58 protein-coding genes (2 of these 58 cut by a window edge) are annotated in these 54,833 nt (G+C 63.1%); 37 read left to right on the forward strand and 21 right to left on the reverse strand.

Annotation, left to right across the window (positions count from 1 at the left end; translation table 11 throughout):
- A protein-coding gene (locus tag MOV80_RS04475) for an alpha/beta hydrolase (RefSeq protein ID WP_043589241.1) crosses the window boundary here: on the forward strand, positions 1-586 show its 3' portion. It extends 350 nt beyond the left edge of the window; 586 of the gene's 936 nt are visible here — the last part of the coding sequence; the start codon falls outside the window, past its left edge; it ends in the stop codon at positions 584-586.
- 162 nt (positions 587-748) lie between these two features.
- Here the strand turns inward: MOV80_RS04475 and MOV80_RS04480 are convergent, their stop codons facing one another.
- Both MOV80_RS04480 and MOV80_RS04485 read right to left on the reverse strand, forming a co-directional pair.
- Complete coding sequence (locus MOV80_RS04480) at positions 749-1,333, reverse strand: SIS domain-containing protein (RefSeq protein WP_249604867.1); 585 nt, start codon at positions 1,331-1,333, stop codon at positions 749-751.
- A gap of 193 nt (positions 1,334-1,526) precedes the next feature.
- Positions 1,527-2,246, reverse strand: coding sequence for a helix-turn-helix transcriptional regulator (locus tag MOV80_RS04485; RefSeq protein WP_043589245.1), 720 nt, complete (start codon positions 2,244-2,246; stop codon positions 1,527-1,529).
- A gap of 329 nt (positions 2,247-2,575) precedes the next feature.
- Between MOV80_RS04485 and MOV80_RS04490 the strand changes: the two genes are divergently transcribed.
- From MOV80_RS04490 to MOV80_RS04605, 24 genes are all read left to right on the forward strand, one after another.
- Positions 2,576-2,989, forward strand: a complete 414-nt coding sequence (locus MOV80_RS04490) for a Mor transcription activator family protein (protein WP_019102031.1) — start codon at positions 2,576-2,578, stop codon at positions 2,987-2,989.
- 139 nt (positions 2,990-3,128) lie between these two features.
- On the forward strand, positions 3,129-3,551 hold the full coding sequence (locus MOV80_RS04495) for a M15 family metallopeptidase (RefSeq protein ID WP_019102032.1): 423 nt from the start codon (positions 3,129-3,131) through the stop codon (positions 3,549-3,551).
- Positions 3,548-3,772 carry a hypothetical protein gene (locus MOV80_RS04500; RefSeq protein WP_227105798.1) on the forward strand — a complete coding sequence of 75 codons (225 nt, stop codon included), beginning with the start codon at positions 3,548-3,550 and terminating at the stop codon, positions 3,770-3,772. The genes MOV80_RS04495 and MOV80_RS04500 overlap by 4 nt, the downstream gene beginning before the upstream one ends.
- Positions 3,772-4,350 carry a hypothetical protein gene (locus tag MOV80_RS04505; RefSeq protein WP_052051851.1) on the forward strand — a complete coding sequence of 193 codons (579 nt, stop codon included), beginning with the start codon at positions 3,772-3,774 and terminating at the stop codon, positions 4,348-4,350. Before MOV80_RS04500 ends, MOV80_RS04505 begins: the two co-directional genes overlap by 1 nt.
- A complete protein-coding gene (locus tag MOV80_RS04510; protein WP_043589247.1) occupies positions 4,347-4,544 on the forward strand; it encodes a TraR/DksA family transcriptional regulator in 198 nt (65 codons plus the stop codon). Before MOV80_RS04505 ends, MOV80_RS04510 begins: the two co-directional genes overlap by 4 nt.
- Positions 4,545-4,558: 14 nt before the next feature.
- Positions 4,559-4,774: a hypothetical protein gene (locus tag MOV80_RS04515; RefSeq protein ID WP_019102036.1), complete on the forward strand. Its 216-nt coding sequence runs from the start codon at positions 4,559-4,561 to the stop codon at positions 4,772-4,774.
- Positions 4,775-4,931: 157 nt separating this feature from the next.
- Positions 4,932-6,179, forward strand: a complete 1,248-nt coding sequence (locus MOV80_RS04520) for a tail fiber protein (RefSeq protein WP_043589251.1) — start codon at positions 4,932-4,934, stop codon at positions 6,177-6,179.
- A 116-nt stretch (positions 6,180-6,295) separates the two neighbouring features.
- Positions 6,296-6,994 (forward strand): DUF1834 family protein, encoded by a 699-nt coding sequence (locus MOV80_RS04525; protein ID WP_043589256.1) that lies wholly within the window; start codon positions 6,296-6,298, stop codon positions 6,992-6,994.
- 75 nt (positions 6,995-7,069) lie between these two features.
- Complete coding sequence (locus tag MOV80_RS04530; RefSeq protein ID WP_043589258.1) at positions 7,070-8,491, forward strand: phage tail sheath C-terminal domain-containing protein; 1,422 nt, start codon at positions 7,070-7,072, stop codon at positions 8,489-8,491.
- 155 nt (positions 8,492-8,646) lie between these two features.
- Positions 8,647-9,021, forward strand: a complete 375-nt coding sequence (locus MOV80_RS04535; protein ID WP_043589272.1) for a hypothetical protein — start codon at positions 8,647-8,649, stop codon at positions 9,019-9,021.
- A 72-nt stretch (positions 9,022-9,093) separates the two neighbouring features.
- Entirely contained in the window at positions 9,094-10,956 is a 1,863-nt protein-coding gene (locus MOV80_RS04540; protein WP_249604868.1) for a glycoside hydrolase family 19 protein, read from the forward strand.
- Positions 10,956-12,263 carry a DNA circularization N-terminal domain-containing protein gene (locus MOV80_RS04545; RefSeq protein ID WP_043589277.1) on the forward strand — a complete coding sequence of 436 codons (1,308 nt, stop codon included), beginning with the start codon at positions 10,956-10,958 and terminating at the stop codon, positions 12,261-12,263. The genes MOV80_RS04540 and MOV80_RS04545 overlap by 1 nt, the downstream gene beginning before the upstream one ends.
- Positions 12,247-13,305, forward strand: a complete 1,059-nt coding sequence (locus MOV80_RS04550) for a phage baseplate assembly protein (RefSeq protein ID WP_019102040.1) — start codon at positions 12,247-12,249, stop codon at positions 13,303-13,305. The genes MOV80_RS04545 and MOV80_RS04550 overlap by 17 nt, the downstream gene beginning before the upstream one ends.
- 20 nt (positions 13,306-13,325) lie before the next feature.
- Complete coding sequence (locus tag MOV80_RS04555) at positions 13,326-13,949, forward strand: phage baseplate assembly protein V (RefSeq protein ID WP_019102041.1); 624 nt, start codon at positions 13,326-13,328, stop codon at positions 13,947-13,949.
- A gap of 109 nt (positions 13,950-14,058) precedes the next feature.
- On the forward strand, positions 14,059-14,409 hold the full coding sequence (locus MOV80_RS04560; RefSeq protein WP_019102042.1) for a phage GP46 family protein: 351 nt from the start codon (positions 14,059-14,061) through the stop codon (positions 14,407-14,409).
- Positions 14,409-15,473, forward strand: coding sequence for a baseplate J/gp47 family protein (locus tag MOV80_RS04565; RefSeq protein WP_043589281.1), 1,065 nt, complete (start codon positions 14,409-14,411; stop codon positions 15,471-15,473). Before MOV80_RS04560 ends, MOV80_RS04565 begins: the two co-directional genes overlap by 1 nt.
- Complete coding sequence (locus MOV80_RS04570) at positions 15,470-16,048, forward strand: putative phage tail protein (RefSeq protein WP_019102045.1); 579 nt, start codon at positions 15,470-15,472, stop codon at positions 16,046-16,048. Before MOV80_RS04565 ends, MOV80_RS04570 begins: the two co-directional genes overlap by 4 nt.
- Positions 16,049-16,330: 282 nt before the next feature.
- A complete protein-coding gene (locus MOV80_RS04575) occupies positions 16,331-17,737 on the forward strand; it encodes a hypothetical protein (protein WP_107732166.1) in 1,407 nt (468 codons plus the stop codon).
- A gap of 461 nt (positions 17,738-18,198) precedes the next feature.
- Complete coding sequence (locus tag MOV80_RS04580) at positions 18,199-18,525, forward strand: hypothetical protein (RefSeq protein ID WP_081549101.1); 327 nt, start codon at positions 18,199-18,201, stop codon at positions 18,523-18,525.
- Between the two features lie 176 nt (positions 18,526-18,701).
- Complete coding sequence (locus tag MOV80_RS04585) at positions 18,702-19,703, forward strand: hypothetical protein (RefSeq protein ID WP_107732165.1); 1,002 nt, start codon at positions 18,702-18,704, stop codon at positions 19,701-19,703.
- Between the two features lie 228 nt (positions 19,704-19,931).
- On the forward strand, positions 19,932-21,368 hold the full coding sequence (locus tag MOV80_RS04590) for a tail fiber protein (protein WP_107732164.1): 1,437 nt from the start codon (positions 19,932-19,934) through the stop codon (positions 21,366-21,368).
- 10 nt (positions 21,369-21,378) lie between these two features.
- Positions 21,379-21,963, forward strand: a complete 585-nt coding sequence (locus MOV80_RS04595; protein ID WP_107732163.1) for a tail fiber assembly protein — start codon at positions 21,379-21,381, stop codon at positions 21,961-21,963.
- Positions 21,964-22,202: 239 nt separating this feature from the next.
- Entirely contained in the window at positions 22,203-23,192 is a 990-nt protein-coding gene (locus MOV80_RS04600; protein ID WP_107732162.1) for a phage tail protein, read from the forward strand.
- Between the two features lie 10 nt (positions 23,193-23,202).
- A complete protein-coding gene (locus tag MOV80_RS04605; protein WP_107732161.1) occupies positions 23,203-23,787 on the forward strand; it encodes a tail fiber assembly protein in 585 nt (194 codons plus the stop codon).
- A gap of 206 nt (positions 23,788-23,993) precedes the next feature.
- On the opposite strand, the gene MOV80_RS04610 is transcribed toward MOV80_RS04605, so the two are convergent.
- The 3 genes from MOV80_RS04610 to MOV80_RS04620 all read right to left on the reverse strand — a co-directional run bounded on the left by MOV80_RS04610 (position 23,994) and on the right by MOV80_RS04620 (position 26,816).
- Positions 23,994-24,641, reverse strand: a complete 648-nt coding sequence (locus MOV80_RS04610; RefSeq protein WP_107732160.1) for an alanyl-tRNA editing protein — start codon at positions 24,639-24,641, stop codon at positions 23,994-23,996.
- Entirely contained in the window at positions 24,638-25,090 is a 453-nt protein-coding gene (locus tag MOV80_RS04615; protein ID WP_249604869.1) for a GNAT family N-acetyltransferase, read from the reverse strand. Before MOV80_RS04615 ends, MOV80_RS04610 begins: the two co-directional genes overlap by 4 nt.
- A gap of 241 nt (positions 25,091-25,331) precedes the next feature.
- Positions 25,332-26,816 carry a C69 family dipeptidase gene (locus tag MOV80_RS04620; protein WP_107732159.1) on the reverse strand — a complete coding sequence of 495 codons (1,485 nt, stop codon included), beginning with the start codon at positions 26,814-26,816 and terminating at the stop codon, positions 25,332-25,334.
- Between the two features lie 294 nt (positions 26,817-27,110).
- Here MOV80_RS04620 and MOV80_RS04625 point away from each other — a divergent pair, with 294 nt between their 5' ends.
- Both MOV80_RS04625 and MOV80_RS04630 read left to right on the forward strand, forming a co-directional pair.
- Positions 27,111-27,410: a superinfection immunity protein gene (locus MOV80_RS04625; protein WP_157222248.1), complete on the forward strand. Its 300-nt coding sequence runs from the start codon at positions 27,111-27,113 to the stop codon at positions 27,408-27,410.
- 137 nt (positions 27,411-27,547) lie between these two features.
- Complete coding sequence (locus tag MOV80_RS04630) at positions 27,548-28,741, forward strand: amino acid aminotransferase (protein ID WP_249604870.1); 1,194 nt, start codon at positions 27,548-27,550, stop codon at positions 28,739-28,741.
- A 125-nt stretch (positions 28,742-28,866) separates the two neighbouring features.
- Here MOV80_RS04630 and MOV80_RS04635 read toward each other — a convergent pair whose 3' ends face one another.
- Complete coding sequence (locus tag MOV80_RS04635; protein ID WP_081575418.1) at positions 28,867-29,694, reverse strand: LysR family transcriptional regulator; 828 nt, start codon at positions 29,692-29,694, stop codon at positions 28,867-28,869.
- Positions 29,695-29,809: 115 nt separating this feature from the next.
- Between MOV80_RS04635 and MOV80_RS04640 the strand changes: the two genes are divergently transcribed.
- The gene (locus tag MOV80_RS04640) at positions 29,810-30,532 is read left to right on the forward strand and encodes an SDR family oxidoreductase (protein WP_249604871.1); all 723 of its coding nucleotides are present in this window, start codon (positions 29,810-29,812) and stop codon (positions 30,530-30,532) included.
- A gap of 150 nt (positions 30,533-30,682) precedes the next feature.
- Here the strand turns inward: MOV80_RS04640 and MOV80_RS04645 are convergent, their stop codons facing one another.
- The 4 genes from MOV80_RS04645 to MOV80_RS04660 form a co-directional block, all read right to left on the reverse strand.
- Entirely contained in the window at positions 30,683-31,447 is a 765-nt protein-coding gene (locus tag MOV80_RS04645) for a DeoR family transcriptional regulator (RefSeq protein ID WP_191186127.1), read from the reverse strand.
- A 58-nt stretch (positions 31,448-31,505) separates the two neighbouring features.
- Positions 31,506-32,657, reverse strand: coding sequence for an NAD(P)/FAD-dependent oxidoreductase (locus MOV80_RS04650; RefSeq protein WP_249604872.1), 1,152 nt, complete (start codon positions 32,655-32,657; stop codon positions 31,506-31,508).
- A gap of 49 nt (positions 32,658-32,706) precedes the next feature.
- Positions 32,707-34,095, reverse strand: a complete 1,389-nt coding sequence (locus MOV80_RS04655; RefSeq protein WP_249604873.1) for an aminopeptidase P family protein — start codon at positions 34,093-34,095, stop codon at positions 32,707-32,709.
- Between the two features lie 103 nt (positions 34,096-34,198).
- Positions 34,199-35,407, reverse strand: coding sequence for a benzoate/H(+) symporter BenE family transporter (locus MOV80_RS04660; protein WP_249604874.1), 1,209 nt, complete (start codon positions 35,405-35,407; stop codon positions 34,199-34,201).
- A gap of 116 nt (positions 35,408-35,523) precedes the next feature.
- Between MOV80_RS04660 and MOV80_RS04665 the strand changes: the two genes are divergently transcribed.
- The gene (locus MOV80_RS04665) at positions 35,524-36,951 is read left to right on the forward strand and encodes a PLP-dependent aminotransferase family protein (protein WP_249604875.1); all 1,428 of its coding nucleotides are present in this window, start codon (positions 35,524-35,526) and stop codon (positions 36,949-36,951) included.
- Positions 36,952-37,000: 49 nt separating this feature from the next.
- Here MOV80_RS04665 and aroG read toward each other — a convergent pair whose 3' ends face one another.
- From aroG to MOV80_RS04695, 6 genes are all read right to left on the reverse strand, one after another.
- Complete coding sequence (gene aroG / locus MOV80_RS04670) at positions 37,001-38,062, reverse strand: 3-deoxy-7-phosphoheptulonate synthase AroG (RefSeq protein ID WP_019102527.1); 1,062 nt, start codon at positions 38,060-38,062, stop codon at positions 37,001-37,003.
- Between the two features lie 231 nt (positions 38,063-38,293).
- Positions 38,294-38,704: an RNA polymerase-binding protein DksA gene (dksA, locus tag MOV80_RS04675; RefSeq protein WP_019102526.1), complete on the reverse strand. Its 411-nt coding sequence runs from the start codon at positions 38,702-38,704 to the stop codon at positions 38,294-38,296.
- A gap of 284 nt (positions 38,705-38,988) precedes the next feature.
- Entirely contained in the window at positions 38,989-39,294 is a 306-nt protein-coding gene (locus MOV80_RS04680) for a c-type cytochrome (protein WP_019102525.1), read from the reverse strand.
- Between the two features lie 91 nt (positions 39,295-39,385).
- Positions 39,386-39,967, reverse strand: coding sequence for a YggT family protein (locus tag MOV80_RS04685; protein ID WP_043589318.1), 582 nt, complete (start codon positions 39,965-39,967; stop codon positions 39,386-39,388).
- A gap of 8 nt (positions 39,968-39,975) precedes the next feature.
- A complete protein-coding gene (proC, locus tag MOV80_RS04690; RefSeq protein WP_118268481.1) occupies positions 39,976-40,779 on the reverse strand; it encodes a pyrroline-5-carboxylate reductase in 804 nt (267 codons plus the stop codon).
- Positions 40,780-40,832: 53 nt separating this feature from the next.
- The gene (locus tag MOV80_RS04695) at positions 40,833-41,525 is read right to left on the reverse strand and encodes a YggS family pyridoxal phosphate-dependent enzyme (RefSeq protein ID WP_118268480.1); all 693 of its coding nucleotides are present in this window, start codon (positions 41,523-41,525) and stop codon (positions 40,833-40,835) included.
- 275 nt (positions 41,526-41,800) lie between these two features.
- On the opposite strand from MOV80_RS04695, the gene MOV80_RS04700 reads away from it, so the two are divergent.
- Positions 41,801-42,838 carry a type IV pilus twitching motility protein PilT gene (locus MOV80_RS04700; RefSeq protein ID WP_043589321.1) on the forward strand — a complete coding sequence of 346 codons (1,038 nt, stop codon included), beginning with the start codon at positions 41,801-41,803 and terminating at the stop codon, positions 42,836-42,838.
- 45 nt (positions 42,839-42,883) lie between these two features.
- A complete protein-coding gene (locus tag MOV80_RS04705; RefSeq protein ID WP_118268479.1) occupies positions 42,884-44,020 on the forward strand; it encodes a PilT/PilU family type 4a pilus ATPase in 1,137 nt (378 codons plus the stop codon).
- Positions 44,021-44,151: 131 nt separating this feature from the next.
- On the opposite strand, the gene MOV80_RS04710 is transcribed toward MOV80_RS04705, so the two are convergent.
- Positions 44,152-44,739 carry a TetR/AcrR family transcriptional regulator gene (locus MOV80_RS04710; protein ID WP_043589326.1) on the reverse strand — a complete coding sequence of 196 codons (588 nt, stop codon included), beginning with the start codon at positions 44,737-44,739 and terminating at the stop codon, positions 44,152-44,154.
- Positions 44,740-45,068: 329 nt separating this feature from the next.
- Between MOV80_RS04710 and MOV80_RS04715 the strand changes: the two genes are divergently transcribed.
- The 3 genes from MOV80_RS04715 to MOV80_RS04725 all read left to right on the forward strand — a co-directional run bounded on the left by MOV80_RS04715 (position 45,069) and on the right by MOV80_RS04725 (position 48,283).
- Positions 45,069-46,985, forward strand: a complete 1,917-nt coding sequence (locus MOV80_RS04715; RefSeq protein ID WP_052051858.1) for a diguanylate cyclase — start codon at positions 45,069-45,071, stop codon at positions 46,983-46,985.
- A gap of 41 nt (positions 46,986-47,026) precedes the next feature.
- Positions 47,027-47,734, forward strand: coding sequence for a 16S rRNA pseudouridine(516) synthase (locus MOV80_RS04720; RefSeq protein WP_107732153.1), 708 nt, complete (start codon positions 47,027-47,029; stop codon positions 47,732-47,734).
- A 159-nt stretch (positions 47,735-47,893) separates the two neighbouring features.
- Positions 47,894-48,283, forward strand: coding sequence for a VOC family protein (locus tag MOV80_RS04725; protein WP_043589328.1), 390 nt, complete (start codon positions 47,894-47,896; stop codon positions 48,281-48,283).
- Between the two features lie 562 nt (positions 48,284-48,845).
- Here the strand turns inward: MOV80_RS04725 and MOV80_RS04730 are convergent.
- Together MOV80_RS04730 and MOV80_RS04735 are read right to left on the reverse strand one after the other, a co-directional pair.
- Positions 48,846-49,028, reverse strand: a complete 183-nt coding sequence (locus MOV80_RS04730; protein WP_107732152.1) for a hypothetical protein — start codon at positions 49,026-49,028, stop codon at positions 48,846-48,848.
- Positions 49,029-49,327: 299 nt separating this feature from the next.
- Positions 49,328-50,146 (reverse strand): hypothetical protein, encoded by an 819-nt coding sequence (locus MOV80_RS04735; protein ID WP_052051908.1) that lies wholly within the window; start codon positions 50,144-50,146, stop codon positions 49,328-49,330.
- A gap of 343 nt (positions 50,147-50,489) precedes the next feature.
- Between MOV80_RS04735 and MOV80_RS04740 the strand changes: the two genes are divergently transcribed.
- Complete coding sequence (locus MOV80_RS04740) at positions 50,490-51,494, forward strand: PHB depolymerase family esterase (RefSeq protein WP_052051859.1); 1,005 nt, start codon at positions 50,490-50,492, stop codon at positions 51,492-51,494.
- A gap of 18 nt (positions 51,495-51,512) precedes the next feature.
- On the opposite strand, the gene MOV80_RS04745 is transcribed toward MOV80_RS04740, so the two are convergent.
- A complete protein-coding gene (locus tag MOV80_RS04745) occupies positions 51,513-52,400 on the reverse strand; it encodes a LysR family transcriptional regulator (RefSeq protein WP_081575428.1) in 888 nt (295 codons plus the stop codon).
- Positions 52,401-52,518: 118 nt separating this feature from the next.
- On the opposite strand from MOV80_RS04745, the gene MOV80_RS04750 reads away from it, so the two are divergent.
- The gene (locus tag MOV80_RS04750) at positions 52,519-53,718 is read left to right on the forward strand and encodes an MFS transporter (protein ID WP_232060456.1); all 1,200 of its coding nucleotides are present in this window, start codon (positions 52,519-52,521) and stop codon (positions 53,716-53,718) included.
- Here the strand turns inward: MOV80_RS04750 and MOV80_RS04755 are convergent.
- On the reverse strand, positions 53,673-54,452 hold the full coding sequence (locus tag MOV80_RS04755; protein WP_081575429.1) for an EAL domain-containing protein: 780 nt from the start codon (positions 54,450-54,452) through the stop codon (positions 53,673-53,675). The two genes, MOV80_RS04750 and MOV80_RS04755, sit on opposite strands and share 46 nt — an antisense overlap.
- A 327-nt stretch (positions 54,453-54,779) precedes the next feature.
- On the opposite strand from MOV80_RS04755, the gene MOV80_RS04760 reads away from it, so the two are divergent.
- On the forward strand, positions 54,780-54,833 hold the 5' end (the start) of the coding sequence (locus MOV80_RS04760; RefSeq protein ID WP_118268478.1) for an MFS transporter. Its footprint extends 1,230 nt past the window's final position; only the first 54 of its 1,284 coding nucleotides appear in the window; its start codon is at positions 54,780-54,782; the stop codon falls past the right edge of the window.

Raw genomic sequence — 54,833 nt, forward strand, 5'->3', positions numbered from 1 at the left:
AGACTACCGTTTGGCGCCGGAAAGCCCCTACCCGGCCGGTTTGCAGGACGCGGCCGTCGTGGCCAAGGGCTTGTGGCAGGCGCTTGACGCGCGCGGTCTGCCCTATGCGCGCCAGCTGTCGCTGGCCGGGGACTCCGCCGGCGGCGCGCTGACGTCCAGCCTCAGCGCTTTGGGCCAGTACGACGCATCGTTGCGGATCAAGCGCCAAGTGCTGATCTATCCCAGCGTCGACTACACCTTGAGCCAGCCGTCGGTGGATGAGAACGGCGAAGGCTATTTGCTGACCAAGGCGCGGGTGGCCTGGTATTTCGATAACTACTTCCAGCACGCGGAGAACCGCTTGCTGGCCTCGCCGCTGCATGGAGAGTTTAGCCGCAAGCTGCCGCCGACCTTGCTGGTGTCGGCCGGCTTCGACCCGCTGCGCGATGAGGCGTTTCTCTACGCGGATAAGCTGCGCGCGGCGGAGGTGGAGGCGGAGCACCTGCACTTGGAAGGCATGGTGCACGCCTTTCTCAATCTGGAGGCCATCGTGCCGGACGTTTGCCGAGAGGTGTATCAGCGCATCGGCGTCTTCCTCAACCGTTGACGCTATTCAATGCTTGCCGCGCTTTGCGGAACGCAGAACCGCCGCCGGAGAGCCCGAGCGGCGGTTTTTTTGCGGCCGAAACATGCCGTTGTACTGACAGGCGTCGCTTATGGCGGGGTGCGCGTCGTCAGCATAATGGCAAGCGTGACGGAGCGGGGAAATTCAATAGTTTTCCGGGCAGAAGTGGCGTTCCACCAGTTCGATCAGAATATGCAACACCTTGATGTGCAACTCCTGCACCCGGTCCGCAAACTGGCCGCCGGGCGTGTTGACGTAGACATCGGCCAGCGGCTCCAGCCGCGTGCCGGCGCGACCGGTGAGGATAATCACCTTGACGCCCATTTCGCGCGCCACCTGCGCGGCGTTGACGATGGTCTGGCTGTTGCCGCTGGTGCTGATGCCGATCAGCACGTCGCCGGCGCGAGCGTGGCTTTCCAGATAGCGCGAAAACACGAACTCGTAGCCGTAGTCGTTGGCCACGCAAGTCATGTGGCTGGGATCGGAAATAGCGACGGCGGCCATGCCGCGGCGGTTCTTGCGGTAGCGGCCGGTCAACTCCTCGGCGAAATGCATGGCGTCGCACATAGAACCGCCGTTGCCGCAGGAAAAAATGCGTCCGCCCGCGGCAAGGCTGGAGATGAGGGTTTGCGCCGCCGCGTCGATGCTGGCCAGCGCGTCCGGGTTGGCCAGAAGATCGGCCAAGGCGGTTTGCGCTTCGACCAGGCTGGCTTCGATGTGTTGAATCATGGTGGTGTCCGTTTCATGCGGTGCGGCAAAACCGCAGTTTACACCCGCAACGTCGGGCTCAGAACCTGTTTACGCTCTCGCGAGCAAGAGCGGGACTAGGCGAAAACGATTAAGAAAGCGGAACGCTCGCGCATTTCGGAGCGGCACTCACCGTGTGACGCTACGCGCTGCGCTGCGGATCGCAAACCGGTTCTTAGCCAATCTGCCGTCCAAACCAGACCACGCGGCCGATGACTTCGAACTCGCCGGTATTGCGCTGCAAGTCCACGGTAAAGGTCTCGTACAAGGGGTTGGCGCTGCGAACCTGCACCGCGCCGCCAGGCAAACGTTGTAGCTGCTTGACGAAGATGTCGTCGCCCATGCGGATCACGTAAAGCCCTTCGCCGGGAGAATGTTCGGCGGTGTTGACCAAGATGGTGTCGCGGTCCTCCAGCACGCCGCTCATGCTGTCGCCCTTGACGCTGATTACAGCCAGATCCCGTGCGGAGGCATTCAGGTGGTTCTTGATCCAGTATTTTCGGAACGCCATATAGAACATCGGCGCTTCTTCACTGGCATTGGAACCGAAACCGGCCGAGGCTTTCAGGTTATAGCGCGGGATAAAACAGAACTCCTCATGAACATTGTCCGGTACAAAACAATCCGGATCTCGTTCTAGTCGGATGGACGCGCCGGGCGGAGGGGCTGCGTCGTACTGCGGGCCGCTGCCGTGCAAAAGCCATTCCAGCCTGCAGCCGCTAGCCTCCGCGATCTTGCTGGCGGTTGCCGCGCGCGGCACGCCGCCGTGATACCACATATTGGTGAATGAACCTTTGTTGATTCCAATGCGGGTTGCCCAGGCGTAGGGCTTCTCCGCCCCAATCAGCAGTTCCAGCCGCTGCTTGAAGTCACTCTGTTCCAAGTTTTTTTCCATGTAGAACTCCATTTGGCGTGCGAGGCCGGCGCCACGGCCCGGTCAAATGCCCTGTACAAAAGGACAGGTAGTGACATCGTACTAATTGATCAGTTTTATGTTTTGAACTAAAATAGCACTTATGAACTCAAGGAAAGTTCAAAAAAAGTCAGCCCCAAGCAAGGCATCTGCCCAAGTACCTGCTGACGTGCTCGATTTCAATAGAATTCATGGGCTTGCCAGTGTTTAGAACGGCAGTTCTAAATGCGAATGGCTTGCCTAGTCTTGATTAATTATAACTCATTTAGAACTTATCGTCTTTGTCCCGTGATTTCAAGGAGATTTCCGCGATGACCGTAGCCAATATCGCCCCGGCCCTGCCCGAAACCATGCGCCTGGTGGCTGAGCTGATCGGCTTGCCGCGCACCTTGCAACTGGTGCAGGCCTTGGGCGGCACTACCTTGCCCATTTCCAAAAACCAAAGCAAGGCGGGCCAGTTGCGCTTCGCCGCGTTAGTGGAAGTGATAGGCGAAGACGCCGCCGCCAGCCTGACCCATCACTTTGGCGGCGACATCCTGTACGTGCCGCGCTGCAGCCAGGCCTTGCGCCTGGCGCGCAATCAGCAGTTGTTGAATGACTTCGACCAACTGCTGGAGCAAGGTCTGGGCGCCAACGAGGCGGTCAGCGTGCTGGCCATCCGCTTCCAACTGAGCGACCGCATGGTGTGGCGCGTGCTGAAAACGCCTAGTCAAGATCTGCATTAAGGCTATACGCCGCTTCCCCTCTCTTCCGATCTCTCCTGTTTGTTTCTAGCCGGTTCCGTCCACGCCTGGCAGGGCTGCGCGCGCGCCGCGCATGACGGCCGGCCAATGTGCCACGTTTCGTCAACAACAAGGAGTCTTCATGGCCAGCAGAGCTATTTCCGACCTGCATCCGCAGTTGCAACCCTTGGCCGAGGCGTTTGTACGGCGCTGTCGCGACGCCGGCGTGGAAGCCTTGATCACCTGCACCTGGCGTTCCGGCGCGGAACAGGACGCCTTGTTCGCTCAGGGCCGTTCCCGGCCTGGGCCGAAGGTGACCAACGCCCGTGCGGGCCAGTCCGCGCACAACGCCATGTTGCACGGCAGTCCGGCGGCGCGAGCTTTCGACGTAGTGCCGCTGATCGGCGGCAAGCCGGTCTGGGACGCCCACCATCCGCACTGGCAGGTGATGGGTGAGATCGGCGCTGCCTTGGGCCTGAACTGGTACGGCAGGGCCGACGCGCCGTTCCGCGAGTTTCCCCACTTTGAGTTGAATTCGACCAGCCTCGACAAGGAGAAGAAATGATGCGTCTGTCCGATTTGCTGACCCGGCCCGGTGGCCGCCGGCTGAGCCATTCCCGGCTGTGGGCGAACATCGCTTGCGCGGCCGCCACGCTCTTGTTCGTGGTGGAAGGGCTGCGCGGTACCTTGGGCGCGGATATCTGGTTGATTTATCTAGGTATCGTCGGCGGCTACTCCGCCGGCTTGCGTCTGATCGCCGCCTGGCGGGATCGAGGGGGCCGCTGATGGGGCCGGGCTTCGCATGGCTGAAATTGGGGGGCTGGCTGCTGCCGCCCTTGTTGGCGGCGGGCCTGGCCTATCCGCTGGGGCTGCGCCACGGCGCGGAGGGCTGGCGCGCGCGCTTGGCCGAACAGCGGGCGGCGGATCAAGGCCGTCAGGCCGCCGAGGCCGAGCGCGCCCAACGGCAATTGCAGGCCGCTTTGCAGCAGCAGCAACGTTTGAGCGAACTGCTGGGCCGGCAAGAAGCGCGCTTGCTGAGTCAACAACAGGATCTGCAGCAGCGGCTGCAAGACCAGAAACAAAGGATCGAATATGTCGTGCAACAGGATGGCGGCCGCTACGGCGGCCTTGGCCCTGACAGCCTGCGCCTCTACCGGCAAGTCCTCGGCTACACCGCCGCCGCAGTGCCCGCAACCGACCCCGTATCTATTGCAAATCCCCATCAAGCCGCCTCCGCCGGCGCCGGGCTACCGGCAGCAGACCTCCTGGCCCACGCCGCCGATTACGGCGCCTGGTGCCAGCAGCTGGAACAAAGGCTGACGGCGCTCGGCGGGCTGTTTACTTCCGAAGGACCACAACCATGAGCGATTTTTTCGATCGGGCCAGCGAGCTGGAAACCGAGTTCCGCGAGCAAGCGATTGCCCGCCATTACCAGCAGTTCGACCAGACAGGCTACAGCCACTGCGAGGATTGCGGCGACCCCATTCCGTCCGCGCGACGGGCGATCATGCCCAGCTGCACCCGCTGCGTGATTTGCCAACAACTGGCCGAAGGCTGAAAGGCGGGTTTCACGTGGAACATGACAATCTGATGGCCCTGGGCCGCATAGAAGGCAAGCTGGACATGATCGTGGCCCACCTCGCCAAACAAGACAAAAAACTGGAAGAGCTGGACAGCCGCCTGCGCGACGTCGAAGTCCAGGCCGCGCGCAGCGGCGCCTTGTCCGGCGCGGTGTCCGCGCTGGCGGTGACGCTGCTGGGCGAGTTCCTCAAGCGCTTGATCCACTGAGAGCGCAAACAGCTTTGGCGCAAAAGCCGCGCGTGCATTTCTACGCCGGTTCCAAGTTATTTTCCTCCCCCGCCCACGCGCTGCGGATCGGTAACAGCGTCCAAGGCGCGACGCTGATTCTTCCTCGTATTCAATCAACCCAGAGAAGGATAGCCAGATGTCGAACACGACTGTCTGCATCAAGCCGCAATTCCAGGTCAATGTCCTGGGGCAAGCGGAGACCAATCCCGTACGTATCGAAATGAATCAGTGCTGCTGCGACGACGGCGCAAACTCGGGCGCTTCGGTTCCGAGCGGCGCCATCCAGTATTTCGCCCGCAAGGAAGCGCCGGCGGGCTGGATCAAGGCGGATGGCTCGCTGGTGTCCAAGCAGCAATATGCCTCTTTGTATCAGGCTATTGGCGATATGTTCGCCAACAAGGAAATGGACACGGACATCCAGGCACTGCTCAAGTTTGACGATCGCAACAAATTGATTGATCTGATCAGCGGCAAAGAGGCGGTGCTGGTGGGCGCCGCGAACCTGAGTTCCGAGCAAAGCAAATTCGGCAAAACCAGTTTGCAGACCAAGGCCAAGGGCCATTACGCCCGCTTCACCGTGCAAAGCAAGTTCAATCCGGACGCGTTCACGATTGAAGGCTGGCATTACCCGATGTTCACCGGTCATCCCAACTGGATTTTCGGCATGAACGCCTCGGCGCCCTGGGGCGAGATCGGTCTCGGAATCCATTCGCAGACCAAGGCGCCGATGGTTTGGTTAGCCGGTCCCGGTTCCGGTTTTATCTGCGAAGGCGTACAGGGCCAGGCCAATGCGTTTTCTGAGGCCCGCTGGTATCACATCGCGCTGTGTTACGACGGCGCGACCTATCGCCTGTTTGTCGACGGCAAGCTGGCGTGGAGCCTGAAGACTGAGCTGAGAGTCAATATTCCGGACAATACCATCGTGTTCTCGGTGGATGGCCACGACCCGATTTACGCCGACTCCGCCGGCGGCTACTTCCAGGATTGGATGATTTCCAAGAAGTGCCGCTACCAGGCCGAGTTCACTCCGCCGGGTGAACAAACCGGCTCGTCCCGTCCGGAAAACACCGAGCTGTTTCAATTGCCCGATCTGCGGGGCGAATTCATCCGTGGTTGGGACGATGGACGTAAGGTTGATGCAGGTCGGGTATTAGGTTCGGCGCAAGCATCGACGCAAGCACTAGTGGACGACGATGTTGCTCTGGCGGTTGGAGTCATCGATCGCAAGAGCAATAACTTGCTTGAGTTGGGGTATGAGCCGGCGACTTCCTCATCCGTTCAAGTTCACAAGCTCACTCCTAGTGGCCAAGCGGTGGGCGACGCCCAATCGCTCCGATCCATCCGTCCTCGCAACCTCGCCCTGCTGGCCTGCATCAAGGCCTGATCCACCTCGGCCGCGCCCGCGGCCGCAAACTCCCACTGACATCGCTCAGCTAAGCCCAAAACCGCGGGCGCGAGACAATAGCCGTATCGATAAACCGCTGAATCATTGAGGAAATCATGTCCCAGCTGATCCAACTGCAAGACGCCATCGCCGACCGCCTGCGCCAAGGCCTGGGCCGCATGGTGCGCGAAGTGGCGTTCGATTTGGACGAAACCGGCCTCTGCGGGCTGGATCTGGCGCAAGGCCGTTACCAAAGCCGGCTGACGCCGGCGGCGGGCAGCCCGGGTCTGAATCCGCAGGCGTTGGCGCGCTTGCCGGCTTTGTGGACCGTGGCCGGCGGCGTTACCGCCTGCCAGCCTTCGGCCAGCCAACGCCAGCGCTACAAGGCGCAGGCTCGCTTCACCGTTATCGTCGGCGACCGCCTCCAGGCGGATCGCGGCTACGTCGGCGCCGGCGTCTGGCAGCTGGTTTACGCGGTGCGCCGTTTGCTGGCGGCCCAGGATTTCGGCCTGGCGGTGTCGCCGCTGATTCCCGAGCAAGTGCGCCCGCTGGGCCAGGCTCAGCGGGACGGCGAGCCGTGGAGCCTGGTGGCCTGCGATTTCTCCACCCACTGGCTGGACGAGGCTCTGGACAACGGCCACTGGCCGTCGCCGCAGGGCGAGGCCGATCCGGACCAGGTGTTCGCCCGCTTCGGCGGCCGACTGGAGGGCCCCGCCGCCGAATGGCGCAGCACCCGGCTGGACTACAGCCTGGACGGCCAGCCGGGCGTCAAGGCCCAGGATGTCGTGCTGCAGCCCAAGCCGCCCCGCATTTGATTTTTCGCAGTATCCCGCCGCGCCGTCCGGCGCGACGACTTTCCCCCAACCGCATCAATCAGGAGCCCATACTCTATGGCCAGCCCCAACATCAGCTTCGACCAGATTCCGGCGTCCATCCGCAAGCCGGGCAAATACTTCGAGTTCAACACCAAGCTGGCGGTGCGCACCCTGCCGGGCAATCCGCAGCGCGTGCTGGTGATCGGCCAGCGTTTCGCCGACGCCGCTCAGCCGGCTCTGGCCGCGCTGGACGTGTTCAGCGACGAGCAGGCCGCCCAGGCTTTCGGCCGCGGCTCCTACGCCCATCTGTTGGCCCGCGCCGCCATCAACGCCAACCCCTATCTGCAACTCAGCGTGATCGCGGTTGACGACGCGGACAGCGCCGCCGCCGCCGTCGGCACCTTCACCTTCACCGGCCCGGCCACCGGCGCCGGCGTGGCCAGCCTGTTCATCGGCGGCCGCCGCATCGACGTGGCCGTGGCCGCCGGCGACGACGCTACCAAAATCGCCACCGCCGCCAAGGCCGCCGTCGACAAGCTGGCGGATCTGCCGGTAACCGCCGCCGTCGCCAAGGAAGTGCTGACCCTGACCGCCCGCCACAAGGGCGCGGCCGGCAACGCCATCGCGCTGAAAGCGCAGGAACAGATCGCCGGCCTCGGCATCACTGTGGCCGCGATGAAGGGCGGCGCAGCCGATCCGGACATCGCTCCGGCGCTGGCTGCCGTGGTCAGCGGCGGCCACCACATCGTGGTGAACCCGTTCAACAACGACGCCGCCTTCACCGCGCTGCGCACCCACCTGGACTTCGTGTCCGGCCCGATGGAGCAACGCGGTGCCATCGGCGTGGTCGGCGCCGTCGGCGCGCTGGCGGAAGTCAGCGCCATCGCCTCCAAGCTGGCCAGCGGCCGCGTCAGCGCCGCCTGGTATCGCGGTTCCGCCAAACTGCCGGGCGAACTGGCCGCCGCCTACGCCGCGGTGATCGCCAGCGAGGAAGATCCGGCCCGTCCGCTGAACACCTTGGAACTCAAGGGCCTGGACGTGGTGGAACTGGCCGCCCGCACCAGCCGCACCGAGCAGGAAAACGCCCTCTACAACGGCGTGACCCCGCTGGAAGTGGGCCCGGGCGAGCGCGTGCAGATCGTGCGCTCCATCAGCACCTACACCAAGGACGCCCAGGGCGTGGACGACGTGTCGCTGCTGGATCTGACCACCATCCGCACCCTGGACTACGTGCGCCGCGCCTGCCGCGAACGCGTGGCGCTGCGCTTCCCGCGCGAGAAGCTGTCCGACCGCACTCCGTCCAAGGTCCGTTCCGAACTGCTGGACGTGCTCTACAAGCTGGAAGAGCTGGAAATCATCGAGGCGGTGGAAGCCAACAAGGACGGCCTGATCGTTGAGCGCGACGCGCAAGACGTGAACCGTCTGGACGCCAAGATCCCGGTGGACGTGGTCAACGGCCTGCATGTGTTCGCCGGCCGCATCGATCTGCTGCTGTAAGCGGCGCTGGGTAAGAACGCTGGATGCCGCCTTACATCGCCTAGCCCCAGCGCTTTTACCCGAGTGGACCTAGTTTCCCCCTCGTTAACGCTTGATCCGGCGGCCCGCCGCCAAACCGGCCGGGCCGCCCACATGAAACCGAAAAGGACATTCACATGGCTTTGAAAGAATACGCAGGTTCGATCGTACTGGAAGTCAACGGCCAGGAAATCGACGTCATCGATCTGAACGTCAGCAGCAAGACCGGCCGCAAGCTGGTGAAAACCATGAACAGCAGCGGCCGTGCTCGCGGCTTCGCGCGCGGCATTTCGGAATACGAGCTGTCCGTCACCGTCTCCATCCCGCTGTCCGGCGAGCTGGACTGGGAAGCGATCGAAGGCGCCAAGTTGACTGAATTCCCGGTGGCGCCGGGCGGCAAGCGCACCAGCTACCTGGATTGCTTCACGCTGGAAGTGGGCGAGAAATACGGCGTGGAGAGCGAAGCGCGCCGCGATATCAAGCTGCTGTCGCTGCGGAAGGTAATTGAGTAACACGCTTAGTTTGACTGTATGCGGTGTGCCGATGGCACACCGCTTTTTCCCAGAGGGCACATTATGGCGAATATGAAACAGAAACGCCAACAGGCTTTTGCTTCCAATAAGGCTACGTTGATCGATGAAATGCTAGCAGCAAATATCCGTGACCCTAAAGAGCAGGCGATGTTTCTGGCACAAATGGCTCATGAAAGTGGAGGGTTTGAATCTTTGCGGGAAGGGAATTACCGGACGGCAAAAAATGTATTGGAAAAATTCAAGGATCGGCTCAATGCACAAGGGATTACGACAGAGTCTCAAGTGCAGTCCTTAATAAATTCTGGTCAAGAAAAAGTATATGAAGCAATTTATGGTGGTGAGTGGGGTAAAAAAAATCTAGGAAATAATAAAAAGGGAGATGGATTTAGATATCGGGGGCGCGGCTTCATACAAATCACTGGTCGATCTAATTATGAGGCTGCGGGAAAAGCATTAAACTTAGATTTGATTGCCAACCCAGAGTTGGCCGAAAATGCTGCGATCGCTGCGAAAATTGCCACGTGGTTTTGGCAAAAAAAACAACCTGAAATAGTTAAATATGCCAGAAGCGGTAATGTGAGAGCCGTTACTAAACTGATTAATGGTGGTAGCAACGGATTGTCTGATCGCCAAAAAAGATATCAGCGTTATTTGAGAGAATCTGGCTTATATAGGGTATCTCAAGCCCAACCTGCTGAAGGTGTAAATTCAAAGGGGGGTATCTCGGACTCAGTCGGAAGTGCACAACTTCAGTTGCAGTCAATGAAAAGTTATCCGGCTATTCTTGATCAGCGAGAACGTTTCAAGGGCTATCAATACGGGTATGGTGGTAACGGTAAGGCGAGTGCTGGTGGCGTTCGTAAAATTGATTGTTCAAATTTGGTTAACCAGGCAATAAAAGGCGCAGGTTACGAGATACCCTATGAAAATACGAGTGGGCTGGATAAGTCAAAGTACTACGAGGAGGTCGATCTAAAAGACGTACGGCCAGGTGATATTGCTTTGTGGCGTGGTAAAAACAATCACACAGGCTTAGTTGAGGCGTTTGACGCTAAAACGGGAAACGGAAAATTTTTTGGCTCACAATCTAGCACTGGGCCTGCTTCTGCGAAATTTGGACCAGATAGTGGTTATTGGGAAGCCCCTAAAAAGTTTTTGCGACCCAGAGCAGAGTATTTGAACAAAGCAGGTGCTCAAAAGGTAGGAACACAAGAACAAGTTCAGCCCACAACGACGGTCAAAAACAAACGGCCCCAAGCTGAACAACAGACTGCAGGCACAGGGGGCAAGCGTCAGGCCCAGCCACAAGAAACTGCCAAGCAAAAAGCTCAGCAGGCCAAGGCGCAAGAAGCGGCCAAGCAAAAAGCTGAGCAAGCCAAGGCGCAAGAAGCGGCCAAGCAAAAAGCTGAGCAAGCCAAGGCGCAAGAAGCGGCCAAGCAAAAAGCTGAGCAAGCCAAGGCGCAAGAAGCGGCCAAGCAAAAAGCTGAGCAGGCTAAGGCGCAAGAAGCGGCCAAGCAAAAAGCTGAGCAGGCTAAGGCGCAAGAAGCGGCCAAGCAAAAAGCTGAGCAGGCCAAGGCGCAAGAAGCAGCCAAGCAAAAAGCTGAGCAGGCCAAGGCACAAGAAGCAGCCAAGCAAAAAGCTGAGCAGGCCAAGGCACAAGAAGCGGCTAAGCCTAAAGCAGCTCCCGTACCGGCTGGTGGGATCCTGTTACCCGGGGGAGGAGAAGTTGCCAGCGCAAACACAGGGGGAGCGGATGCCGCACAACTGCAAGCTATCTTGTCTGCCTTGCAAGCCACCCTGTCCCAGCTCAGCAGCATGCTGTCCCAACCAATCCAAGTCACCGTAGACGTCCAAAACGGCAATATCGTCGCCGCCGTCAACGCAGCCAATAGCCAACAACAAAGGAGAAGCTGATGTTCAATCTCAGTCTGTTTGCCGGCTCCGCCGCCGGCGCGCTGGTGGACGCCAGTTTCCGCGGGGTGCGCTTTGAATGCCTGCGCAGCGTGGACAGCGCCCAGCGCGACCAGGCGATGCACGAATACCCCTATCTGGACGGCGCAGACGTCGAGGACCTGGGCCGCAAGGCGCGCAAGGTGTCGCTCAGCGTCTTCTTCTGGGGCCGCGATTATCAGCAGCGGCTGCGCGACTTCGTCGCCGCGCTGGACCAGGCCGGTCCGGGCGAACTGATTCACCCGGTATTCGGCAGCATGCCCAAGGCGCAGCTGCTGGATTACCAGATCAGCCACGAAGCCGACGCGCCGGACTCCTGCACCGTGGAAGTGAACTGGGTGGAGGCCACGCCGGGCAATCCCTTTTTCGCCAGTCAGCAGCCTTTGCAGCAGGTGGAGGCCATCAGCGCTTTGGTGGCCAAGGCGCGCAGCCTGGGCGGCGAGGCCTTCGCCAAGGCTCAGGGCCTGCTGCAAAACGCCAATACCGCGCTGACCCGGCTGGGCGCGCTGCGCGTGCGTTTGAGCGATACCGTGCGGCAGCTCGCCGGCATGGCGCAGCAAGGCATTGCCCAGGTGGTGGACTTGCTGGCCTATCCGCAGGCCTTCATCGGCCAGGTGACGTCCCTGGTGGACGAGGTCGCCAACTGGCGCTTCGGCGTCAAGCTGGAAATCTGGCCGGGCCTGAAGTGGGAGGCGGAGGCCAAGCTGCCGCAGGCCACTCTGGCCGACTGGAACGCGATGAAGGACAGGCTCAACGGCGTGTCCAAGAAAATCGGCCGCGCGTCGGACAGCTTGAGCCAGGCCGGCAAGGCGCTGGAGGTCTGGACCGAGGACGAGCTCCGCATCGACGCGCTGCTCAAGCTGACCGTGTCCACCTCGATGGCGAACGCCGCCGCCGATCTGTTCCGCTCGGAAGCCGCGCAGCCCACGTTGACGCCGCCGGCGCTGGAGCAAGTGGCCGGTGACGTGCGCGCCACCTTGCAGCAGACCATAGAGCAATGGCGCAAGGCGCTGCCGGGCGAGGACGCGCGCCAGGTGATTGAAAGTCTGCGCGATCTGGGCCTGCAGGTGCAACGCAGCGCCGCCGGCCTGGTGGCCGCCAAGCCGCCCTTGATCACCCGCAAGGTGGAATCCGCCGCCAATCTGCGTCAACTGGCCCACCTGTGGTACGGCGACAGCGGCCGCGCCGCCGAGCTGCTGCGGCTGAACCCGCAGCTGGCGCATCCCAACCATCTGCAAGCAGGAGAGCTGATCCATGGCTACGCCCGCTAAGACCGTCTCGGCCAATAACGAAGTCAGCCTGGAGATCGCCGGCAAGGCGCATCGCTACTGGACCCAGTACAGCATCGACTCCGATCTGACCGTGGCCGCCGACGCCTGGCAGGTGTCGTTGGGCCTGCCCGGCGGCGAGGTGCCGCCGGCGGTGGAGCCGGGCGCCGAGGTCAAAGTGCTGGTGGGCGCGGACGTGGTGCTGCAGGGTCGGGTGGACGACATCAGCCACAGCATAGGCGCCGGCAGTCACCAGCTGACGCTGTCGGGCCGGGATCTGGCCGGCATGTTGCTGGATTGCAGCGCGCCGCTGCTCACCGGCAAGGGCATGACGCTGAGCGATGTGTTGGAGAACGTGATCAAGCCCTTGGGCGTCAGCCGTTTGCGCGTGGACGCCAAGGGCAAGGGCCAGATCGAGAAAATCAGCGTGGACCCGGGCAACAGCGCCTGGGACGTGCTCACCCGCGCCGCGGCGGCCAACGGCCTCGCCGCCTGGTTCGATCCGGACGGCACCCTGGTGGTGGGCGGCCCGGATTACAGCGCCCCGGCCAAGGCCAAGCTGATCCTGCGCCGCGACGGCAAGGGCAACAATGTGCTCAGCCTGGCGGAAACCCGCTCCCACGCGCCGCGCTACTCGCAACTGACCCTGCTGGGCCAAGGCCACCGTCAGGCCTTGACCCCGGGCAGGCACGATCTCAAGCATCAGTCCGCGGACCCGGACGTCCGGTATCACAAACCGCGCATCGTGGTGGAGCCGGATGCCGCCAATCCGGCGGAACTGGCGGCGCGCGCGGACAAGATGCTGGCCGACGCCCGGCTGGCCGGCTACACCCTCAGCGCCACCGTGGCCGGCCATCGCAACAGCGCCGGCGAACTGTGGACTCCCGGCCAGCGCATCCAGGTGGAAAGCGAGCCGCACGGCATCAAGGGCGGCACTTATTTCCTGATGGCGCGCACCTTCAGCGGCGGACGCGGGCAGGGCTGCACCACCCGGCTGACGCTGAAAGAGGACGGCCGCTGGCTGCCGGCGATGCGCAAACGCTGAAACAAAGAAAGGTTGAAACGATGTGGAATGACGTAGACCAGAGAATCCGCCGCGCCTTCAGCAATGTGCGGCAGGGCTTCCGCGCGGTGCTGACCCGCGTGGACAGCGCCGGCGACGTGCAAACCGTTCAGGCCGACGCGCTGGCCGGCGAGCAGCTGCAGGACGCCGAACTGTTCCAGCACTACGGTTACAGCGCCAATCCGCCGCCGGGCAGCATGGCGGTGGTGCTTCCCCTGGGCGGGCGCAGTAGCCACGGTGTGGTGATCGCCACCGAACACGGCAGCTACCGGCTGAAACAGCTCAAACCCGGCGAAGTGGCGCTGTACAGCGACGAAGGCAGCAAGATCGTGCTCAAGCGCGGCCGCTTGATCGAGGTGGAGTGCGACACCTTCAGCCTGCGCTGCAAGAACTGGCAGGTCAACGCCAGCGAACAAGCCAGCTTCACCACGCCCACGCTCAGCACCAGCGCGCAACTCGTGGCCCAGGGCCAGATCAACGGCAACGGCGGCATGGCCATTCAGGGCGGCAGCGGCGCCAGCGTCAAGGGCAACGTCACCGTCAGCGGCGACGTGGTGGCCGGGGGCAAGAGCCTGGTGGGCCACCAGCATAACGGTGTGCACGGTACGACCAGCCCGCCGTTGTAACGCGACGTTTTTGCCGCCAGGAGTGCCGTTGATCTTGCCCTGGCGCACGCCTGCCGGCACTGACCCGCTTCCCTTATCCCCAACCCTTTCAAACCCGGAAAATAACGCCATGGACCCTCTATTGGACCCCATTACCGGCGATTACGCCGGCTCCACCACTGATACCCTGGCCAACGCCGTCTACCTGAGGCTGATGACCCCGCTGGGCGGCTGGTGGGCCGATCCCGAACTCGGCTCCCGCCTGCATCTGTTGTCGCGCAGCAAGGACAGCAGCCAGATCGATCTGCTGGCTTGCCAATACGCCGAACAAGCCCTGCAACCGCTATTGCGCGACGGCCGCGCCCGCCGTGTCGGCGTTGAGGCGCAGCGTCCCGGCAGCGGCCGTTTGCTGCTGCTGGTCGAAGTGGAAGAGGCCGGCGGCCAGACCCGACATTTCCAACACCACGTGAGGATAGCCTGATGCCCCTGTCCACCCCGGATTTTGAAACCATACGCGGCGCGCTGCTGCGCGATCTGCAAAACCTGCGCGCCGACGCCGACGTCGGCCCCGACAGCGACTTCTACGTGCGCGCCAGCTCGGTCGCCAGCGCGGTGGAAGGCTTGTACCAGCATCAAAGCTGGATTGCCCGCCAGATTTTTCCCGACAGCGCCGACCGCGACTATCTGGAACAGCACGCCCGGGTGCGCGGCCTCAGCCGCAAGCCGCCAGTGGCGGCCAAGGGCCTGCTGCAATTGGGCGGCAACTCCGGCGCCGGTTTCGCCGCCGGCCTGAAAGTACGGCTGGGCGAACAACTCTATACCACCCAGGCCGGCGGCCAGCTGGACGTGGACGGCCAGGCCCGCGTGGCGGTGGCCGCCGATCTGCCCGGCCTGGCCGGCAACGTGCCGGCCGGAACGGTGGCCGAACTGATGGCCGCGCCCAGCGGCCTGGCCAGCCGCGTCAGCTTCGTCAACATGGACGGCGGCGTGGACGAAGAGGACGACGCCGCCTTGCTGGCGCGGCTGCTGGAACTGATCCGCCGTCCGCCGGCCGGCGGCAACCGTCACGATTACCGGCGCTGGGCGCTGGAAGTGCCGGGCGTGTCCGCCGCCTACGTCTACCCGCTGCGCCGCGGCCTGGGCACCGTGGACGTGGTGATCACCGCTCAGGATAGCCTGCCTTCGGCCGACACCCTGGCCGCGGTGCAAGCCCATATCGAAGACCTGCGCCCGGTCACCGCCAAGAACTGCCTGGTGTTGGCGCCCACGCCGCGGCCGGTGGACATCGAAGTGGCGCTGATGGTGGACGGCACCACCGTGCAAGCCGTCACCGAACCGCTGCGCCAAGTGCTGGCCGCCCATTTCTCCAGCCTCGCCCCCGGCAGCAAACTGTACAAGAGCCGGCTGGAAGCGTTGATCTCCGACCTGCCCGGCGTGGTGGACCGCCAACTGCTGTCGCCCGCCGACAATATCGCGCCGGCGGTGAATGAGAAAACCGTGGAATGGTTGCGTCTGGGCAAACTCACGGTGAGGGGGATGCAATGAGCCCGCAAACCCCGCATAGCGAATTGCTGACGCGTTTGCTGCCGCCGGTCAGCTACAGTCCGGACGGGCCGCGACTGCAGGCCGAGCTGGGCAGCGAAGGCGCGGCGCTGGACCGGGTGCAGAACAGCGCCCGGCAGTTGGTGGGCGCCACCACGCCGCTGCTGGCCGAAGGCCTGCTGCCGGACTGGGAGCGCGTCTGCGGCCTGACCCCGCCGACGGACGCGCCCTACCAGCAGCGTCAACAGGCGGTGCTGGCCAAGCTGGCGGAAACCGGCGGCCTGTCCATTCCGTATTTCACCCGGCTGGCGGCCGGCATGGGCTACCGCATCGCCATCAGCGAGCCGCAGCCCTTCCGCGCCGGCATCAACCGCGCCGGCCAGCAGCTGTGGACCGCGGACATTCCCTGGGTGTGGCAAGTCACCGTGTTCGGCGCCAAGACCCGGCCATACTTTTTCCGTGCAGGTCAATCGTTGGCCGGGGAACGCCTCACCACCTTCGGCGACCCGCGGCTGGAAGATCTGTTCAAGGATCTGAAGCCGGCCCATACCTACGTCTACTTCGCCTACCAGCCTTAAACCGCGCCTCACGCGGACCTTCCCGTCCTTTCTCCCTTCCCCTCACAGCCCCGCCTCGGCGGGCGGGAGCCTGTGCTCTTTCTCTTCCTTCAGGAGCGCTCCATGCAAGACCCCCAATCCACGGCAAACCCCGATCAAAACAAAGACCTTGCGGCCGACCCCGCGCCGGTTCCGGCGTCTTCGACCTTCGATACGCAGCAGGAGGTTTGGGCGCGCCTAGGCAGCCAATCCCAGCAAACCCCGACCCTGTCCTGATTCATTCACTGTTTTTTGGAGAGACTGATGAAAGATGTCATCAAGCCGGTTCCCACGCCGGACACCCTGTTTCACGACGGCAACCCCAGCAGCGGCGAGCTGGGCACCATTGTCGGCGCCGACTGGCTGAACAATGTTCAGTCCGCGGTCATCGCCAGCCAGGAGGAGCTGTTGACCGTGGTCAAAAGCAGCGGCCAGAGCGCGGACCCGGCGCGCAAGGATCAGTTGTTGCAGGCGGTGAAGCAGATCGCCTGGGGCGGCGCCAGCAAGCCGACCACGCTGGCCGGTTACGGCATCACCGACGCGATGAAAATCGACGACTGGGGGATAAACGGCTACAAGGAGCTGCAGGTGGGCCCCGGCCGCGAGTTCGCCGACATCGCCAGCGCCTGGAACAGCCTCAACGGCAAAACCCTGAAGACCGACGTGCTGATCAAGGTGGACGACGGCCAATACACCTCGACAGGCATTGGCTTGGGCAACCAGCCCTTCGCCAGCCGCATTCGCATTCGCGGCAATGTCGCCAATCCCTCGGCCTGCCAGATCCGCTTTGTGGCGGGTGCGGATAAGAATAGCCATGGCGTGGTGTTTACCAATGCCCGTGGTGTCGAGTTCTCCGGCTTTCACCTGATCGGCGAGGCCACTGAAAACAACTGGACCCACCGTTGCCTGTATCTTGGCGAAGGTTCCCAGGTATGGAGCGCGGAGAACTCCTTGATACTAGAGGGCGCATTTGCCGGGCTGTATCTGGACCATGGCTCGCGTTTCAGTTGCAGCAAGCTCAGGATCAACAAGGTCAAGGAATGGGCGGCGGTGGTTAGCAGCGGCTCCCACTGCGAGCTGGGCTATTTGAGCGTGGCAGGCGAGGGCAAGAATGCCCAGATCAAGGTGCCCTTGCGTTTGGACGCCAACGAGCGCACAGCCAAATCGGCTGGTGTGCTGAGCCAGGATACCAGCCGCGTCTGGGTGACCGAAGGGCGTGTGAGCGGTGTTCAGTACGGCTTCCTCTGCACCCGCAATGCCTATATCTGGTGCGACGGCAGCGTGGTGGAACAATCCGTCATTGGCTACGAGGCCACCGCCGGCGGCGTGATTTGGAACCATGGTTCCAACCCGGTGGCAACCCTGCCGCAGGGGCGGCGCGGCAAGGCGCTCAATTGCGATGTTGGTTTCCAGGCCACTTGGGCCGGCTTGCTCTACGCGCCGATGGCCACCGCGGAAGGCTGCAATAACGGCTTCAGATCCTTGTATGGCTCCACCATGGTGGTCAACAGCGGCTGGGCCAAGAATTGTCAGGTTGGCTTTGACGCGCATAAATCCAGCTATCTGGAGGCCTATGATACCCAGGCCAATTCCACCGGTTGCCCACAGACCTATTTGCCGGCAGGCAATGGCGTGCCGGGCAATTACAACGGCGTGGTCTGTTTTAGCTAAGCCGTCGCATCCAAGCCAAGCCGCGCCCGCATTCGGATGCGGCTTTTTTACGGCCAGCACCGGCGCTGCCAAATGCCGGCTTTTGCGCTAATCTCCGCCCCCCGGTCCGCCGCCGCCTTGACGCTCCAGCCATCCCCCCTTACTCTCGCCCTTGCGCTGTGACAATCCACAGCCGCGGGACTGGGAGGTCCTACTTTCAACAGGGTAGTTCGGTCGCTGGGTAAGCGGCTGGCTACGTCCATGCGTCTGCCGCAAGCAGGGCAGGCCATGGCACTGAGTCCCCGCAAGGGGGCTGCCGTTCCTGTTGCGGTCCTCCCACTTTGTCATGAGCCTGCCCACGCCTTCCGCGCGTGCCGCGCAGGCATTCTTAAGCAGATGTTTGTGGAGGCCATAATGAATATATTGAGTTTCTGCCAGCCGCACCCTTGCCATACCCGGCCCGAGACACCGGAGGGCCAGCCATGAACGCCCCCGTCGCCAAGCCGGAGTTGTCACCGTTGCAGCGCCTGCATGAGCAGATCAAGCAGCTGCGCATCGTCACCGCCGGTCAGGATGAGACTTACGCTCTGGTCAAGCTCATGGAGCAGCGCTATCTGCAGGCCGATGAAAGCCTGACCCAGGGCATCGTCCACGTCCACGCCGCCAACCAGAGTCTGCATGCATTGATGGCGTTGCTGCAGGACAGCCAGGAGGACAAGCACGTCAACTGCCAGCAAATGGCGGCGCTGCTGGAGCCCATCCGCCAGGAGTTGCAAGCCGGCTTCGAGCAGATTTCCGATGTGATATAAGGCGCCGCGCCGCGGCGACAAGCGCGGCGCTTCGCCTCCGGCGCACTGACACCCGTCCGCTGCCGCCGCGCGCGCGTTTCCCGCAAAATCGTCCCCAGTCTTTTCAGCAGCGACAGCTGTCATCGGCCTCCGGCCGATTTTCTTTTCGCATTTTCTTATCCGCGGGAGGCGATTCCATGCAAGAAGCACTCAAGCCCATCAACACGCCGGACACCTTGTTTCACGACGGCAACCCCACCACCGGCGAACTGGGCACCATAGTCAGCGCCGACTGGTTGAACAATCTGCAACTGGCGACGCGCTCAGCCCAGGAGGAGTTGATCTCGCTGATCAAAGACAGCGGCCAGACGTTGGACGCCGGCCGCAAGGACCAATTGTTGCAGGCGGTGAAAAAAATGGCCTGGGGCGGCGACAGCAAACCGACCACGCTGGCGGGCTATGGTATTGGCGACGGCGCCACCAAGGCCGAAGTGGCGGTCAAGGCCAACAAGGCCAGCACCCTGGCGGGCTACGGCATTCAGGACGGCATCACCGTGGGCATGTTGCCGCGGCGGAATCTGTTGGCGGACGGCGGTCGCTTTTTCGATCCGTTCACGCCCGAGGGCATCGTGCAGGCGAGAACCAATCAGATCACCGCACCGTTTGCCACGCCTATGCATAATGTTTCATTTAGCCAAAGCGCCAGCTCGGTGGGGCGTTTCATTCACGATAATGGCTCGTATGAAGGCCTTGGTCCGAAACTGACGCAACCGGTGGTGGATTTGCTGAATGCAATGGAGCGTGGAAACAAACGTTATGGTTACGAGTTTCACATCGCGGAGTTGCGCTGCGGTACGTTGACCTATTCGCCGCAAGTGCTGGACGGCAAAAATATGGCGGTGGCGCTGGCATACGGGGTTGGAACAGAAGGGCCGGTGACTTTTATGAACTGGCTGCGTTGCATTAGCGGCTCTATCTACTATGACTATGGCCAGTATCGCAATGGCAAGCCAATGGAGAACAAACGCATCACGCCCAGCGATGGCTGGGTGCATATGGCTGGGGTGGGGGATTGGGGCGGCGGCTACAGCATCAGCCACGTTTACGCCGAGAATAACTCGGTCTTCCAGCTGGCTTTGCCCGCCACGCTGTCCGGTGTGCATGGCGGTTACGTACACAAAGCGCCGATCGCGCCGTAAACAATCTTGGTTTCCAAGCATGGCAATCCTGTGGGATTGCCATTTTTTTGTCTGTTCGCTACTGACATCCGTCCGCTGCTGACGCGCGTCGCTTCCCGGCACAATGAGGGCATTAATTCACCAGCGAAGCGGGTCAACTGGCGGTCTGATGACGGCTGATGTGGTCCGTGCCCCGCCTATGTCGCCTGCCCGGCTCATGGGCAGACTCAATTAAGGAGCGAGAGCGCGATGCAAAACACCTTGAAGCCGATCAACAGCCCGGACGGCCTGTTTCATGACGGCAATCCCACCACCGGCGAACTGGGCACTATTGTCAGCGCCGATTGGCTGAACAGCCTGCAGCTGGCGACAGCCGCCACGCAGGACGAGTTGATTGCCTTGATCAAGGACAGCGGCCAGGAATTGGACGCCAGCCGCAAGGATCAATTGCTGCAAGCAGTGAAGAAAATGGCCTGGGGCGGAAATAGCAAGCCGACCACCTTGGCGGGGTACGGAATTACCGATGGGGCTAGCATGAGCCAGGTTAAGGCTGCGGCTCCGGCGGGGGAAGTCGCGTACTTTGCCATGCCGATAGCGCCCGAAGGCTGGTTGCGGGCCAACGGCACCCAGGTTTGGCAAAGTACTTATCCAGAGCTCTTCAACTCCATTGGGCATCGTTTCGCCCCGATCAAGGGCGATGTGCAGGCGATGTTGCGTCTGGACGAGGCTGAGAAGTTGGCGGATTGCGCCTGGGGCTCTGTGGTATCGACATTTGGCGGGGCAGGGATGTCGACGGAGCAGGCCAAGTTTGGAACGCAAAGCCTAAAGACACAGGAAATCGGCGGCTACGCCAGCATGCCGCTGGCGGAGGCGTTCAATCCCAATGAGTTCACCATCGAGGGATGGCATTTCCCAAACTTCACCGGCACTGGCACTAGCAACGGTTATCAGGTGGCATGGATTGCCTCCATGAATCAATCCAAAACCTGGGGGGAGATAACGATTGGCTTGGATAAGGCGAGCAAGGCCCCGGTGATATGGTTGGCTGGCGTTGAACCTGGGTTTATTGTCGAGGCATCCGCTGGGACTCCTGGCATTTTTTCCACTGCGCGCTGGTATCACATCGCTTTTTGCTATGACGGACAAAATTATCGCCTGTTTGTCGATGGCGTTTTGACCTGGAGCTTATCCAGTACTCGGCGGGTTTTCATCGCGGATAACACCCTCTTGTTTGGCGTAGACGGCTGCGCTCCTGGGCTGTCTGGTTCTTCTTCCGGCTATTACCAGGACTGGAAAGTCAGCAAAAAAAATCTTTACGCATCGGCATTCTCGCCGCCTAGCGCACCTGCGGTATATAGAACGGATGCCAGTTCCGGCAAGTTTTATTTGCCGAACTTAAATGGTCAATTCTTGCGGGGGTGGGGCGAAGAGCGTGGTGTTGATGGCGGGCGTTCATTTGGGGGCGCGCAATTAGGGAGTGTAGAGTCCCATAGACACCCTAGTCTGGAATGGAGTGGGATGAGCTTTTTGGTGAATGACGTAGGCCAAGGAGACTTAATTCAAGGCACTCACTTCACCGGATATAGCCCGACCAAGTATGCCGGCAGGGTTAACGTAACCGGTGTGACGGGAGGCTCTGAAACCCGCCCTCGCAACCTAGCCCTGCTCGCCTGCATCAAATACTAAGGAGACCGTCATGCAAGAACGCAAACAGAAAACCGTCTACGCCTATCATCCGGAATCCGGCGAGTATTTGGGCACCACCATGGCGGATCTGTCGCCGCTGGATATTGAGGAAACCTGGCTGATTCCGGCAAACGCCACCGAGCAGCAACCGCCGCAGGCGGAGAACAGGCAAGCGGCGGTCTATCGCGACGGCGGCTGGCAGCTGGCGGAGGATTTTCGCGCACTCAAGCTGTGGAGCAAGGCCAGCGCGCAGCCGGTGACGGCGCAAATCGGCGACACGCCGGACAGCCTGCAGGCCACCGAGCTGGAGCCGCCGATCTTCGCGGTGTGGAACAAGAAGGCCTGGAAAGTGGACGCCGACGCGCAGCGCGCGGCGCTGACAGCGCAGGCGCAGCAGGAGCTGCAGCAGCGCTTGGCAGCGGCTTATGCTCAGCGCCGGCCTTTGGAGGATGCGCAGGAACTGGGGCTGGCTACGGCGCAGGAGCAGGGCTTGCTGACAGTGTGGAAGCGCTACTGCGTTGAGCTGTCGCGGCTGCCGCGGTTGGCGGCGTGGCCGCAACTGGCTGAAACGGATTGGCCTGCGGCGCCGGCTTAAAACAGAGTGTTATGTGTCTGCAAAACGGCGGCTTCGGCTGCCGTTTTGCATTGGGGCAGGCCTCCAGGCTACTGACATCCGTCCACTGCTGACGCGCGTCGCTTCCCGGCAAAATCACTGTATTGATTCACTAGCGAAGCAGGTCAGAGGGTGGTTTCCGGACCACCCGCCCGGCCCGGAGTCCGCCCCACGCCGCCAGCTCGGCCAGCGGGCCCACCCTTGAATGGAGCGAGAGCGCGATGCAAAACACCATGAAGCCGATCAACAGCCCGGACGGTCTGTTCCACGACGGCAACCCTTACACCGGCGAACTGGGCACGGTGGTGACCTCGGAGTGGCTGAACAATGTCCAGTCCGCCGCCCAGTCCTGCCAGGACGAGTTGCTGACGGTGATACGCGACAGCGGCCAGAGCGCCGACCCGGCGCGCAAGGACCAGTTGCTGCAGTCGTTGAAGAAGCTGGCCTGGGGCGGCAACAGCAAGCCGACCACGCTGGCCGGTTACGGCATCACCGACGCCTTGCCGCTGAGCGGCGGCAAGATGAACGGGCGGGTGGATTTTCAGCCCAATTCCCGTTTCCTGGCCGAGGGCGGCAAGGAGGGCGGCCAGTTGCAACTGCAAGCGCCGCAGAGCGACAGCAAGCTCAGCGATGTGAATATCGATGTCTGGGGCAACCAGTTTCGCATATTCAACAATGACGGTGCCAAGTCTCGTGGTTTTTACGTGGACCTGACCCAATGCGAGGATGGACCGACTACCAATCTGCTGACCATGTCCGGCGCGCCGGGCCTAGTGGGCCACTTCGCGATGCCGTCTGCGCCGCCTGGTTGGTTGAAGTGCGATGGTTCATTGGCCAGTCGTAGTACTTATCCGGCGCTGTTTGCCGCGATTGGGACAACTTATGGGGCGGGGGATGGTTCGACGACGTTCAATCTTCCGGATTTGCGCGGGGAGTTTGTGCGAGGGTGGGATTATGGGGGCCGTGTTGATCCGGGCCGTGCGTTGGGGAGTGCGCAGGCCGGGACTGTCGGGCCTCATGTCCACACAATCATACGCCCAAGCGATGGAGGTGCTTTGGCGCTTACTCCTGGCTCGGGCGGTGGCGCCTGGGCATACGGCAGAGAGATGTTGTCATCTGATCAAATGACTCTCGTAACGGGCGCAAACAGTGGCATCGGCGTTGAAACCCGCCCCCGCAACGTCGCTCTGCTTGCCTGCATCAAATACTAAGGAGACCGTCATGCAAGAACGCAAACAGAAAACCGTCTACGCCTATCATCCGGAAACCGGCGAGTATCTGGGTACCACCACGGCGGACCTGTCGCCGCTGGACATTGAGGAAACCTGGCTGATTCCGGCAAACGCCACCGAGCAGGAGCCGCCGCAGGCGGGGAACAGGCAAGCGGTGGTCTATCGCGACGGCGGCTGGCAGCTGGCGGAGGATTTCCGCGCGCTCAAGCTGTGGAGCAAGGCCAGTGCGCAGCCGGTGACGGCGCAAATCGGCGATACGCCGGACAGCTTGCAGGCCACCGAGCTGGAACCGCCGCCCTTCGCGGTATGGAACAAGAAAGCCTGGAAAGTGGATGCCGACGCAGAGCGCGCGGCGTTGACGACGCAGGCGCAGCAGGAGCTGCAGCAGCGTTTGGCGATTGCCTATGCTCAGCGCCGGCCCTTGGAGGACGCGCAGGAACTGGGCCTGGCGACGACGCAGGAACAAGGCTTGTTGACGGCGTGGAAGCGTTACTGCGTTGAGCTGTCGCGCTTGCCGCAGCAGGCCGCGTGGCCGCAGTTGGCAGAGGCGGACTGGCCGAAGCAGCCTGCCTGAGCGTTTGCAGACCGCCGTTTCACGTGAAACCACCCGCGCCGGGCTATCCCGCGCGGGTTTTTCTTAGAGCCTGTTCAAAGTCTCGCGAGCAAGGGCGAGACAAGGCGAAAACGAGCGAAAAAGCGGAATGTACGAGTGGTACATGAGCATTTTGAGCTTGTTTTCAACGCCGTATCGCCGAAGCGCAGCAGACTTTGAACAGGTTCTTATGGCCGCGCCAGCGTGATTTCCACTCTTTCCTTACCCTGGCCCACGTTCTTGCGCTTGAGCCGCAGTTCTCCCACTTCGCCGCTGCGGCGCAAATGGGTGCCGCCGCAGGGCACGCGGTAGAGGCCGGGCAGTTCCCAGTAGCGGCGCTGGTTTGCTTCGTCGGAATAGGCGCTGACGATGGCGAGATCGGCGTCTATCAGTGCCTGCACCTTGGCGGCGATGGCGGGTAGCAGCGGGGTGATGGGCCGGACCAACGCAAAATCGATGCGCGCCTTATCCTCGGCGATGTGGGCGCCTATCTTTTCCGCGTCGGGCAGTTCGCGGCAAATGGTTTCCAGCACCAGCTCTGCGGCGAAGTGCAAGCGCATCAGCCGGTAGCGGCGCGGCCAGTCTATCGCCACCGTCACCGCGTCACCGGCGCTCAGGCCATGGCCGTCCGGCAGGGTGTAGGCGATGTCCAGGCCCTGTTTCTCCGCGCGCAGCACCGGAAGGCCGCCTATGCTGCCGGCGTCGCTTTCCTGGCCGCCGGAGAAGGCGTAGAGGATGGTGGCGTCCAGCCAGACCTGAGGGCCGTCGCTACGGACTACGGTGGCGAACAGCTCGGTCTGGTAAGGGTCGGCCCAGAACTGTTTATGTACGCTCATGCCACGTTTCCAGCGTCGGCCGCCAGCCGCTGGTAGACCTCGGCGTCCAGCCGCTCCATCAGCCGTTCCGGCCGCGACAACGCGCCAAAGCCGAACTGCGCGTACAGGCCATGGGCGTCGACGGTGGCGAGCAGCATGCGGCGCAGGCTCTGCAGGCCGGGATGGGCGTTGATCGCCGCCATCAATTGTTTGGACACGCCCTGGCCGCGCCAGGCCTCAACCACGAACACGTCGGCCAGGTAGCCGAAGGTGGCGTAGTCGGTGATCACGCGGGCGAAGCCGATCTGTTCGCCATCTGCGGCGTAGGCGCCGAAGCACAGCGAATGGGCGAGCGAGCGCTCGAAGATGTCGCGCGGCAGTTGGCGCGCCCAGTAGGATTGTTCAGATAGGTAGCGGTAGATGCGTTCACGGTCCAGCCGCGCGGGATCGGTGTCGATGTGGAGGGTCATGGCGCAGCCGGCCGGGCGAGGGGAATGTCATAAAGATAACACGCCAGGGCTGGCAGGAGCGGCCGGGCTTGCCGGCGCCGCTCCTGGCTGTTAGACGCGTAGAACGTGTTTACGATCTTGCGAGCAAGAGCGAGACAAGGCGAAAACGACTGAGAAAGCGGAATGTACAAGTGGTACATGAGCATTTCGAAGGGGTTTTCAACGCCGTATCGTCGCAGCGCAGCAGATCGTAAACAGGTTCTTATAGGTTTTTGATTTTTTCCAGCTCCTCCGGGCTGTACTTCTTCTCGCTGGCCTTGGTCAGGTCGGTGAGCAGGCCGGTGTGGACATCGCGCGCCGATTGCACCGCGCTCAGCATATTGCCGCCGCTCCACTGGCCGGCGAAGCCGATGGCGGTTTGCGGCTGGCTGGCGTAGAGGCTGGCCAGCATCGCGTCCACCGCCGGCTGCTGGCTCTGGAACTGCCGCTCCAGCCGCGTCTGCCATTGCGCCAGCACCGGCAGGTATTTGTCCGGCTTGGCCTGAGCCAGCGTGGCGTTGGCGCGGAAAGCCCAGTAGGCGGAGCCGCTCTCGTAAGTGGCCGCGCCGGCGCGCAGCGGCGTGGGGATGTCCTTCATCGCGTTCTCGTACATCGGCACCAGCACCGCGCCGGCCGGGCTGCCGAAGGATTGCCAGGTCAGCGCCGCCAATTCCTTGGGCATGCCGGCGCGCAGCTGGATGACGTGGGTTTCTATGGTGCGGTCCACGCCCATCGGGCGGTCCGCGTCCTTCCGCTTGGCCAGCGCGGTGCCGTGGAAGGTGGCGCGCAGCACCTTGGCGACGTCGGCCACCGCGATCTTGCGCTCAGGCTTCAGCGTCAGCGGGTATTGCGTCTGCCGCGTGGCCTGGCGCAGCGCCGGGTTCAGCAGCTGCTGGCCCAGCCATTCGCGGTCCACATTGTATTTGTCGCCGACGACGCCGAAGGCCTGGGCGAAGTTGAAGCGCTTGGCGTCCACCTTGGGCAGCAGCTGGTGTTTGGCCGCGAACTCGGCCAGGCCGGGGCTGGCGACGACGTTGGCACGGTCGGCGAGGTCGATGTCGTGCAGGCGCAGGCCGTTGGCCACCATCAAGTAACTATCCTGCGGCACGCGGTAGGCCAGCCAGTGGTGGCCGGAGCCGATCTCCATATACCAGGCTTCGTTCGGATCGGCGATCAGCACGCCGTTGCCTTCCCCTGCGCCGTATTGGTTGAGATAGCGGCCCAGAAGCTCCACGCCTTCGCGCGCGGTCTTGGCCTGCGGCAGGATCAGCGAGGGAATCACCGCTTCCACCACGCCGTTGTCCAGCAAGGGGTCCGCTTTTTTGGCGCGGGCGTTGATTTCCGCGCTATTGGTGGCGGATACCGCCACATTGAATTCATTGACGCCGCGTTCCTCGTACAGCCCGTCGCCGCTGGCGGTGTCGCCGTTCCAGTCCATTAGTCCGCTGTAGCGGTAGAACTGTGCCGGAGCCGGCACTTTCAGGCCGTTTTTGAAGCTCAGCGTTTCCTCCTTGGCCGCCGCGCGCGCCGGGTGAAGCACCAGGCGCTTGTTCCAGTTATTGATGTAATAATCCTCGTTGCGGGCGATGATGATGGAGCCATCGGCGGAGGCCTGTTTGCCGACGATCAGCGATGAGCAGGCGTCGGCGAGCGGAGTGGCCAGCGCAAGGGCGGTGGCCAGGGCAAGCAGGGTAGGGCGGGGCGTCATGATGCATTCCTCTTATGGAGCGGTCAGTCGCGGGGGGTGACGGCTCGTGGTGGCCGCGCGCTTTGCGTGCGGCGGTTTGGCGGTGAGGGCAAGCAGATTGTAGGCAGATGGTTCGCGTTAGTTGAAATGAGAATCCCATGCTTGCCTGATGCATATCAATCTTGCGCCGTTTCATTAAAATGTGGCGCAAAGTGTCTGATTTATGCAATTGATTTTGCCATCCGGACGGAAGTCTTATTAAGCTTGGCATTTCGTTGTGGCGGCGTGTTCCGCCGCGGCGGGAACGGAAGGAATATGAAAATACTGACGATGGCGCGCAAGCTGTTCTTCACGGTGCTGGCCGCGGCCTTGGCGCTGTGGGCTTACGGCGCGTACAGCGGCGAGCCGCAATGGCAGCAATGGGCGATGTATCTGGGCAATGCGCTGGCCCTGGGCGGCGCCTACCTGGTGCCTACCCTGACCGCGGCGCTGGTGGGCAGCCCAAGGCTGAAGCTGGTGGCGGCGCTTAACGTGCTGGGCGGTTGGCTGATCCTGCCGTGGATCGCGGCGATGATGCTGGCGCTCAAGCGTGACGATCTGGCGGCCGGATCCTGAATCCGTCTGGCACAATAGCGTGTTATTACCGCCCCGTTCAGAGGGCGGCGTAAGAACCTGTTCACGAAGCGCAGCAGACTATGAACCGGTTCTGAATGATTGCACGAGGCGATACCACACTACTCAAGGAGAAACGCATGTTCCAGCACGTCGACGCCTACGCCGGCGATCCCATCCTGTCGCTGGTCGACGCTTTCGGCAAGGACCCGCGCGGCGACAAGGTCAACCTCAGCATCGGCCTGTATTACGATGAGCAGGGCCGCATTCCGCGTCTGAACGCGGTGCAGCAGGCCGAGGCTAAGCTGGCGGCCCTGCCGACGCCGCCCTGCACTTATCTGCCGATGGACGGCCTGCCGGCCTACCGCAAGGTGGTGCAGGAACTGCTGTTCGGCGCAGCGCATCCGGCGCTGGCCGCCGGCCGCATCGCCACCATCCAGACCCTGGGCGGCTCCGGCGCGCTGAAAGTGGGCGCGGACTTCCTCAAACGGTATTTTCCCGACGCCCAAGTGTGGGTTAGCGATCCCACCTGGGATAACCACGTGGCCATCTTCGAAGGCGCCGGCATCGCGGTGAACCGCTATCCCTATTTCGACGCGCAAACCCGCGGCGTGAACTTCGCCGCGATGCTGGGCACGCTGGAAACCCTGCCGGCCGGGAGCATCCTGCTGCTGCATCCGTGTTGCCACAACCCCACCGGCTCGGACCTGGACAATGCGCAGTGGGACCAGGTGGTGGCGCTGGCCAAGCGCAAGCAGCTGATTCCCTTCATGGACATCGCCTACCAGGGCTTCGGCGCCGGTTTGGAAGAGGACGCCTACGCCATCCGCGCGATGGCCGACGCCGGCGTGTCCTTCCTGGTCAGCAATTCCTTCTCCAAGATCTTCTCCTTGTACGGCGAGCGCTGCGGCGGCTTGTCTGTGGTGTGTCCGAACCAGGCCGAGGCGGAGCTGGTGTTGGGCCAGCTCAAGGCCACGGTGCGCCGCAACTACTCCAACCCGCCCACCACCGGCGCGCGCTTGATCGCCACGGTATTGGGCGATGCCGAGCTGAAAGCGCTGTGGCTTTCCGAGGTGAACGAGATGCGCGGCCGCATCCTGGAAATGCGCGGCATCCTGGTGGAGGTGCTGAAACAGGCGCTGCCGGAGCAGGACTTCGCCTATCTGGTCCATCAGCGCGGCATGTTCAGCTACACCGGCTTCAGCCAGGCGCAAGTGGACGCCCTGCGCGAGCGTTTCGGCGTCTACCTGGTGGGTACCGGCCGCATGTGCGTGGCCGGCTTGACCCGCGCCAATGCGCCTTATGTGGCCAAGGCTTTCGCCGCGGTGCAGTAAGACCCGCTCACAAAACCCCTGATCCTGCGTTGCGCCGGCTTGCCGTACTCAAGGTACTGGCTACGTCGGCGCGTCTTGCCTCAGCCGTAAAACCGAGTTTTGTCAGCCGCTCTTGAAACAGCTCCTCAGCCGGCGGCTAGGCCTTGTTTCAAACGGGCCAGCGCCGGCTTGGCCAAGGCGTCCGGCGCGTAGCACAGGCCGACGCGGCGGCTGAGCGCCGCCTGATCCAGCCGGCAGCTCCACAGGCCAGGCTGGTCCTGGGCCAGCCCCTGCGGGACAAAGGCGATGCCGGCGCCGGCCGCGGCCAGCGTTGCCGCCTGTTGCAGGGTGGCGCAGCGCGCCGCCACCGCCAGCTCCCGCGCCGCCTCGCCCAGCAGGCTGGCGAAGCGCTGGTGCGAAGGGTGGTCCGGACAGGCGATCAGATCCTGGCCCAGCAATTGTCCCGGCCGCAGCAGCGGCTGTCCCGCCAGCGGCGCGTCCGCGCGCATCGCCAGCACATACTCCTCTTCCCACAGCGGCAGGAACAGCTCGTCCTCGCAACGGTTGGCTTCCTCGTCCAGCCGCGCGTCGCCGGCGCAGCCCGCCGCCAGTTCCAGCAGCAAGCCGTCCACCGCACGGTAGGCCGCCGCCAGCACGCGCGCCACGTCGGCCTGGCCCAGGTCCGCCGCCACGCCCAGCGTCAGCGGCAGGCAGTCCTGCCGGCCGCGAAACAACTGCGCCAGGCCGTCGGCTTCCTCCACCAGCCGCCGCGCCGCCGGATACAGCAGCCGGGCGGCGTCGGTCACTTCCACGCCGCGCGGCTGGCGCTGAAACAGCGCTGCCCCCAGCTGTTCTTCCAGTTGCCGGATGGTGGCGGACAGCGCAGGCTGGCTCAGGTAGAGGCGTGCCGAGGCCTGGGTGATGTTGCGCTCTTCGAATACGGCGATGAAGGCTTTGAGCGAGCGTATATCCATAAGTTAAACCGATGACAGCAAGTGGAATAAACGATTTTTCGTCAAATCGTCAGCGGATTATAGTGCTGCTCAAGGGTTTGTTATCAGTTATTTCTATTGCTAAAGGAGTGTTGTCATGAGTAAAGCCTTGATCGTCATCACCGGCGCCAGTTCCGGCATCGGCGCCGCCACCGCCCGCCTGTTGTCGCGGCAAGGCCATCCGCTGCTGCTGCTGGCCCGCCGGGTCGAACGCCTGGAGGCGCTGGCGCTGCCGAACACGCTGTGCCGCGCGGTGGACGTGACTGACCGCGCCCAGCTGGCCGCCGCGGTGGCGGAGGCGGAAGGCCGCTTCGGGCCGGTGGACGCCATCATCAACAACGCCGGCGTGATGTTGCTGGGGCTGATGGCCGAGCAAGCGCCGGAAGAGTGGAAAACCATGTTCGACGTTAATGTGCATGGCCTGCTCAACGGCATCCACACGGTGCTGGGCGGCATGGTGGAACGCAAGCGCGGCACGGTGATCAATATCAGCTCGGTGGCCGGGCGCAAGACCTTCCCCAACCATGTGGCCTATTGCGGCACCAAGTTCGCGGTGCACGCGATGTCGGAGAATCTGCGCGAGGAAGTGGCGGACCACGGCGTGCGCGTGGTGACGATCGCGCCGGGCGCGGTGGACACCGAGTTGCTGTCGCATACCAGCAGCGAGGCGATCAAGGCCGGTTACGAGGCCTGGAAACAGGAAATGGGCGGCGTGCTGGCGGCCGAGGACGTGGCCAGCGCCATCGTCTACGCTTATCAGCAGCCGCAGAACGTGTGCATCCGCGAGATCGTGCTGGCGGCGACGCGGCAGCAGCCTTAAGAACGTGTTTACGATCTCGCGAGCTAAGGCGAGACAAGGCGAAAACGAGCGAAAAAGCGGAATGTACTCGTGGTACATGAGCATTTTGAGCTCGGTTTCAACGCTGTATCGCCGACGCGCAGCAGATCGTAAACAGGTTCTAAGGGATTGTCAGTCCGCCACGTATAACTGAGTCTCCGCCTCCCGCATCAATTCAACGACGGCGGGCGGCGGCGGCTGGTCGGTGAACAGCGCGTCTATCTGCGACAGATGGCCCAGCTCCACCAGCGCCGGACGGGCGAACTTGCTGTGGTCGGCGGCCAAGAACACGTGGCGTGATTGCTGAATGATGGCTTCGGCGCTGCGTACTTCGCGGTAGTCGTAATCGCGCAGCGTGCCGTCAAGCTCGATGCTGGAAATGCCGATGATGCCGTAATCGACTCGGAACTGGCGGATCAGCTGCACCGTGGCTTCGCCGGTGATGCCGCGGTCGCGCTTGCGCAGCATGCCGCCCAGCACGATGACTTCACAGTCCGGGTAATCGCACATGGTGTCCGCCACGTGCAGATTATTGGTGATCACCCGCAGGCCGCGGTGCTGGTGCAGCGCCTTGGCCACTTCCTCGGTGGTGGTGCCCAGATTGATGAACAGGGAGGCGTTGTCCGGGATGTGCCGGGCCAGGCATTCGGCAATGCGGCGCTTTTCGTCTATGCACAGCACCTGCCGCGCCTGGTAGGCCACGTTTTCCACGCTGGACAGCACGCTGGCGCCGCCGTGGTAGCGTTGCAGCAACTGGTGCTCGGCCAGCAGCGCGATGTCGCGGCGTATGGTTTGCCGGGTGACGGAGAAATGTTCGGCCAGCTTTTCCACGCTGACATAGCTGTCGCGTTTGACCATGGCCAGCAGTTCCTGCTGGCGTTGATTCAGAATGAGCATAAGCGGCAAGGCGACGGGTTGAGACCGTCCGATTGTAAGCGGACAACTCGTCCCGGCGCTATGCCGTCAGCGTTGCCGCCGCGTATTCGGCCAGCGCCAGGCTGGCGGTAAGGCCCGGGGATTCGATGCCATAGAGCTGGAGCAGGCCGGGCACGCCGTGCTGTGCCGGGCCCTGGATCAGGAAATCCGCGTCCGCCGCGCCGGGGCCGGCAATCTTGGGACGGATGCCGGCATAGGCCGGCGCCAGCGCCTGCTCGGGCAGCGCCGGCCACCAGCGGCGGATGCCGGCGTAAAAGCGCTCGGCGCGCGCAGGGTCCACCCGGTAGTCGATGTCGTCCATCCATTCCAGATCCGGGCCGAAGCGCGCCTGGCCGGCCAGGTCCAGCGTCAGGTGCGTGCCTAGGCCGCCGGCCTCGGGCAGCGGGTAGATCAGGCGCTGAAACGGCGAGCGGCCCTGCAGCGCGAAATAGGCGCCGCGCGCGTAATAGGGCGCGGGGATGGTTTCACGTGGAACCCCGACCAGACTGGCCGCTACCCGCGGCGCCCACGGGCCGGCGGCGTTGACCACCAGGCGCGAGCGCAGCCGCATGCCGGCGATGTCCAGTTCCAGCCCGTCGCCGGTGACGCGGCCGCCGTGCAGCGGTGAGTTCAGCGCCAGCGTCGCGCCGTGGGTTTCGGCGTCGGCCAGCAGGGCCAGCATCAGGCCATGGCTGTCTATTATGCCGGTGGACGGCGACAACAGCGCGGCGTGGGCCCGCAAGGCCGGTTCCAGCGCCTGCAGTTGCTCCGCGTCCAGCCAGCGCAGGTCATCGACGCCGTTGGTGGCGGCGCGCGCTTGCAAGGCTTGCAGCCGCGGCAATTCGGTGTCGTCGACGGCGACGATCAGCTTGCCGCAGCGTTGGTGGGCAATCGAGCGTTGGGCGCAGTAGTCGTACAGCCGTTGGCGGCCGGCCACGCACAGCCGCGCTTTCAGGCTACCGGGCGGATAGTAGAGCCCGGCGTGGATCACCTCGCTGTTGCGGCTGGACGCATGTTGGCCGATGGCGCTTTCCGCTTCGACGACGACGACTTCGCGGCCGGCCATCGCCAGCTGCCGCGCCACGGCCAGGCCGATCACGCCGGCGCCTATCACCACGCATTCCACTTGCTCCATCATTGCTCCCAGCTTGTTGTTCTTCAGATGGTGCGCCTTGGCATGCGCGGCGTCCATATGGAAAAAGCCGCCCGTGGGCGGCTTTGGACTGACGTGACGGCCCGACTCAGCCTGCCATCGCGGCTTCGACTTCTTCCACCGTCTTGGGAATCGGCGCGCCCAGCACGCGGCTGCCGTTGGCGGTGACCAGCACATTGTCTTCGATGCGGATGCCGCCGAAGTCGCGGTACTCGCGGAATTTGTCGTAGTTGATGTACTGGCTGTGGCGGCCTTCGGCGGCCCAGGCTTCGATCAGTGCGGGGATGAAGTACATGCCGGGCTCCACCGTCACCACCATGCCTTGTTGCAGCGGCTTGCCCAGGCGCAGGTAGCCGAGGCCGAACAGCGGGCTGCGCTCGGTGTCCTCGCCATAGCCCACCAGATCTTCGCCCAGGCCTTCCATATCGTGCACGTCCATGCCGATCTGATGGCCCAGGCCGTGCGGGAAGGCGATGGCGTAGGCGCCGGATTCGACGATATCGTTGGCGTCGCCGCGGAAGAAGCCCAGCGCGCTCATTCTTTCCACCATCAGCCGCGCCGACAGCTTGTGCACGTCCAGATAGCGCACGCCCGGCTTCATCGCCTCGATGGCGGCCAGCTGCATGTCCAACACGATGTTGTACAACTCGCGCTGGCGCGGGCTGAACTTGCCGCCCACCGGGAAGGTGCGGGTGATGTCGCTGGCGTAGCCGCCGCCGGAGGTACAGCCGGTGTCGTTCAGCGCCAGGTCGCCGCTTTCCAGGCGGTTGTCGTGGTAGTGGTTGTGCAGCACTTCGCCGCGGCGCGAGAAGATGGACGGGTAGGCCAGCTGCCAGTCGCGGCGGCGCATGATGCCTTCCATTTCGCCCACCACCTCGTATTCCATCACCCCCGGCTTGGCGTGGCGCATTGCGGCCACATGCATGTCGCGGGTGACCGCCAGCGCGGCTTCCATTTCGGCGATTTCCTCATCGCCCTTGATCTCGCGCAGCGCCACCACGGCATGGGTCAGCGGCGTGGAGAAGCCGTCCTTGACCTGGGCCGGGTGCACGTCCAGCAGGCGGCCCATTTCGATCAGGGTCTCGCCGCGGTACGGCGCCAGGTAATGCACGGCACGGCCGGCTGCGCGCGCGGCGGCCACCACGGCGGCCAGGTCGGCGTAGGCGCGGCTCTGCTTTAGGCCGGCCAGCGCGGCGCGTTCGGCCAGACTGGGCAGCGGGCCGGTCCAGACGATGTCGGCCACGTCCGGATCGTTGCCGAACAGCGTCGCTTCGCCGCTGTCGGCGTCGATGACGCCGGCCAGGCCCGGTTCGTTCAGGCCGAAGAAATAACGGAAGCTGGAGTCCTGCACGAAGGGCAGGATGTTGTCGTGGTAGTTCATCGGCGAATCGACATTGCCGACAAACAGCAGCAGGCCGGACAGGCCGGCCGCTTGCAGACGGGCGCGGCGTTGCGCGTATACGGTGGCAGCGAACATGGTTTCCTCGGGAGTGGGAAGGGTCCGCCCGGTGCTTGCCGTGCGGAATATTGTATCCAGTCCCTTAACTTATCATGCTGGCCGCCGCGCTGCCAGTGCCGGCTCAGCCGCGCTGGCCGGCGGCGTCGGCGGTAGCCGTCCGGGGTTTGGCCGGGCGCAGGATCAAGGCCACCGCGCCGCCGGCCAGCAAGGCCCACAGCGGCGCGCCCAGGCCGGCAATGCTGACGCCGGAGGCGGCCACCACGAAGGTGATCAGCGCCGCCTCGCGGTGGCTTTCGCTGGCCAGCGCCGCGCTCAGGGAGGAGGCCAGGGTGCCGAACAGCGCCAGGCCGGCGGCGGTGGCCACCAGCGCCTTGGGCAGGGTCAGAATCAGGCTGGCCAGCGCGCCGCCGGCCACGCCCAGCACCAGATAGAGCGCGCCGCAGATCACGCCGGCTACATAGCGGCGTTTGGGGTCGGGGTGGGTTTCCGGCCCGGTGCAGATGGCGGCGGTGATCGCGGCCAGCACCACGCCGTGGCCGCCAAAGGGCGCGGTCAGCATCGACACCGCGCCCAGCAGCGATACCGGCGAGCGCGCCGGAATGGAGTAGCCGGAAGAGGACAGCACCGCCATGCCGGGCAGGAACTGGCCGGTCAGCGCCACCAGCGCCAGCGGCAGGGCCAGGTTGAAGAAGGCGCTCCACGACCACTGCGGCGCGGTGAACAGCGGGCCGCCGCCGCCGCCATGAGCCGGCAGCGCCTGGAACAGGCCTTGCCCCGCCGCCAGCAGAAGCCCCAGCAGGATGGCGGCCGGCAAGGCGTAGCGCGGGAAGAAGCGGCGGCCGACGAAGAACAGCGAGGCCATGCTGACCACCAGCAGCGGGTCGTGGCCAGCGGCGCTGGCCAGTTCGGCGACGAAGCGGAACAGGATGCCGGCCAGCATCGCCGCCGCCAGCGCGGCGGGGAACACCTTCATCAGCCGGTCGAACAGGCCGCTGACGCCCAGCAGGGTGACGATGGCGGCGGCGGCCAGGAAGGCGCCCACCGCTTCGCCGTAGGGCACTCCGGGCAGGGCGGCCAGCAATAGCGCCGCGCCGGGGGTGCTCCAGGCGGTGATCACCGGCGCCTTCCAGCGCCAGGACAGCCACAGGCCGGCCACGCCGGAACCGATGGAGACCGCCCAGATCCAGGAGCCTAGCTGGGCCGGGGACAGGCCGGCGGACTGGGCGGCGTGGACGATGATGAGGAAGGGGCCGGAGTAGCCTACCAAGAGGGCCAGCACCGCGGCCAGCGCGGCGGAGGGCGACAGGTCGCGCCAGAATGATGACGGCATGATGCGCTTTCTTGCAATGAAAAGTAGCGCCCAGCCTAGCGCAAGCGCCGGTCCGCGCCTTCCCACAGTCGGCGTAAACAGTTTATGCTGCGCCCAATCTGTTCTATATAACAGCCATGAGTGATTCCCTGTATTTGCGCATCGCCGCCGAAGTCGAGCAAGGATTGGACAGCGGTGAATATCCCCCCGGCAGTCGTTTGCCCTCGGTGCGCCGCCTGGCCGCCGAACACGGGGTCAACGTCTTGACCGCGCTGGCGGCCTACCGTCATCTGGAGCATCGGCAACGCGTCAGCGCTCGCCCGCGCGCCGGCTTCTTCGCCGCCTTGCCCAGCCGCGCGCAGCAGGCGAGCGCCGAGGTGGACGGCCTGCCGTCGGCCGCGACCCTGGTGCGGGTGGACAGCCGCATGTCGCAATTGATCGAGTGGTCCGGCCTGGACATCGGCACCCAGCTGCACATGGCGGAAGCGCATGGCAGCATGTATCCGTCGGCGGCGTTGGCGCGTCGGCTGCAGCAGACGCTGAACCAGCGCCCGGAACTGATAAGCGCCTACTTGCCGCGCGGCGAGCAGGCCCGGCTGCATCGGCTGGTGTGCGAACTGGCGGCGCAGTGGCAGTTGGAGCTGGAGCCGGACGCCATCCTGTTCACCCACGGCATCACGGAGGCGATCAGTCTGTCTCTGCGATTGCTGACCCGGCCCGGCGATACGGTGGCGGTGGAGACGCCGGTGTACTTCGGTCTATTGCAAACCTTGGAAGCACTGGGGTTGAAGGCGTTGGAAATCCCGTGTACGCCGGATGCCGGCCTGTCGCTGGAGGCGCTGGAGTTCGCTTTGCGCCACGGACCTGCGCCGCGTTGTCTGGTAACGGTGACCAATTTTCAGAACCCCACCGGCGCGTTGATGCCGGACGAAGCCAAGAAGCGATTGCTGCGGCTGGCTTACCGTCATGGCCTGACCATCATCGAGGACGATGTGTTCGGCGAGCTTTACTTCGGCGAGCAGCATCCAACGCCGCTGAAAGCCTGGGACAGCCGCGGCGAAGTGATTTACTGCTCGTCCTTCACCAAAAGCTTCGCGCCTTCCTTCCGTCTGGGCTGGCTGTCCGGCGGCCGCCATCATGCGGCATTGGCGCGGCTAAGCAATAGCAGCAGCCTGGTGAGCTCGGCCTTGTATCAGGGCATGTTGGCGGATGTGTTGGCCAACGGCGATTACACGCGTTTCGCCGAGCGTTTACGGCGGCGGTTGGCGCGGCAGATGCGTCAGCTGGCCGACGCGGTGCTGGCGGCTTTTCCCAAGGGCACGCGGCTGCGGCGGCCGCAGGGCGGCCTGCTGTTGTGGGTGGAGTGCCCGGAAGGGCTGGACACGGGCCGCCTGTTGGAGCGGGCGTTGGCCGAATCCATCAGCTTCGCGCCGGGCCTGGTGTTTTCCGCCGAACCGCGCTTTGGCCATTGTCTGCGGCTGAACTTCGGCCAGCCGTGGTCGCCGTCGTTGGAGAGAGCCATCGCCACCTTGGGCCGCTTGGCCGGCGAGCAGCTAAGCCAATGAAAACGGCGGAGCGCATGCTCCGCCGCGAGGCAGTCGGCTTGGCGCCGGCTCAGTCTTGACGCGCGCGGCGCGCCTTCACCGCGTCGGCCAGCGTGGTCAGCAGTTTTTCCGTGTCGTCCCAGCCTATGCAGGCGTCGGTGACGCTTTGGCCATAGGTCAATTCGCAGCCCGGCTTCAGGTCCTGGCGGCCTTCCACCAAGTGGCTTTCCACCATCACGCCGAAGATATTGGCGTTGCCGGCGGCCAGCTGGCCGGCGATGTCGTCGGCTACTTCCATCTGACGACGGTAGTCCTTGCGGCTGTTGGCGTGGCTGAAATCCACCATCAGTTTTTGCGGCAGGCCCACGGAGACCAGTTCCGCCGCCGCGGCGCTGACATGCTCGGCCGAGTAGTTGGGCTCCTTGCCGCCGCGCAGGATCACGTGGCAATCCGGGTTGCCGCCGGTGGAGACGATGGCGGAGTGGCCGGTCTTGGTCACGGACAGGAAATGGTGGGGCACGCTGGAGGAGCGGATGGCGTCCACGGCGATCTTCAGATTGCCGTCGGTGCCGTTCTTGAAACCCACCGGGCAGGACAGGCCGGAGGCCAGTTCGCGGTGCACCTGGCTTTCAGTGGTGCGCGCGCCGATGGCGCCCCAACTGATCAGGTCGGCGAAGTACTGCGGGGTGATCATGTCCAGGAATTCAGTGGCGGCCGGCATCCCCATGTCGTTCAGGGTCAGCAGCAGGCGGCGCGCGATGCGCAGGCCGCTGTTGATGTCGAAGGATTCGTTCAACAGCGGGTCGTTGATCAGGCCTTTCCAGCCGACGGTGGTGCGAGGTTTTTCAAAGTAGACGCGCATCACCACCACCAGCTCTTCCGCCAGCTTGTCGCGCAGCGGCGCCAGTTTCTTGGCGTACTCGATGGCGGCTTCGGTGTCGTGAATGGAGCAGGGGCCGATCACCACCAGCAGGCGGTCGTCTTCGCCGCGCAGCAGCGCGGAGATATCGCGGCGGGTGGCGTAGATCACTTCCGAGGCGGCTTCGGTGATTGGCAGTTCGTACAGGTGGGCGATGGGCGGCAGCAGTTCCTTGATTTCGCGGATTCTGACGTCGTCGGTCTGGCGTTGCATAAAGCGTGTCCCTTGCTATTTCAGTTTTTGCATAGCAGCAAGATAACCGGATTCGACGACGCTAGACAAGCGGCCGGCCTGCTTTAATGCTCTAAATTCATACTAGACGATCATTAGAGGCAAGCTATCGTCTGTTGATTTATCTGCTTGTTTTTGTTGAACAGAGGAACCGCGGGCATGAAAAACGCCCTGGTTGCGGCCAGGGCGTTTTGCGGGCGAGAGCCGGAACAATCAGTCGGCGTACTGACGCTTCATGCGCTCGCGGCGCTCCTGGGCTTCCACCGACAATGTGGCGGTGGGGCGGGCCATCAGGCGGCGCAGGCCGATCGGCTCGCCGGTATCTTCGCAGAAGCCGTAAGAGCCGTCTTCGATCTGGCGCAGCGAGGCCTGGATCTTCTGCAGCAGCTTGCGCTCGCGGTCGCGGGTGCGCAGTTCCAGCGCGTATTCCTCTTCCAGCGTGGCGCGGTCGGCCGGATCCGGTGTGGCTTCCTGCTCTTGCAGGTGGTTGGCGGTCGCATTTGCGTTAGAGAGCAACTCCTGCTGCATCTGCAACAACCGGTCTTTGAAAAACTCAAGATGGTCGGCGTTCATGTAATCGTCGCCGGTCCAGTTGAGGATATCCTGTTCGGTTAGTTTGGCCATATTTGGTGCTTCCAGCATAGAGTTGGCAACAGGCGGAGAAGATTACCGGCGCCCCGCTATTTCTGCAACTGTCTTAGGCGCTTAGGTGATATTAACTCCCTGCTGCTGACAATCGGTATAGCGTTGTTTCACTCCGGTAACAAGCCTGAGGCATCGTTAAAAGGGTATTGGCGCAACAGGCTAGGACATAAAATGTCCCGGACAGTTCAAAGGCGGCAATCCGCCGCCTTTTTCCGTGGGCCGGCGCGCCGCGTGGCGTGCCGGATCTGCAATGTCTGGATGACTTATTTCAGAGACAACACCCACTTGGCCAGCGCGCGCAGGTCCGCGTCCGGGATGTTCGGATGCGGGGTCATCGGCACCGGGCCCCATACGCCGGAGCCGCCGTTCTTGACCTTGGCCATCAGCATGGCTTCCGCGCCTTTCTGGCCGGCGTATTTCTTGGCCACGTCCTTATAAGCCGGGCCGACGATCTTCTTGTCCACCGCGTGACAGGCGGTGCAGCTGTATTTTTGCGCCAGCTGCATATTGGCGAAGGCGGGTGCGGCGACAGCGCTCATCAGGGCGGCGGCGAGCAAGGCTTTTTTCATTGGAAGTCTCCTGTGTGGTGATGCAAATCGGTTGTCAGATGAACGGCCGTAAAGCACGGCCGCGAAAAAATATGACAAATAACCTGAATTGCTACAGTACTACCTTGAGTTGGGTCAAGAAGCTTGTTTCAAGCATGCGAACCGGCAGCATCAAAATCACCTGGATGATCAGGAACAGCACGAGCGGCGACAGGTCCACGCCGCCGATATTGGCCTTGCGGAACGGGCGCAGGAAGGGCCGGGTCAGCGCATCCAGCACCGGCATCAGCGGGTTGTAGGGGCTGACCCAGCTGAGCACGGCCTGCACGATGACGCTGCCCATCAATAGGGTCAGCGACTGTTTGAACACTTCCAGCAGCGACAGCAAAGACAAGGCCACCCATACCTGCGGAAAGGTGAAGACTTCCGGCACCGAACTCAGCAGGGTGACCAGCACATTGGCCAGCAGTGAAATCAGCCAGGCCAACAGCATGGTGGCGCTGTCGTAGCCGCGCATTGCCGGCACCAGCTTGCGCATGGGCAGCACCGCGAAGTTGGTGGCGGCCATCACGAACTGGCACAGCGGGTGTTTGAACGGCGCGCGCGCCACTTGCAGGTAGAAGCGCAGCAGCAGCACCAGCACGAACAGGCCGGAAAGGGTGTGGATCAGAAAGCGCAAAGTGTCGAAGAACATGATGTGGCTTAGTCCTGGCTGAGTTGTTGGCCCATTTCGATGGAGCGGTCGCGGCAGTCCAGCATGCCGGCGATGATGGCTTGTTTGACGCCTTCCGCCTCAAAGCGGGCGATGGCGCGCTCGGTGGTGCCGCCCTTGGACATCACATTGGTGCGCAGTGCGCTGACCGGCAGCGGGCTTTGTTTGGCCAGCTCCACCGCGCCTTCAAAGGTGGCTAGCACCAGTCGGCGCGCCTCGGCTTCGGAGAAGCCGGTCTGTTGGGCCGCCTCTATCATGCTTTCGATGAAGTAAAACACATAGGCCGGGCCGCTGCCCGAAACAGCGGTAATGTCGTCGATGCGTTGCTCGTTTTGCAGCCAGAGCGTGATGCCCGCCGCCTGCATGACGGTGTTGGCGTCCTGGCGGTCGTCTTCGCTGACGCCCACCGATGCGAACAGGCCGGACACGCCCTTGCCTATCATCGCCGGGGTGTTGGGCATTACCCGCACCACGCGCTTGCTGCCCAGCCAGCGGCACAGCGCGTCCAGGCGGATGCCGGCGGCGATGGAGATGACCAGCGCGCCGTTGAGTCTGGGTTCCAGCTCCAGGCACAGGTCGCGAAGGTGCTGCGGTTTGACCGCCAGCACCACGATGTCGCCAATGTCGAAGGCGTCCGGCAGCGTCGCGCCGCCGCTGACGTCGTATTCCTGACGCAGCCGCTCCACCTTGCCCGCGTCCGGGTCCACCACATGGATGCGATGCGCCGCCTGCTTGATCAGGCCGGCGATGATGGCGTTGGCCATATTGCCGCCGCCGATGAAGGTAATCCGCATGATCTTTCCTTAATAAACCGGCCTGAACGTCTGCTGTTTCAAGCCGATGTCATTCAATGATAATGGCGCGCGCCGAAAATGGCGGTGCCCACCCGCACCATGGTGGCGCCCTCAGCGATGGCGACGGCCATGTCGGCGGACATGCCCATGGACAAGGTGTCCAGCGCCAGCCCTTCGGCGTTCAAGCGCTCGCGTAGTTGGCGCAACAGGGCAAACTGAGACGCAAGCCGCGCAGTGTCCTCCGTGGGCTCAGGGATGCACATCAGACCGCGCAGGGCCAGGCGCGGCAAGGCGGCCACCGCGCGCGCCAGTTCCAGCGCCTGTTCCGGCGCGCAGCCGCTTTTGCTGGCCTCGCCGGACACGTTGACCTGAATGCACACATTTAGCGGTGGCAGTGTGTCTGGTCGCTGAGCCGACAGCCGTTCTGCGATTTTCAGCCGCTCAACCGAGTGGGCCCAGTGGGCCAACTCCGCCACCGCGCGGGTTTTATTGGATTGCAACGGGCCGATGAAGTGCCATTCGATCTCCAGGCCGGCCAGCGCCTCGGCCTTCTGCTGCAATTCTTGTACGTAGTTTTCACCAAAGGCGCGCTGGCCGGCAAGATAGGCTTGCTCGATGTCCGCTGCGGGGAAGGTCTTGCTGACGGCCAGCAGGCGCACCGTTCCCGCCGGCCGGCCGGCGGCGTGTTCCGCGTCCGCCAGGCGCTGGCGGACTTGCTGCAAGGGTTGGGAAATGGAGTCTGTCATGGCGTCGTGAAATTGTGTGCTGCGGGCGATGCGGCTTGTTGCCCGGGGTTGGGGTTTCTACAAAGCAGCATGGCCGCGCATCGTTAATAATATGGGGTGACGGCGATATCCCAAATGGCTGAGTTGAGCTTACAATCAGCGCCAGAGCCGGAAATGCCGGAAGTGGGCCGGCGTCTTGTTTTGACGCGTTGCCGGCGCGCGGCGGTACTTCATTTTAAGTAGTCGCCTGGCGGCTGAAACCATGGCGGCGTCGCAGTCATCGTGGAGATTATATTATGGAAATTTCGGAGCTCTTGGCCTTTACGGTCAAGAACAAGGCGTCCGACCTGCACTTGTCCGCCGGGCTGCCGCCGATGATCCGGGTGAACGGCGACATCCGCCGCATCAACCTGCCGCCGATGGACCACCATGACGTGCACGACATGGTGTACGACATCATGAACGATTACCAGCGCAAAATCTTCGAAGACACCTTCGAGTGCGACTTTTCTTTCGATCTGCCCGGCATCGCCCGTTTCCGCGTCAACTCCTTCGTGCAGAACCGCGGCATGGGCGCGGTGTTTCGGGTGATTCCGTCCAAGGTGTTGTCGCTGGAACAGTTGGGCGCGCCCAAGATATTCCAGGAAATCGCCGCTTTTCCGCGCGGGCTGGTGCTGGTGACCGGCCCCACCGGCTCCGGCAAGTCCACTACGCTGGCGGCGATGATAGATTTCATCAACGACAACCACTTCTCCCACATCCTGACTGTCGAGGATCCGATCGAGTTCGTCCACGACAGCAAGAAGTGCCTGATCAACCAGCGTGAACTGGGTTTGCAGACACACAGCTTCGCCAATGCCTTGAAGTCCGCCTTGCGGGAAGACCCGGATGTGATCCTGGTGGGCGAACTGCGCGATCTGGAAACCATACGCTTGGCGCTGACCGCGGCGGAAACCGGTCACTTGGTGTTCGGCACGCTGCACACCAGTTCCGCGGCCAAGACCATAGACCGCATCGTCGATGTGTTCCCGGCAGGGGAAAAGGAGATGGTCCGTTCCATGCTGTCCGAGTCGGTGCGCGCGGTGATCGCCCAGACCCTGCTCAAAACCAAGGACGGCAGCGGACGGGTGGCGGCGCATGAAATCATGCTGGGCACCCCGGCGATCCGCAACCTGATCCGCGAGAACAAGATTGCTCAAATCAACTCCATGATCCAGACCGGCCAGCAGCATGGGATGCAGACGCTGGACCAGTGCCTGCAGGAGCTGGTGCGGCGCAATATGGTGTCGCCGGCGGACGCCAGGCAAAAGGCCGCCAACAAGGATCAATTCTGAGCGGGCGCTGCTCTACACTTAAATGGCGACCCGCGGGACCTCATCATGGAAAAAGACCAGGCTTCCAAGTTCATACTGGATCTGCTGAAGCACGCCACCGGCAAGAACGCCTCCGACGTTTTCATCGCCGCCGATTTTCCGCCGGCGATGAAGATAGACGGCAAGATCACCCCGGTGGCGCCGCAGCCCCTGTCCGCCCAGCACACCAAGGAACTGGTGCGCGCGGTGATGAACGACCGGCAGACCGAGGAGTTCGAAACCAAGAAGGAGGCGAACTTCGCGATCAACCCGCCGGGTCTGGGACGTTTCCGCGTCAGCGCCTATGTGCAGCAGGGCCATGCCGGCATGGTGTTGCGCAAGATCAACACTGAAATCCCCACCTTCGACCAGCTCAACCTGCCGGTGGTGCTGCGCGACATCGCGCTGATCAAGCGCGGCCTGGTGATCTTCGTCGGAGGCACCGGTTCAGGCAAATCCACCTCGCTGGCCGCGCTGGTGGACTGGCGCAATAGCCACAACCACGACCACATCATCACCATCGAAGATCCGATCGAATACGTGCATCAGCACAAGAAGTCCATCATCACCCAGCGCGAGGTGGGCGTGGACACCGATGATTGGGACATCGCCTTGAAGAACACCTTGCGTCAAGCGCCGGACGTGATTCTGATGGGCGAGATTCGCGATCGCGAAACCATGGGTTATGGGCTGCAGTTCGCCGAAACCGGCCATTTGTGCCTGGCCACGCTGCATGCCAACAACGCCAACCAGGCGCTGGACCGCATTCTCAACTTCTTCCCCGAAGAACGCCATCAGCAGGTGTTGATGGATCTGTCGCTGAATATGCGCTCCATCATCTCTCAGCGGCTGGTGCCGATCAAAAGCGGCCGCGGCCGGGTGGCGGCGGTGGAAATTCTGCTCAACAGCCCGTTGGTGTCCGACATGATCTTCAAAGGCGAAATCGCCAGTCTGAAGGAGGTGATGGGCCGCTCGCGCGAGACCGGCATGCAGACCTTCGACCAGTCCTTGTTCGAGTTGTACGAAGCGGACCTGATCAGCTACGAGGACGCCCTGCGCAACGCCGACTCCATTAACGACCTGAGGCTGAAGATCAAGCTTTACAGCGAGGGTTCCAAGTCGCGCGACCCGCTGGAAGGCATAGACCACCTAGATATCGTCTAAAAGCTTGTTCAAAGTCTGCTGCGCTTCGTGGAGCGTTGCACGGAGAGTACAAGCTCAAAATGCTCATGTACCACCCGTGCATTCCGCTTTTTCGCTCGTTTTCGCCTTGTCTCGTCCCTGCCCGCGAGACGCTAGCCCCGTGTTTGCAAGGCCAACGCCGCCGCCGCGCTTTTCAGCAGCCGGTCGGACAGTGTTTCGTCCGAGATGGCGCGAGACAGCAGCAAGGCGCCCACCATCAGAGCCAGGCAGGCTTCTGGCGCCAGAGCCGGTCGCGCGCCGGCCACCGTGTCACATTGTTGCGCTTGGCGCAAGGTGTGCAGCAAGGCCTGCAATCCCTCGGAAAACGCCTGGCGAGTGGCTTTGTCGTGACGAGCCAACTCCCCGGCCAGCGCAGCCGCGGCGCAGCCGGAGTCCGGGAAATCCCTGTGCGCCGCGCTCAAATAATCCTTGGCCAGCCGTTTCAGCCCGGCGCCGCTGGGCGCCTGTTCCAGTTGGGCCTGCCAAATCTCGTTCATGTCCAGCAACGCCTGGCGACAGGATTGCGCCACTAGGTCGTCCTTGCTGTGGAAGTGGGCGTAAAAGCCGCCATGGGTCATTCCTAAATCCGCCATCAGATTGGCGATGCCGACATTGGCCACGCCTTCGGCGCGGAAGCGCAGCGAGGCCATGGTCAGGATCCGTTGACGGGTTTCGGTCTTGTGAGTTGAGCTGTAGCGCATCGTTGACCTTCCTGTTTGACTACGGGGTGGCGCAACGCAATGACGAAGCGGTGATTCCGTTTTAGATGATAAGTATCATTTCTTCAATCGCGATGTGAATCAGCAAGATAGCGAGCCGGTTGTCGCGCGCACGAAATTAGTAAGCCATAAATGACGGCGGAATCGCGCCGCAATATCTATATTGACTAAAAAGCGGCGTTTCCCGCCCCGCGCCCCATTTCGGGGACGGCCTGGAACACCGGCCGCGCTCACATCCGGCTTGTGGACGGGAGAAAGCCTCCCGCGTCCGTCAGCCGCCGCGGCTGCGCGCAGAGAAGGTGGAGACAGGCATGCAGCGATGGAGGGGTTTCGCCGCGGGTTTCCTGGCGGCCGCGTGGCGTCAGTTTGGCGTCGCCGCGGCCTATTGGGGTTTGGCGCGGCTATTGATGGCAGGCTTCATGGACGCGGAAACCTGGTTGACGCCAGCCTGGTTTCCGGCCGGCCTGGCCATGGCGGTCGCCTTGCGCGGCGGCCAGCGCTACGGCGCGGGACTGGCTGCGGGCTCCTTGCTGTTCAGCCTGTCGTCGCGCCAGCTACCGCTGGAGGACGCCTTGTTGATCGCCGGCGCCAACACGGTGGGCAGCTTGCTGGGCGCCTTGCTGGTGCGCTACCGCTGCGGCCGGCGTTTGCCCTTGCACAGCCTGTCCTATGTGTTGGCCTTCATCGCCGGCGCGGCGCTGGCCGCCGCCATCGCCGCCATGGGCGGCACGGCGGCCCTGCTGCATGGCCAACCACAGCCCTTATTGCCGCTGGGTCGTCACTTTATCGCTTGGTGGTTGGCGGACCTGGCCGGTATCTTCAGCCTGGCGCCTTGTCTGTTGCTGTTGAGGCGCGCTGGGGCTGGAGAAGGCCAGGGCGGGCTCAACTCGCTGGATGGCCTGATCGCTTGGCTGACCTTGCTGGCCGCCGGATTGGCCATGTTGGGCATAGACGACAGCACCGGGCGCTACGCCGCGCTGCCTTATTGCTTCAGCCTGCCCTTGCTATGGTTCGCGTTTCGTCAGCGCTTGCGGCTGGCGCATGGTTTGTCGCTGGGCATTTTGTTGCTGGCCTTGGTTGGCGGAGTGTTCGGCCGCGGCGCTTTCGGTCACGGAGAGCAGGCTTTGCTGACCCTCAGCATGCTGATGCTGATCCAGACATCCACCCTGCTGGTGTTTGGAGCGTTGGCGGTGGATTTGCGCCGTACCGAGGCCCGACTACGAGTTGTTAACCGCCAGTTGGAGGGCAAGGTCCGCGCCCGAACCCGGGATTTGGAGGACAGCGAGGCGCGCTTGCGGCTGATGGCGGACGCCGCGCCGTTTCCGTTGGCGATGAACCGTTTGCAAGGAGGTGAACTGATTTACGCCAATGTCCGCGCCGAGGAGTTGTTCCGCGAACGCCTTGCGCCCGGGAAGCCGCTGAAGGTGCAGGACTTCTACGTGGACCCTGCCGAGCGCGAGCGCGTGTCCTCGTTGCTGCGCGTAGGCGGCTGCGTGCGCGATCGGGAAGTGCGGTTGCGCGCTGCGGACGGCAGAGAGTTCTGGGCGCTGATTTCCTGTTCCGTGGTTCGCGCCGACGATGGCTGGTTCGTGATCAACGGCATCAACGACATTAGCGAGCGCAAACGGCTGGAGCAGGATTTGCTGCAAGCCAATCAGGCGCTGCGCCAGAATCTGAGCGAAATCGAACTGCTACAACAAGGTTTGCGCGAACAGACGCTGCGCGATCCGCTGACCGGCCTGTTCAACCGCCGACACCTAGACGACATTTTGCCGCGCATCCTCAGTCATATGCTGGCGGTGCATCGGGATGTTGCGGTGTTGATGGTCGATGCGGATCATTTCAAGCATATCAACGACCAGTACGGCCATCAGTGCGGGGACACGGTGTTGACGGCGCTGGCGGCGCATCTGAGCGATGCTTTTCGCAGCGGCGACATTGTCTGTCGCTACGGCGGCGAAGAGTTTTTCATCTTGCTGCCCGGCGCATCGCTGGACGACGCACACGTCAAGGCGCAGCAGCTGTGCCGCGATGTGCGCGCCTTGCCCATCGTCGCCGGCGGCCACGACATCCGCGTCACCTTGTCGGTGGGGTTGGCCCTGTGTCCCTTGCACGGCACGGATGCCGGCAGTGTGGTGTCAGCTGCCGACGCCGCCTTGTATCGCGCCAAGAAAGAGGGGCGCGACCGGGTGTGCGTGGCGGATCCGGCGCAACCGCTGGTGTCCTGACGGCGGAGGGCGCGCCAGGGGCGGTGTGCTACCATCCAGTGATGGAACTTTACCGACTACTGCAACAACAAGGCTTTGGCGGCCGCAAGGAATGCAAGCAGCTGATTGAGTATGGCCTGGTCGAACTCAACGGCGAGATCGTCGACAACTACCGCCAGCAGGTGGAATTGGCCGACATCCGGCAACTGGTGGTGGACGACAAACCCTGGGACGTGGTCAGCGGCCCGCTCTACCTGCTGTTTCACAAACCGCCCAATTACGAAACCTCGCACAAGCCGCAGCACAATCCCGGCATCTACCGCCTGCTGCCGTATCAGTTCGGCAATCTGGGCATCACCGCGGTGGGCCGGCTGGACGTGGACACCACCGGCCTGATCTTGCTGACCAACGACGGCCAGTTCGTGCACGCGCTCAGCTCTCCGAAGAAGCAGGTGCCCAAGTGCTACCAGGTCACGTTGAAGCACGCGGCCAGCGAGGAATTCATCGCCAAGCTGCAAACCGGGGTCTACCTGAATGATGAAGGAGAGGAGTTTGCCGCCGACAGCATCGAACAGCTGGACAGCCACGTGATCCTGCTGACCATCACTCAGGGCAAGTACCACCAGGTCAAACGCATGGTGGCGGCGGCCAGCAACCGCGTGGAACAGCTGCATCGCATCAGCTTGGGCAGCGTTGAGCTGGGTGAACTGCCGCAGGGCGAATGGCGGCATCTGAGCGCGGAGGAATTGGCCGGGCTGGGGTGGTCTTGACGTTATACCCATGCCGCATGAGAACAGGCCGCCTTCGGGCGGCCTTTGCTTTGGCCGTGGGTGGGGCTTGGAGTCGTATGGAGAGGGATGACAATCCATATGACGCGCGGTATGGCCGATCTGGGTAGCTTGCCTCGCCATTGATATGAACCTCATCGATTGGAAAAAAACAGGCTCCACCACATCTCTTTCGGTGTTCACGATTTGGGTCGCTCCGGCGCTTTTTACGATGCGGCACTAGCCCCTCTGGACTACGGCCGGGTGTTTGAGCACGACACGGCGGTGGGGTACTGCAAAGCAGGCGGGGGTGACCAGTTGTCTCTTAAATGGGTGCCGGAGCTCGTGCTCCCCGGAGATGGATTTCATCTGGCTTTTGCCGCCGGCACACCCGAGCAGGTCCGTACGTTTCATGCGGCGGCCCTTCTGCACGGCGGACGCTGCAACGGCGTGCCGGGCTTACGGCCCCATTATGGGAGTCATTATTTCGCGGCCTTCGTTGTGGACCCGGATGGCTACCGCATTGAAGCCGTCATTAATCAGGCTGGTTGAAACGCGAATTGTCGGAATAAACATGGCAAACACTGTTGAGTGAGGTCAGCCAATACTTGCTTTTGTCATGGTTGAGGGAGTGGGAGGCGGGGGTGTGGATTGAGGCGCGGTGTCTCGAAAATTGGGTACTGGCCTGAGTCTTAATTGAGCCGTTCGCTCTGCGACTTGGAACCTGTTTACGATTTGCTGCGCGTCGGCGTGCCTTGGCGCAGTTTTTCTGCGAGGTTTTGTTAGCGGTTCTTAATTCAACCCCAGGATGGCGTGGTGGCGCCCCTGGGGTTTTTTGCGTTCCGGACCGGGGGGGCTTGAGGTGGATTTGCCTGGTTTTTGGCGGGTATGGAAATATATAAAACTATCAAAACAAAGGCATCGATTGCCATGATTGTAAATTTTAAAATGAATAACATTTATTATTTACTGCAATAAATTACGTGTCGTGCGAGTGCGTGCTGACACCGGGGGCCATAGTGAGAGTCAAGAGAATGCAGGGACACGGGCGCCGGGGAGGCTGCGATGATAGGGGAGGGGATTGCGGGTTGGCGCCCAGCGCCCCGCGCGCGGCTTAGCGTTGTGCTGGATGCTGCTGTGCCAGACGAGCCGGCAGATGGAGTGAGCTGAAGTAGCCCAGGCGGAAGGTGTCGAAACCGGCGGCGTAGGCCTGTTTGTCGCGTACAGCGGCGTTGTTGGCCAGGAGGGGATTAGCCAACACTTTGATCATCATGGGCGCGTCGGCCTTGAACAGCATGTTGCAGCCTCCGCTGGCCACAAGTGTTAACGACCCCTTGGGGGCGCGCAAAGTGGGCAGATTGCTAGTCTGTGGGTTCGACGGAGGCGTCGGTATTTTGCTTAGGCGCGGCGCAGGCGCTCAAGGGCAGAGCAAGGGTAGGGCTCAGCCATAAGCAAAGGACGCCGCGCCGCGGGAGGGAAAAATCGGAGGCCATGAAAATCCTTAGGATACGCGTGTGTGATGGCTCCGATTTTATTTCAGTAAGAATTATCGATATGTATATCGAACGGTCAGCGGCATGAAAGCCTGTCTTGAACTCATTCATGTTGTTGTTTGAGCCAGCTTTCTTCCTGTTGGCGCATGAGTGCGAACCACTGTTGGCGCATGTGACGGGCAAAGACCGGCGGCGCTGCGGTGAAGTCGTTCTCGTCGGTGTAGCAGCCGGGCAAGTAGGGCGGTTCGAAGTCTTTTTCCCAACCTTTGGCTTGCAGCGCCCGTTGGCCCTGCGGGCTGCAGTCGTCGGGTAGCGGAAGGCCGGTCAAGTGGCCGCTGTCCGGGTCCAGCCAGCGCACGCCTTGGCGGTCCAGACCGCGTAGTCCGTACTTGGTTTTGCCCACGTGAAGGATCAGCTTGTAGTCATTGGGGCTGACGTCGCTGGCGCAGGCGCTGCGATAGCCGACAATGGTTTCCAAGGCGCCGTCGCGGTTGAGGTCCGGAAAGCCGATGGCGTCTAGATCGAAGGCCGCGCTGGCGTCGAACTCGCAACGCGTTACCCCGTCGCTGAGCATCCACAGCCTTCGCGGCCTGTCTTGGCCCAGCACATATTGCGCGGCGTAGAGCGTCGCGTTTTGGGTGCCGTCGGCGCCGCGGGCTTCCTGTTGCTCCGCCAGCACCAACAGGTTTTCGCCGGCGTTGTCCGTCCAGCCGTAGGCGGCGCTTAACTTGCCACGCAGTTCGACGCCGGCCGGCAAGGCGCTCAAGCGGCGCACCTGGCCGGCGGCGGTCGGTGAACTGGCCGTGTCAAGTCTCGTGGCGGGCGGCGGCGGCTCGGCTTTGCAGGCGACGAGCGCCAGCGTCAGGCCGATCAGCAGCGAGGTGCGCAGACCGGCGATGGGGGGCGCGGGAAGCGGTAGCATGCCGTTCTTCTTGTCATTGATGGAACTGGGATAGTACGGAATAGCGGCGGCGCGGGACAGCGCCGGTGGCTGTAAGAACCTGTTCAAAGTCTGCTGCGCTTCGGCGATACGGCGTTAAAAACAAGTTCAAAATGCTCATGTACCACTTGTACATTCCGCTTTTTCGCTCGTTTTCGCCTTGTCTCGCCCCAGCTCGCGAGATTTTGAACAGGCTCTTATGAGGGCTTGGGGGCTGGAAAAAGGCTGACCGATTTGCCGACCAAGCATGACATTGGGGTGATTTTTGCCGGCGGGCAGCGCCATAATCCAGGCGGAGCGTGGGCTTCGCGCGAAAGGAGAGCTTATGTTGAAACTGGGCTGGTGGTGGGGAGGGGCGCTGGCGTTGACGTTGGCGCAGATGGTTGCGGCGGCGGAACCGCTGCCGGCGTATCGCGGCGACGCTCGGCAGTCGTCGGTATCCGGCCTGTCATCCGGGGCCTTCATGGCGGTGCAGTATCAGGTGGCGTTTTCCGCCTCGGTGCGCGGCGTCGGCGTGGTGGCGGGCGGGCCCTATTATTGTTCCAAGGGCACGCTGGCGGGCGCGCCGGCCTGCATGAGCGGACCGCCGCCGGCGGTGGGCGGCCTGGTATTGGCGACCCAGCAGTTCGCACTGAGCGGGCAGATCGATCCCTTGTCCAATTTGGCCAAGCGTCGCGTCTATCTGTTCAGCGGCAGTCAGGACAACACCGTGAAGACGGCGGTGGTGGACAGCGCTGAGAGCTATTTCCGCAAGCTGGGGGTGCCGGCGGCGCGCATTGAATATCTGCGCGGCCTGCCGGCCGGCCATGCCCAGATTACGCCCACTTACGGCAATGACTGCGGCGAGACCAAGTCGCCTTACGTCAACCATTGCGACTGGAAGGGCGAAGGCTACGATCAGGCCGGCGCCATCCTGAAGCAGATTTACGGCCCCTTGCAGCCGCGCGCTGCCCAATTGAGCAGCCAAGTGACGGTTTTCGACCAGAAGCCGTACGCGCCGCCAGGCAGCAGCTTGGCGGACGAGGGCTATGTCTATGTGCCGCGCGTCTGCGCCGAGGGCGAATCCTGCAAGGTGCATGTGGCGCTGCACGGTTGCCGCCAGTACGCGGGCGCGGTCGGTGACGCTTTCTACGGCCATGCCGGCTACAACGAATGGGCGGATAGCAATCGCATCATCGTGTTGTATCCGCAGACCACGGCGATGCCGCCGGGCAACCCGAACGGCTGCTGGGACTGGTTCGGCTATACCGGCGTGAATTTCGCCTGGAAGAACGGGGTGCAGATGCGGGCGATCAAGGCTATGGCGGACCGGCTGGTGTCGGCGCCCTGAGCCAGAGTCCGGCGGGGTTCAGCCGCCGGGGAAGCCGCGTTTGGCGAAGAAGTCGATGAAGGCGCGCAGCCGTGGCGGCGGATAGGGCGAACCGGGCCATAGCAGATAAAGGACGCCGCTGCGCCCAGCCCAGGCTTCCGGCAGCGCCCGCAGCTGTCCGTCCGCCAGTTGGCGGCGCACGGTGAAGTCCGGCAGGCAGGCGATGCCGGCGCCTTGCTCTGCCAGCTGGATCAGCGCGTCGCCGGTATTGGCGCAGGCATGGACCGGCAGCGCCGGCGCGTCTTCATCCTGGCCGGCCAGCGGCCACGGCGCCAGTTTGCCGCTGCGCGGATAGCGGTAATGCAGGCAGCGGTGCTTCGTCAGATCCATCGGCGACGCCGGCTCGCCGCAGCGGGCGAAGTAGGCCGGCGCGGCCACCAGCCGCATGCGGTAAGCGCCCAGCCGCCGCGCGCTCAAGCGCGAGTCTCCCGGTTCGCCGCCGCGAATCACCACATCGAAGCCTTCGCCTATCACGTCCACCAGACGGTCGCTGTAGTCCAGATCCAGTTCGATCTCCGGATAGTCTTGCATGAAGACGGCCAGCAGCGGGGCCAGCACGCCGCATTCGTGCGGCAGGCCTACCTTCAGCCGGCCGCGCGGCGCGGCCTGCTCTTGTTGCAACTCGCGCTCCGCCGTTTCCACTTCGTCCAGAATGCGCAGGCAACGTTGCAGGTATTGCTCGCCGGCCGAGGTCAAGGTCAGCCGCCGGGTGCTGCGTTGAACCAGACGCGCGCCCAAGCGCGCCTCCAGCCGCGCCAGGCCTTTGCCGGCGGCGGAGGCGGAAATGCCCAATTGCCGCCCGGCGGCCACCAGGCTGCCTTGCTGGGCGATGTGGGCAAACAACTCGATGCCGCTCATTTTCTCCATGGTTTGCCTCGAAATTACGGAATCAAGTTCCGTTATGTATGGAATTGAAGACTATTTTTCCGTGTCGCCAAGGAATCTAGCATAAGCCCTCGTTCATGTGCGATACGGGAGAAGCGGGATGACAGGCAAGAGCGGCGAGGCGGCGATGCCGGCAACGGTGTATCTGCTGGGTTTATGCATTTTCGCGATGGCGACGTCGGAGTTCATGGTGGCGGGGATGATGCCGTCGCTGGCGGCGGCCTTGGGCGTCGGCTTGCCGGCGGTGGGCAATCTGGTGTCGGCCTTCGCCGCCAGTGTCGTGCTGGGCGGGCCGGCGCTGACCTGGCTGCTGCGCGCGGCGCGGCGCAAGCACAGCCTCATTGGTCTGTTGCTCTTGTTCCTGGCTGGCCAGGTTTTGGGGGCGCAGGCCGGAGATTACCAACAGATGCTGTGGTCGCGGCTGATCTGCGGCGTGGCGCAATCGGCCTTTTTCGGCGTGGCGCTGGCCTTGGCGGCGGAGTTGGTGGGCGAACATCGGGTGGCGCGCGCCGCCGCGCTGGTGCTAAACGGCTTGATGCTGGCTTCGGTGGCCGGCTTGCCGCTGGCTGCCTGGGTAGATCAGCACTGGGGCTGGCGCTTGAGCTTTTGGCTCGTGGCGATGATGGTGGCGCTGGCCGCGGCGGGCATTGCCGCGCTGACGCCGTCCGGCTCCGCGCCGCGCGCCTTGAGCCTGGGCGAAGAAGGCCGACGGCTGGCGCGTGGCAGCTTGTGGGCGGCTTATCTGAGCAGCGGCTTGATTATAGGCGCGGTATTCGCCGCCTTCACCTACCTGGCGCCCTTGTTTACCCAGATCAGCGGCTTCGACGCCACGACGTTGCCGTGGCTGTTCGCCGGTTATGGGCTGGCGACAGTGGCGGGCAATTTATGCAGCGGCAGGTGGGCGGATCGTCATACCCGCAGGGTGCTGCGCGTTGGTTTGCTGACGCTGTTGGCTGCTTTGGTGGCGCTGGCGTTGTTGGCGCAATGGCGGGCTGCCGCGGCGGCTTGCGTACTGCTGTTGGGCCTGGCTGGTTTGCCGATGAATCCGGCGATGGTAGCGCGGGTAGTGCGCACCGGCGGCAGCGGACCTATGGTGAACAGCCTGCACATGTCGGTGGTCAACCTGGGCTTGATGTTGGGATCCTGGGGCGGCGGCGCGCTGCTGGACGCCGGCTGGAGCCTGCGCGCGCCGGTTTGGCTGGGCGCGGCTCTGGCCGCTTTGGCGTTGGCCAGCCTAGGGCTGGACCGCGCCGGTCACAGCTGGCAGGTCACCGGCAACTCGGCCGGTTTGCCCAGATAGAAGCCCTGATAGAGCTCTACGCCCAGCTCCTGCATGGCCAGATGTTGTTCCCGGCTCTCAATGCCTTCCACCGCCATGCGGCAGCCTATCTGCCAGCCCAGTTCCAGCAGCACCGGCAGCCGGTGGCGTTCGCCGGACATATAGTCCAGCAGCAGGCTGCGGTCGATCTTGATCAGGTCCGGGCACAACGATTTGACCTTGCCGTGACGCGCGGCCACCGCGCCAAAGTCGTCCACCGACAGGCCGAAGCCCGCCTCGGCGGTCAGGCGCAGGCTGTTGATCAACGGTTGGCCGTGGTGTTCCACCTCGTATTCCGGCAACTCGAAAATTACGCCGGCGCTGTCCAGCTCCAAGGAGTCCAGCAGGCCTTGCAGCAGGGGAAGGTGACTGCGGCCGTGGTTGTCCACCACCGCTGTCTGGGCCAACAGGTTTAGGCTCAGACAGCCGGACTGGCCGCTTTGCGCGAAGTTGCGGATGTGGATCAGCCGGGCCAGTTGGTCGGCTTCCAGCGCCAGTTCCGGCGTCAGACCGGACAAAAAGGCGTCGGGGGGCGGCGTCTGGCCGTCTTGCGTGCGCACGCGCAGCAGCGCTTCATAGCCGAACACGCCGCCGCTGCGGTAGAACAGAGGCTGGAAGACGCTGCTGAATTGATAGCCGCCCAGCCGCGCGCAATAGCGGCCGTCCGCGTCGCGGTACAGCTGGCGCTCGGGATGAGGGTCTTGGGGTGGAACCATGGTTTTTTAGCCGCGCGGGGTGGACTTTCAGCATAGCAAGCATTGCACGGCGATTCTCGGCGTCGGTTCAGGCGCGCGCGCCGGTGCGCGGACGTCTGGCCAGCCACAACCCGGCCAGAAGCAGCGCAGCGCCCAGCAACTGGGTCAGCGCCGGGCGCTCAAGGCCGGTCAGGCGGTCCAGTTAGGATGATTGAATACATCACAGCAAGGTAGCAACACGACAACCAGCACCGAGGAGAGACAGCATGACATCCAATACCAGCGACACCCCGCCGCCCGCCGTCCGCCGCCCTCCCCAGCGGTCTGCGCAAAGTCGTCGCGGCGGCGATGATAGGCACCATTGCCGAGTGGTATGAATTCTTTTTGTACGGCACCGCCTCC

The sequence above is a fragment of the Chromobacterium sp. IRSSSOUMB001 genome (genome assembly GCF_023507765.1).
GTDB classification, from domain to species: domain Bacteria; phylum Pseudomonadota; class Gammaproteobacteria; order Burkholderiales; family Chromobacteriaceae; genus Chromobacterium; species Chromobacterium haemolyticum.

Bases quoted from the DNA above. Each gene is read 5' to 3' on its own strand.
- MOV80_RS04480 (WP_249604867.1), bottom strand. From the start codon at position 1,333: ATGATTCAACACATCGAAGCCAGCCTGGTCGAAGCGCAAACCGCCTTG.
- MOV80_RS04485 (WP_043589245.1), bottom strand. From the start codon at position 2,246: ATGGAAAAAAACTTGGAACAGAGTGACTTCAAGCAGCGGCTGGAACTG.
- MOV80_RS04490 (WP_019102031.1), top strand. From the start codon at position 2,576: ATGACCGTAGCCAATATCGCCCCGGCCCTGCCCGAAACCATGCGCCTG.
- MOV80_RS04495 (WP_019102032.1), top strand. From the start codon at position 3,129: ATGGCCAGCAGAGCTATTTCCGACCTGCATCCGCAGTTGCAACCCTTG.
- MOV80_RS04500 (WP_227105798.1), top strand. From the start codon at position 3,548: ATGATGCGTCTGTCCGATTTGCTGACCCGGCCCGGTGGCCGCCGGCTG.
- MOV80_RS04505 (WP_052051851.1), top strand. From the start codon at position 3,772: ATGGGGCCGGGCTTCGCATGGCTGAAATTGGGGGGCTGGCTGCTGCCG.
- MOV80_RS04510 (WP_043589247.1), top strand. From the start codon at position 4,347: ATGAGCGATTTTTTCGATCGGGCCAGCGAGCTGGAAACCGAGTTCCGC.
- MOV80_RS04520 (WP_043589251.1), top strand. From the start codon at position 4,932: ATGTCGAACACGACTGTCTGCATCAAGCCGCAATTCCAGGTCAATGTC.
- MOV80_RS04525 (WP_043589256.1), top strand. From the start codon at position 6,296: ATGTCCCAGCTGATCCAACTGCAAGACGCCATCGCCGACCGCCTGCGC.
- MOV80_RS04530 (WP_043589258.1), top strand. From the start codon at position 7,070: ATGGCCAGCCCCAACATCAGCTTCGACCAGATTCCGGCGTCCATCCGC.
- MOV80_RS04535 (WP_043589272.1), top strand. From the start codon at position 8,647: ATGGCTTTGAAAGAATACGCAGGTTCGATCGTACTGGAAGTCAACGGC.
- MOV80_RS04540 (WP_249604868.1), top strand. From the start codon at position 9,094: ATGAAACAGAAACGCCAACAGGCTTTTGCTTCCAATAAGGCTACGTTG.
- MOV80_RS04545 (WP_043589277.1), top strand. From the start codon at position 10,956: ATGTTCAATCTCAGTCTGTTTGCCGGCTCCGCCGCCGGCGCGCTGGTG.
- MOV80_RS04550 (WP_019102040.1), top strand. From the start codon at position 12,247: ATGGCTACGCCCGCTAAGACCGTCTCGGCCAATAACGAAGTCAGCCTG.
- MOV80_RS04555 (WP_019102041.1), top strand. From the start codon at position 13,326: ATGTGGAATGACGTAGACCAGAGAATCCGCCGCGCCTTCAGCAATGTG.
- MOV80_RS04560 (WP_019102042.1), top strand. From the start codon at position 14,059: ATGGACCCTCTATTGGACCCCATTACCGGCGATTACGCCGGCTCCACC.
- MOV80_RS04565 (WP_043589281.1), top strand. From the start codon at position 14,409: ATGCCCCTGTCCACCCCGGATTTTGAAACCATACGCGGCGCGCTGCTG.
- MOV80_RS04570 (WP_019102045.1), top strand. From the start codon at position 15,470: ATGAGCCCGCAAACCCCGCATAGCGAATTGCTGACGCGTTTGCTGCCG.
- MOV80_RS04575 (WP_107732166.1), top strand. From the start codon at position 16,331: ATGAAAGATGTCATCAAGCCGGTTCCCACGCCGGACACCCTGTTTCAC.
- MOV80_RS04580 (WP_081549101.1), top strand. From the start codon at position 18,199: ATGAACGCCCCCGTCGCCAAGCCGGAGTTGTCACCGTTGCAGCGCCTG.
- MOV80_RS04585 (WP_107732165.1), top strand. From the start codon at position 18,702: ATGCAAGAAGCACTCAAGCCCATCAACACGCCGGACACCTTGTTTCAC.
- MOV80_RS04590 (WP_107732164.1), top strand. From the start codon at position 19,932: ATGCAAAACACCTTGAAGCCGATCAACAGCCCGGACGGCCTGTTTCAT.
- MOV80_RS04595 (WP_107732163.1), top strand. From the start codon at position 21,379: ATGCAAGAACGCAAACAGAAAACCGTCTACGCCTATCATCCGGAATCC.
- MOV80_RS04600 (WP_107732162.1), top strand. From the start codon at position 22,203: ATGCAAAACACCATGAAGCCGATCAACAGCCCGGACGGTCTGTTCCAC.
- MOV80_RS04605 (WP_107732161.1), top strand. From the start codon at position 23,203: ATGCAAGAACGCAAACAGAAAACCGTCTACGCCTATCATCCGGAAACC.
- MOV80_RS04610 (WP_107732160.1), bottom strand. From the start codon at position 24,641: ATGAGCGTACATAAACAGTTCTGGGCCGACCCTTACCAGACCGAGCTG.
- MOV80_RS04615 (WP_249604869.1), bottom strand. From the start codon at position 25,090: ATGACCCTCCACATCGACACCGATCCCGCGCGGCTGGACCGTGAACGC.
- MOV80_RS04620 (WP_107732159.1), bottom strand. From the start codon at position 26,816: ATGACGCCCCGCCCTACCCTGCTTGCCCTGGCCACCGCCCTTGCGCTG.
- MOV80_RS04625 (WP_157222248.1), top strand. From the start codon at position 27,111: ATGAAAATACTGACGATGGCGCGCAAGCTGTTCTTCACGGTGCTGGCC.
- MOV80_RS04630 (WP_249604870.1), top strand. From the start codon at position 27,548: ATGTTCCAGCACGTCGACGCCTACGCCGGCGATCCCATCCTGTCGCTG.
- MOV80_RS04635 (WP_081575418.1), bottom strand. From the start codon at position 29,694: ATGGATATACGCTCGCTCAAAGCCTTCATCGCCGTATTCGAAGAGCGC.
- MOV80_RS04640 (WP_249604871.1), top strand. From the start codon at position 29,810: ATGAGTAAAGCCTTGATCGTCATCACCGGCGCCAGTTCCGGCATCGGC.
- MOV80_RS04645 (WP_191186127.1), bottom strand. From the start codon at position 31,447: ATGCTCATTCTGAATCAACGCCAGCAGGAACTGCTGGCCATGGTCAAA.
- MOV80_RS04650 (WP_249604872.1), bottom strand. From the start codon at position 32,657: ATGGACGCCGCGCATGCCAAGGCGCACCATCTGAAGAACAACAAGCTG.
- MOV80_RS04655 (WP_249604873.1), bottom strand. From the start codon at position 34,095: ATGTTCGCTGCCACCGTATACGCGCAACGCCGCGCCCGTCTGCAAGCG.
- MOV80_RS04660 (WP_249604874.1), bottom strand. From the start codon at position 35,407: ATGCCGTCATCATTCTGGCGCGACCTGTCGCCCTCCGCCGCGCTGGCC.
- MOV80_RS04665 (WP_249604875.1), top strand. From the start codon at position 35,524: ATGAGTGATTCCCTGTATTTGCGCATCGCCGCCGAAGTCGAGCAAGGA.
- aroG (WP_019102527.1), bottom strand. From the start codon at position 38,062: ATGCAACGCCAGACCGACGACGTCAGAATCCGCGAAATCAAGGAACTG.
- dksA (WP_019102526.1), bottom strand. From the start codon at position 38,704: ATGGCCAAACTAACCGAACAGGATATCCTCAACTGGACCGGCGACGAT.
- MOV80_RS04680 (WP_019102525.1), bottom strand. From the start codon at position 39,294: ATGAAAAAAGCCTTGCTCGCCGCCGCCCTGATGAGCGCTGTCGCCGCA.
- MOV80_RS04685 (WP_043589318.1), bottom strand. From the start codon at position 39,967: ATGTTCTTCGACACTTTGCGCTTTCTGATCCACACCCTTTCCGGCCTG.
- proC (WP_118268481.1), bottom strand. From the start codon at position 40,779: ATGCGGATTACCTTCATCGGCGGCGGCAATATGGCCAACGCCATCATC.
- MOV80_RS04695 (WP_118268480.1), bottom strand. From the start codon at position 41,525: ATGACAGACTCCATTTCCCAACCCTTGCAGCAAGTCCGCCAGCGCCTG.
- MOV80_RS04700 (WP_043589321.1), top strand. From the start codon at position 41,801: ATGGAAATTTCGGAGCTCTTGGCCTTTACGGTCAAGAACAAGGCGTCC.
- MOV80_RS04705 (WP_118268479.1), top strand. From the start codon at position 42,884: ATGGAAAAAGACCAGGCTTCCAAGTTCATACTGGATCTGCTGAAGCAC.
- MOV80_RS04710 (WP_043589326.1), bottom strand. From the start codon at position 44,739: ATGCGCTACAGCTCAACTCACAAGACCGAAACCCGTCAACGGATCCTG.
- MOV80_RS04715 (WP_052051858.1), top strand. From the start codon at position 45,069: ATGCAGCGATGGAGGGGTTTCGCCGCGGGTTTCCTGGCGGCCGCGTGG.
- MOV80_RS04720 (WP_107732153.1), top strand. From the start codon at position 47,027: ATGGAACTTTACCGACTACTGCAACAACAAGGCTTTGGCGGCCGCAAG.
- MOV80_RS04730 (WP_107732152.1), bottom strand. From the start codon at position 49,028: ATGCTGTTCAAGGCCGACGCGCCCATGATGATCAAAGTGTTGGCTAAT.
- MOV80_RS04735 (WP_052051908.1), bottom strand. From the start codon at position 50,146: ATGCTACCGCTTCCCGCGCCCCCCATCGCCGGTCTGCGCACCTCGCTG.
- MOV80_RS04740 (WP_052051859.1), top strand. From the start codon at position 50,490: ATGTTGAAACTGGGCTGGTGGTGGGGAGGGGCGCTGGCGTTGACGTTG.
- MOV80_RS04745 (WP_081575428.1), bottom strand. From the start codon at position 52,400: ATGGAGAAAATGAGCGGCATCGAGTTGTTTGCCCACATCGCCCAGCAA.
- MOV80_RS04750 (WP_232060456.1), top strand. From the start codon at position 52,519: ATGACAGGCAAGAGCGGCGAGGCGGCGATGCCGGCAACGGTGTATCTG.
- MOV80_RS04755 (WP_081575429.1), bottom strand. From the start codon at position 54,452: ATGGTTCCACCCCAAGACCCTCATCCCGAGCGCCAGCTGTACCGCGAC.